This window comes from Microbacterium hibisci, assembly GCF_015278255.1.
GTDB classification, from domain to species: Bacteria; Actinomycetota; Actinomycetes; order Actinomycetales; family Microbacteriaceae; genus Microbacterium; species Microbacterium hibisci.
This window is the reverse complement of the sequence record NZ_JADIJC010000013.1, coordinates 1-40,982: the sequence shown is the minus strand read 5'-3', so window position 1 is coordinate 40,982 and position 40,982 is coordinate 1. Positions and strand designations below refer to the sequence as shown.

Here is a 40,982-nt window from a genome sequence, read left to right as displayed (position 1 = left end):
GTGTGCTCCGCCGCGAGAGGTGCGCGCATGACCGCGGCGGACAGGCCCCGGCGCGGCGCGGACGCGCCTCAGGCGGCGGCAGAGAGGACCGAGCGCGCCGCCAAGCCACAGCGCGCCGTCGTCGTCGGCGGCGGCATCGGCGGCCTCGCCGCGGCCGCACTGCTCGCCGCCGAGGGCTGGGAGACCACGCTGCTCGAGGCGCGTACCGAGCTGGGCGGGCGCGCGGGATCGTGGGAGCAAGACGGCTTCCGCTTCGACACCGGCCCCAGCTGGTACCTCATGCCCGAGGTCTTCGACCACTTCTTCCGGCTGCTCGGGACGACCGCCGACGCCGAGCTCGACCTCGTACCGCTCGATCCCGCGTATCGCGTGTACTCCGACCCGTCGACCGGCCTGCAGCCGCTCGACGTCCGGTCGGGGCGCGAGGCGGCCACCGCGCTGTTCGAGAGCGTCGAACCCGGCGCGGGAGCTCGCCTGGACGCATACCTCGACTCGGCCGCGGACGCCTACGAACTCGCCGTGACGCGCTTCCTCTACGACACCTACGAGACCACGGCGGGACTGCGCGACCCGGCCCTGCTGAGGCGGTTGCCGCAACTCGCGCCGTTGCTCACCCGCAGCCTCGCCCGCCACGTCGACAGCCGCTTCCAGGATCCCCGCCTGCGGCAGATCCTCGAGTATCCCGCAGTGTTCCTCGGCGGCTCGCCCTACGGCGTGCCCAGCCTGTACCACCTCATGAGCCACCTCGACCTCGGCGACCGGGTGCTGTACCCGCGCGGCGGCTTCACGGAGGTCGTGGGGGCCGTCGCACGCCTGGCCGAGGCATCCGGTGTCGAGATCCGGACGGGAGCGCGCGTCACCGCCATCACGACCGCCGCGGGGCGGGCGACGGGCGTGGAGCTCGCCGACGGAGGCCGAGTGGACGCCGACCTCGTGGTCTCGGGCGCCGACCTGCACCACACCGAGACGCAGCTCCTCCCCCGCGCCCAGCAGACGTATCCCGAGGGCTGGTGGCGCTCGCGCACCCCGAGCCCCGGCGCCCTGCTGGTCATGCTGGGCGTGGAAGGATCGCTGCCGCAGCTCGCGCATCACACGCTGCTGTTCACCGAGGACTGGCGCGCCAACTTCGACGACATCTTCGGCTCCCGGCCGAGGATCCCCGAGCCGGCATCCCTGTACGTCTGCCGTCCCAGCGCCACGGACCCCGGCGTGGCACCGCCCGAACACGAGAACCTCTTCGTGCTCGTCCCCGTGCCCGCCGACCCCGCGCTCGGGCACGGCGGCATCGGCGGCGCGGGCGACCCTGCCATCGAAGCCGCGGCCGACCGCGTCATCGCTCAGATCGCCGACTGGTGCGGCATCCCCGACCTCGCGAGCCGCATCGTGGTGCGGCGCACCGTCGCGCCGGGCGACTTCGAGGACGACCTGGGAGCGTGGCGGGGCAATGCGCTCGGGCTCGCGCACACGCTCGGGCAGAGCGCGGTCTTCCGGCCCCGCAACGCGTCGCGGAAGGTCGACGGCCTCTCGTACGTGGGCGGGTCCACCCTTCCGGGCATCGGCCTGCCGATGTGCCTCATCTCCGCCGAGCTCGTGGTCAAGCGCCTGCGCGGCGACCGCTCCCCCGGTCCCCTCGCAGAACCTGCGAGGGTATGAGGGTGCCCGGCATCTACCTCGCTGCGATCCTCCTGTCCGCTGTCGGCATCGCGCTGCTCGATCGCCGCTGGCGGCTGGCGGCCTGGCAGGCGCCGGGCCGCACCGCGCTCGCGGTCGGCGTCGGCACGGTGTTCTTCCTGCTCTGGGACGCCGTCGGCATCGCGACCGGCGTGTTCGTCAAGGGCGACAGCCCGCTGCTGCTCGGCATCGACCTCGCGCCGCACCTCCCGCTCGAGGAGCCGGTGTTCCTGGCGTTCCTGTGCTATCTCGCGCTGGTCGCCTGGGCGGGGGCGGCCCGCATGCTCGAACGGCGGAGGACGGATGCCGCAGCTCCGCGTCCGGAGGCCGGCCGATGACGTATCCGCTGATCCTGCTGCCGTTCGTGGCCCTGACCATCGTCGTGGTGCTCCTCACGTCCACGCGCGAGGGCTTCGGACGCCGGATGACCGCGTCGGCCGTCGCCGCGGGCATCCTCGTGATCCTCACCGCCGTGTTCGACAATCTCATGATCGCGGCGGGCCTGTTCACCTACCCCGAGCACCTCATCTCGGGCCTGCGCATCGGACTCGCTCCCCTCGAGGACTTCGCGTACCCGGTGTGCGCCGCGTTCCTCGTGCCGGCCGTCTACACCCTGGCCGAGCGCGCGGGGTCGCGGTCGACGGAGGCCCGGCAGTGACCGCCGCGCCGCCGCTCGGCGCCGGCACCGTCCTGCGGCAGCTGTTCATCTCGTCGCGCCCGGTGAGCTGGATCAACACCGCCTACCCGTTCGCGGCGGCGTACCTCATGACGACGCGCGAGATCGACGCGACGCTCATCGTGGGGACGCTGTTCTTCCTGGTGCCCTACAACCTCGCGATGTACGGCATCAACGACGTCTTCGACTACGAGTCCGACCTCCGCAACCCGCGCAAGGGCGGGGCCCACGGAGCCGTGCTCGACCGGAGGCTGCATCGCATCACGCTGTGGGCGTCGGGACTGCTCTGCCTCCCGTTCGTGGTCTACCTCGTCGTCGTGGGCTCGCCGCTGTCGTGGCTGGTGCTCGCGCTCAGCCTCTTCTTCGTCGTCTTCTACAGCGCGCCGCCGCTGCGCCTCAAGGAGCGGCCGTTCCTCGACTCGCTGACGAGCAGCATCCACTTCTTCTCCCCCGCCGTGTACGGGCTCGTTCTCGCCCAGGCCACCTGGACCCCGCCGCTCGTCGCGATCATCGTCGCATTCGCGCTGTGGGGCGTGGCATCGCACGCCTTCGGCGCCGTGCAGGACGTGGTGGCCGACCGCGAGGCCGGCATCGCCTCGATCGCCACGGCACGCGGGGCGCGCTGGACCGTGCGCTTCGCGTTGGCCTGCTACGCCGCGGCCGGCCTGGCCATGCTGGTGACGACCTGGCCGGGCCCGCTGGCAGCGGCGCTGGTCGTCCCGTACCTCGTCGCGGTGTGGCCGTACCGCTCGATCGCGGACGCCGACGCGGCCGCCGCCACGAGGGGCTGGCGCCGCTTCCTGTGGATCAACCAGGTGTCGGGCTTCGTCGTGACGCTGCTGCTGATCTGGTACGCGATCCTCACGGCGTGACCCGCAGCGCGGGTGCCTGGGGCCCGACAGACACCACCGGTCGGTGCCGCGGCGGGCGGCGTGGCCGGCACCACAGAACGGCGAAGGGCCGCCCATCGCTCGGATGGGCGGCCCTTCGCGATCCTGGGCTTACTGCGCGCCCAGCTGGATCAGCGTCTCGACAGCGGCGGTGAGCCGCTCGTCGGCCTCGCCGTAGGCGGCCCAGTCGCCCGCCTCGAGCGCCGTCTGCCGATCGATCATGGCCTGCTGAGCCTCCTGCAGGGCGGCCTGGTAGTCGTCCGCCGGCTCGGTGGGCTCCGTCGGCTCGGTGGGCTCCGTCGGCTCCGTCGGCTCGGGCGTCGGCTGCGGCGTGGCGCCGGGCGTGGGCTCGACGTCGGTGTCACCGGCGTCGGCGCCCGAGTCGCCACCGAAGATCACGTCGAGAGCCTCGCTGAGGGTGTCTTCGAACGCGACCTCGTCACCGAACGACACCAGCACCTTCTGCAGCTTGGGCAGCTTGGTGGCACCCGACGACTGCACGAACACCGGCTGCACGTAGAGCAGGCCGCCGCCGACGGGGAGCGTCAGCAGGTTGCCGTTGAGGACCTCCGACTGACCCTGCTGGAGGATGTTCACGAAGGACGACACGCTCGGCTCGGAGTCGAAGGTGTTCTGCACCTGACCGGGTCCGGGCACCGGAGTCTCGGCGTCGATCACCAGCATCCGGAGCTTGCCGTAGTCGTCGCTCTTGACGCCGGCCTCGGCCCCCGCGTTCGAATCCACGGCGAGATAGCCCATCAGCACGTTGCGCGCATTGCCTCCCGTCGACGAGGGGATGAACGACGTGAACATCGAGTACGTCGGATCCTCCTGGCCAGGCATCTGCATCGTCAGGTAGTACGGCGGCTGCAGCTGCGTGTCCTCCTGCGGGTCGTTCGGCGTCTGCCAGCGGTTGTCGCTCTGGTAGAACGACCGCGCGTCGTCGACGTGGTAGACGCCGAGGATCGTGCGCTGCACCTTGAACAGGTCCGTCGGGTACCGCACGTGGCTGATGAGCTCGGCCGACATCTCGCTGATCGGCTCGATCGTCGTCGGGTAGACGTTCTGCCACGACTGCAGGACCGGGTCCTCCTCGTCCCACGCGTAGAGCGTGACCGAGCCGTCGTACGCGTCGACGGTGGCCTTCACCGAGTTGCGGATGTAGTTGATGTCGTCGAGGGCGAAGCGCGGCGCCGGGTTCGACGAGTCCGAGATCGCCGACGTGAGGCTCACCGTCGACGAGTACGGGTAGTTCGCGCTGAGCGTGTAGCCGTCGATGATCCACACGATGCGGCCGTCCACGACGCTCGGGTACGCGTCGTTGTCGAGCGTCAGGTACGGCGCGACCTTCTGCACGCGCTGACGCGGGTCGCGGTCGTAGAGGATCTGCGAGTCCTCGTTGACGTAGTCCGAGAAGAGGATCTGCTCCGCCTGGAACTTCAGCGCGTAGATCAGCCGGTTGAAGACGTTCCCGAGGCTCGGCCCGCCTTCGCCGTCGAACGTCGTCTTCGTCTCGTTGCCGCCGTCCTCGCCGGACGGGTAGTCCAGCTCGACGGGGTCGGCGCCCTCGGGCGCCCCGACGATCGAGTAGGTCGGCGAGTACTCGCCGAAGTACACGCGCGGCTGGAAGTCGTCCTGGTCGGTCAGGAAGCCGGACGTCGGGATGCCGCGCTCGAGGAAGACGGGATCGCCCTCGGTGGTGCGGTCGTTGCCCTTCGCGGCGACGATTCCGTAGCCGTGGGTGTAGACGACGGCGGAGTTCTGCCAGTCCGCGGCGTTTCCGAGCTGCTCGAGGTTGAGCTCGCGGACCGAGACGACCGTGTCCTGCGAGACGCCGTCGACCTCGTAGCGGTCCACATCGAGCGGGTCGGCGAACTGGTAGTAGGAGCGGTACTGCTCGAGCTGCCGCACGTTGGGCGAGATGATCGCCGGGTCCATGATGCGCACCTGCGCCGTCGTCGCGGCGTCCTCGCGCAGCTGGCCGGCCTCGACGTCCGTGACCGCCGTGAAGTCCTCCTGCTCGAGGCCGTCCACCCCGTAGGCCTCGTGGGTCATGTCGACGTTGCGCTGGTAGTACTCCTCTTCCAGGGTGAAGCGGTTGGGCTGCACCTGGAACGTGTTGACCACCCACGGGTAGCCGACCCCGACGACGATCGCCGAGACGACGAGCAGCGCGGTGGCGATGAGCGGGTACCGCCAGCGGCCGATGACCGCGGTGACGAAGAACAGGATCGCGACGATGACCGCGGCGAAGGCGAGGATCGTCTGTCCGGGGATGATCGCGTTGACGCCGGTGTACCCGGGGCCGGTGATGCGGTCGCCCGGCTCGACGAGCGTCTTGTAGCGGTCCAGCCACAGGCTGGCGCCCTGCACGAGGAGGTACAGGCCCGCGATGACGGCGAGCTGGATGCGGGCGGACTTCGAGATGCGCAGCTCGCGCTGCCCGATGCGCACCGAGCCGTACAGGTACGACACGAGCGCGGTGACGAGCAGGCAGATGAGCAGCACCGCCGAGGCGAAGCCGATGAGCGCGCTCCAGAACGGCATCGCGAACATGTAGAAGCCGGTGTCGAGACCGAACTCCGGGTCGGTGGTGTCGGTGGCCACGCCGTTGAACCAGAGCCACGTGGTCTCCCACTGGGCGGAGGCCGCGAAGCCTGCGAAGAAGCCGAAGAAGATCGGGATGCCCCACATCGCCAGGCGGCGGAGCGGCTCGACGACCTCCTGGTAGCGGTCGAGCTGCGAGCTGAGGCGCGCGTAGACCGGCCGCAGCCGGTAGGCGAGCTGGATCGACAGCCACACCGGCACCGCCATGCCCAGGAAGCCGACCGCGAACATCACGACCCGCGCGACCCACTGGGTCAGCAGCACCTCCGAGAAGCCGAGCTGGTCGTACCAGAGCCAGTCGGCGAAGAGGCTGGCGAAGACGAAGAACGCCACCACGAGCGCGGCGATGACCGCAAGGGTGATGGCGATGACGCGTCGGGTGCGGGAAGGTGTGGCCGGAGTCGGCGACGAGGTCGTGGTCACCGTCCCATCCTAGGCGGCGGATTCCCGGCTCTTCCCTTGTCCTCCCTGGGCGAACTCTCCGAAACGCACAACGTTTCGGGCACGGTCGCCCTCTCAGCCGACGGTCGCCCTCTCAGCCGACGGTGCAGGTCGGCAGCGCCTCGAGGTCGCCGTCCTCGCGCACCGCGTCGAGCACGGCGAGCGCGTCGTCGAGGTCCTCGACAGCGAACACGCGCAGATCGCCGGGGATGTGTCCCACGACCTCGTCGCAGTTGTCCTGCGGCGCGAGGAACCACGCGGCACCGGCATCCAGCGCCCCCCACATCTTCTGACGGATGCCGCCGATCGGCCCGACCTCGCCGTTCGCGGCGATCGTGCCGGTGCCGGCCACCTGCTCGCCGCCGTTCAGCTCGCCGGGCGTGAGCGTGTCGATGATGCCGAGCGCGAACATCATGCCCGCGCTCGGACCGCCCACGTTGTTGAGCTGGATGGTCACGTCGATAGGGAACTCGTAGTCCGTGATGAGGGTGACGCCCAGCACCCACGAGGTCTCACCGGCCTCGTCGGTCGCCTCCTTCGGCGTCACCTCGACCGTCTGCTGGTCGCCGTCGCGCTCGATGACGAGCTCGACCGGAGCGCCGTCGGCCTCGTTGATCACGGCGCGGAGAGCGGCGACATCGGTGACGGGCTCGCCCCCCGCCTCGAGGATGATGTCGCCCACCTCGAGGATCCCCTCGGCGGCGGCGCCTTCGACCACCGAGTGGACCGACAGCTGGCCGCCGACGTCGTAGCCCAGCTCGGAGAGCGCGGCTGCGGTCGCTTCCTGCTGCGAGTCGACCATCATCTGCGCGCTCTTCTCGTTGCGCTGGGCGGGCGTCTCGTTCTGGGGGAACACCGCATCGATCGGCAGCACCGCCAGGGTGGGATCGAACCACGCCATCGCAAGCTCGAACCACGAGGGCGTGTGCTCTCGGTTGCCCTGCACCTGTACGGTCAGCAGGTCCAGCGCACCGCCTGTCGGGTACGTGTCGGCACCTTCCACGGAGATGAGCGGCACCTCTTCGCCCTCGGCGTTCTCGGCACTGCCGAGCGTGTTGTACACGGGTCCGGGACGCTGGATGACGTACGACGTCGGCAGGAACGTGATCACCAGGAGCACCACCATCGCGACAGCGAGGGCCCAGACGCCGACCAGGGTCCGGCGCGACATCCGCGGCCGCGGTGCGGGCTCGATCGTCGTGTTCTCGTCGAACAGGGCCACTCGGGACCTCTCTTCCGTGCCTTGTGGATCGATGCCTGGTCGTTCGCGACCGGCGTAAGGCGTTCGGGGTCCCTGCCGGGGAGTGCGATGGATGCTGCGACTAGCGTAGAGCGCAAGCTCATCGACCGGCTGAAAGGCGGCTGAAGTGGCAGACGACGACAACCCCGGCAACGGGCCGAGCCCCGAGGACGACTTCCAGGAGCTCATCCGCCAGTTGTTCGGCGGCGCCGCGGGCGACTTCGACCCCGAGCAGCTCTCGCGGCTGTCGGGCATGAACATCGATCCCGCGATGATGCAGGCCGTCATGCGGCAGCTGCAGGGCGCGTTCGCGGGCGCCGACGCGAGCGGCATCTCGTGGGAGATGGCGCAGCGCCAGGCGCTGCACATCGCCAACCAGGAGGGGCTGGGGGTCACGGCCGGCCAGCGCACCGACCTCGATCAGGCGTTCGCGCTGGCGGCGCTGTGGCTGAGCGAGGCGACCACGATCTCGGAGCTCCCCGCTCCACCGAAGACGATCACCCGCGGCGGCTGGGTCGACGCGACGCTGCCGGTCTGGCAGGAGCTCGCCACGCCCGTGGCCACCAGCATCTCGGACGCCCTCACGGCGGCGCTCAGCGAGCAGGCGCCCGAAGACATGCAGGGGCTCGTGCAGGGCGCCGGGCGCCTGATGCGCACGGTGGGCGGGTCGCTGTTCGCGTCGCAGCTCGGGCAGGTCGTCGGCAGTCTCTCGAAGGAGGTCGTCAGCGGCGGCGACGTCGGCATTCCGCTCATGCCCGACGGCGAGGCCGCCATCCTCCCCCAGAACTTCGCCGACTTCGGGCGCGACCTCGAGGTGCCCGAGGACCAGCTGGCCCTCTATGTCGCCGCGCGAGAGCTCGCGCACGCGCGGCTCTTCCGCCACGCCCGGTGGCTGCGGCTGCACGTCATCTCGCAGGTGACGGACTTCGCGCGCGGCGTGCACGTCGACACCGACGCCCTCGAGGATCTCGCGACGCGGTTCGACCCGTCGCAGCCCGAGGAGCTGCGCCGCGCGATCGAGAGCGGCGCGCTCCTCCCGGCACGGTCCGAGGCGCAGGACGCGGCGCTCGCGCGCCTCGAGAACCTGCTGGCGACGGTCGAGGGCTGGGTCGAGGTCGTCACCGAGGACGCCACTTCTCGGCTGCCCTCGGCACAGCGCATCGCCGAGGCGGTGCGGCGCCGTCGCGCGGTCGGCGGTCCCGCCGAGCGTGCCCTCGGCTCCCTCGTGGGTCTCGAGATCCGCCCGCGCCGCATGCGTGATGCCGCGGCGATGTGGCGTGCGGTGACGGATGCCGTGGGCCCCGCCGCCCGCGACGCGCTGTGGGACTATCCCGACCTCATGCCGGGCGCCGCCGACATCGACGACCCGGCCGCTCTCGTCGCCCGGCTCGAGGCCCGCGCACGCGGCGACGAGCCCGTGCGTGACGAGATGGACGACGCGCTTGCCCGCCTGCTCGCGGGTGAAGACGCCGGCGGCACGGGCTCGCCGGACACCGGCTCGGCCGGCGCTGCCTCGGCGGGCTCCGGCTCGGCGGACGCCGCCTCGGCGGGCGCCGGCTCGGGGGGCTCGGGCGAGGGCTCCGGCGGCGAGCGCGCGGAGGACGGCGAGCCCGGCGACGACGGCGAGACGGGCTCTCCGGAGGATCACCGCCCGGTGTGACGCGTCGGCGGGCCGATCGCCCGCTGCCTCCTCCACAGCTTCCGACGCGGCGGGATCCCGCCCGGCGGCTGTGGAAAGCCGCGCGGTGCGCCCCGCGGTGCGCCAGGATCGGGCCATGCTGCGACTCGACCCCTCGTACCCGCCGGTGTGGCGGACCGACACGGTGCTCCAGTTCGGCTCCGAGCCGGTGGCCGTGCTCGAAGACCCCGAGGCGTGGCAGCTGCGCGTGCTCCGCGAGCTCGAGCGGGGCGTGCCCGATACCGCCTTCATCCCGTTCGCGCAGGCGCTGGGCGCTCCCGATGCCGCAGCGCCGGCACGCTTGCTCTCCCGCATCCGGCGGGCGTTGACGACGGATGCCGCGGCTCGCAGCCTCGTCGCCCTGCGCTGCGCGGCCGACGTGCCCGATGAGCACCGCGACGCTGTGGGGGCCGGGCTCGCCGCATCCGGATGCGACCTCGACGTCGTGCACCGCTTCGATCCGCTCACAGCGCATGAACCGGGCAGCACGGTGGTGCTCGTGGCGCACCGGGTGGTCGCCCCGAGCGCTGCCTCCGCCCTCATGAGCGCCGACCTCGCACATGTCCCGGTGTGCCTGACGGGGTCCGGCGCCGAGATCGGGCCCTTCGTCGAACCGGGCAGCACCGCATGCCTCGCCTGCGTCGCGGCGGAGCGTCGCGACCGCGACCCCTCGTGGCCGGCGGTGGCGGCTCAGCTGCTCGGTCGTCCGCTCGAGGGCGACGCGTCGGTGATGTGGGAGGCGGGCCTGGTGGCAGGGCGGCTCATCGCGGAGCGCGGGCGCCGCCCCTCGCAGCCCCGGACGAGGTCGGTGACCCTCCGCGCCGGCTCGCTGCACCGTGACGTGCGATCGCACCGCCCGCACGCAGAGTGCCGCTGCCGATCTCTCGCAGGAATCGCGACGGCTGCCGCTCCCGTACCCCTCGAGACCACGTCAGCGCCAGCGTTCGCCCGGCTCGCGTGATGCCGACGTACGCGAGGCGTCGCTCCTCGTCCACCTGCTCGAACGTCGTCGCGTACGAGATCGGGAGCAGGCCTTCGGCCACGCCGATGAGGTGCACGTGCTCCCATTCCAGGCCCTTGGCGGCGTGCAGCGTCGCGAGGGTCACCGTGCGCAGGGCCGGCTCGTCGTGGGCCTTGGCCCGCGCGGTGAGCTCGTCGGTGAAGGCCCGCAGCGTCGTGCCCTCCGGTGCCTCCTGCGCGAGGCGGAGGATCGCGGCGCGCGCTTCCCAGGCATCGCGCAGCGCGCCGCCCGCCTCGGGCGGCTCGTCGGTGAGGCCCCGTGAGCGCAGGATGTCGCGCACGGTGTCGACGAACCCGCTCTCGATCGGCGCCACGGACGCCGCACGCAGCTCCATGACCGCCTGGCGCACCTCCGGCATGTCGAAGAACCGGCGGCCGCCGAGCACGGTCGTGGCGATGCCGGCATCAGCGAGCGCCGCCACGAGCTCGGCCGACTGCGCGTGCGCGCGGTACAGCACTGCGATGTGCCGGGGGTCGGCGCCCCCCGCGATCTGCGCGGAGATCCGCGCGGCGACGGCGCGGGCCTCCGCGCGGTCGTCCTCGAAGGCGGTCACGGTCGGCACGGGCAGGTCCGCCCCGAGGCGGTCCTCCCGCGCGGCCGCGGCCGTGAGGTGCAGTGCCCCGGGCCGTCCGCGCATGAGCTCGTTCGCGACCGCGAGGATCGCGGCATCCGATCGATAATTGGTCTCGAGTCGCACCACGCGGGCGCCCTCGTAGCGCGTCTGGAAGTCGAGCAGGTAGCGCGCGTCGGCGCCCGCGAACGAGTAGATCGTCTGGCTGGCGTCGCCGACCACGCACAGGTCGCGGCGGTCGCCGAGCCACAGCTCGAGCAGGCGGTTCTGCAGCGGCGAGACATCCTGGAACTCGTCCACGGTGAAATGCCGGTACTGCTCGCGCACCGCCTTGGCGACCTGCGGCTCGGCTTCGAGCATGCCGGCGCAGGCGAGCAGGACGTCCTCGAAGTCCAGCTGGCGCCGTTCGTCCTTGAGCTTCTCGTACGCGTGCTGCAGCGCCACGACGCGGTCGACGCCGAGCCTTCCGATGCCCTGCGGCCGCACGGCGGCGTACTCCTCGACGCCGAGCATCGACACTTTGCGCCACTCGATCTCGGCGGCGACGTCGCGCAGGGTCGCCACATCGGGCGCGAGGCCGATCCCGTCGGCGGCGTGGGCCAGCAGACGCACCTTGTTGTCGATGATGCCGGGGGCGCTGTCGCCGGCGAGCGTCGGCCAGAAGAAGTTGAGCTGGGCGAGCGCGGCCGCGTGGAAGGTGCGCGCCGACACTCCGCCGACGCCCATCGCCCGCAGCCGACCCCGCATCTCGCCGGCGGCCTTGGTCGTGAAGGTGACCGCCATGACGCGCCCCGGCGAGTACGCGCCGGTGTCGACGCCGTGGGCGATGCGGTGGGTGATGACGCGGGTCTTGCCCGTGCCGGCACCGGCGAGCACCACGACCGGCCCGCGCAGTGCAGTCGCCGCCTCGAGCTGCCGGTCGTCGAGCCCCGCGAGGGCGCCGGCGCTCACGTGCGCTCCGCGTGCCAGTCGGAGATCAGCCGGTGCGCGATGGAGGCGCGCCCGGGGAGCACGACCTCTCCGTCCCCGCCGAGCGCGCGACCGATCTCGTCGCGGGTGAACCATCTCACCGCGGCGATCTCCTCGCCGTCTGCGCGCGCCGCCGCGTCGTCGCGCGCCTCTGCCAGGAAGCCGACCATGAGCGAGCGCGGGTACGGCCATGCCTGCGAACCCCGGTAGGTCACGCGGCCCACCTCGATCCCCGACTCCTCCGCGACTTCGCGGCGAACCGCCGCCTCGAGCGACTCGCCCGCCTCGACGAAGCCCGCGAAGCACGAGAAGCGCTCGGGGCCCCAGAGCGCGTTGGAGCCGAGCAGCAGCTGGTCAGGGTCGTCGGCACTGGTGATGGCCACGATCACGGCCGGGTCGGTGCGGGGGAAGTGCTGCCGCCCGCAGTTCGGGCATCGACGCGACCACCCGGCGTCGCCGAGGATCGTCAGCGAGCCGCACGCCGGGCAGTAGGGAGCGTCGAGCAGCCATCGACCGAGGCTCAGCGCCTCGACGAACGCCCCCGCATCCGCCGCCGACAGCAGCGCACCGGCGGTGCGCAGCCCCGCCCATCCCGCCGGCGCGGTGAAGAGCTCCTCCTCCTGCGCGGCGAAGACCGCGGCGAGGAGCGCGGCACCGTCGGCATCCCTTCCGAGAAACGCCCATTCGCCCCCGTCGGGGGTCTCAGACGGTGCGCGCCAGTCCAGCCGATCCGGCGCGGCCATCGGTGCGGCGTCGCCGGCGATGACGAGGACGCGGGTCGCGGCATCCGTCTTCAGCGTCTCGACGAGGTCCGGCGTCAGCCGTTCCTCCGCCGCCCGGTCGCCGCCGGGCCGTGCCAGCGGCGGGAGGCTCGTGCTGTCGGGCGCCGTCATCGAACATGCTCCGCTTCGTCGTTCAGGGCCGGGCGTGGCGCGGGGACGGACGAGCGCGACCGACCTACCCTGGGCACATGGCACGCTCACCCCTCACTCTAGCCGCGTCGGTCACGTCGGCTCTGCCGCGGGTCGGGGTCGTCGGCGTCGGCGCTCTCACCGAAGGCTCGACCGGCCGCTATGACGCCGCCGTCGCCGAGCTGGACGACGGCCGCCGCGTCGTCGTGCGCGTACCCGCCGATCCGTCGGCCGGCCCGGAGCTCGCGGCAGAGGTGCGCGCGCTGCGCGCGCTGACCCCCGGCGTCCGTGGGCTCCTCCCCTTCCGCGCGCCCGACCTGCTCGGCGAGGCCGGGCTCGGCGACACGCGTGTCGTGGTCGTCGACTTCCTGCCCGGCTACCGCGTCGACGCGGCGCACCTCCCGCCGGGGCGGGGCGCCGCGACCTCGCTCGGCGCGGCCCTCGCAGCGGTGCACGCGCTGCCGCACTCGATCGTGAAGGCCGAGGGCCTTCCCGCGCGCACGCCTCAGCAGGTGCGCGCCGACGTCATCCGTCTCATCGACCGTGCCGTCGCGACCCGCCGGCTTCCGATGAGCCTCGCGCACCGCTGGCACCGTGCCGCCGACGCCGACGAGCTCTGGCGCTTCGAGTCCGCGGTCGTCCTCGGAGGTGCCGGCGCGGCGTCGTTCCTCTTCGAGGACCTCGACGGCGTGCCGACCGTGACCGGCCTCCTGGAATGGCACGGGCTGTCGGTCGGCGACCCGGCGACCGACCTGCAATGGCTGGCGTCGGCACCTGATGCCGCCGACGACGTCTACGCCGCATACGTGGCCGGCAGCGGCCGCGCGCCCGACGCTCGCGCCCGCGAGCGTGCGCGGCTGTACGCCGAGCTCGAGTTCGCGAAGTGGCTCGTCCACGGCCACGACGCCGACCGCGACGACATCGTCGCCGACGCCGTCGAACTGCTGGAGTCGCTCGCAGCGGGCGTCGCCGGAGACGAGATCGTGACGGATGCCGCGCTCGACGTCGACGACGCCATCGCGCTGCTCGACCGTGTGCCGGGGGCCGCCGCGCCGGCGATCGACACCTCGATGCACACCGACGCGTACGACCCTGACGAGCTCGCGCAGTGGGTGCGGGACGACGAGGGCGGCCGCGACGAGGATCTCGCGCCCTCCGGCGCCGACAGCTCCGGCGCCGACAGTTCCGGTGCCGGCACCCACGGCACCGCGATGTCCGACACGCAGGAGATCACATCCGACGACCTCGCGGCACTCCGCTCGGCGCCCGAGCGCGGCGTGCAGCCGTCGCCACCGCCGACCGGCGATGCACGCCCGGCCGATGACGTCTCTACTGCGCCGATCACTCTTCCGCGCGCCGGCGAGGCCGAGGGCAGCTCCGGCAGGCGGGTCGACAACGGCGGGACCGATGCCGCGGCCGAGGCGGAACGGGCGTCCGAGGCCGCGCTGCGCCGCTGGCTCGCCGACTGACCCCCGCCCGCCGCTGCCGGCGACTCGCGGACCAACCCGCTCGCGCACGGCGCCCTGCGGATCCGGGACTCCGCGCCGGAGCATGGGCTCACCGCCGCGCCTGAGCCGACGTCTCGCGCGGCTCAGCCGCGCAGGATGACGTCCTCGGCGACGTAGTACAGCGCGACGTCGATCTCGTCGAGCGGGATGCCGTGCTTCGCGTGATAGGCCTGCCGGTAGAGCTCGAGCTGCAGCATCCGCTCGTCCTTCTCGGTCGGCGTGCGCGGCGCGACGCCGGTCTTCCAGTCGACGATCTCGATGCGTCCGCCGCGGTCTTCGCGGCGGTACACAGCGTCGAGCTTGCAGATCACGATGTGCGCGAGCCCGTCGGGGCCGATGGTGGTGAAGTCGATCTCGGTCTCGACCTCGATCGGCTGCAGCGACGCCCACTCCGAGGCCAGGAACCGCGACCGCAGGTCGGCGAGCGCGGCGGCGTCTTCGACGGACGACTCGCTGCCGAGCGCCTCCTCGTCGGTCTCCCACAGCGCGTCGTCGAGCGAGCCGCCCAGCCCGGTCCGTCCGGAGCGCTGCTCGACCCACGCATGGAACAGTGTCCCCAGTCGCGTCTGCCGGAACGGCCGCTCCGGCATCGGCCGTGCGATGTCGGCGAGCGTCCCCTCGAGGTCCGCGACGTACTCCTTGTAGCGGGAGGCCGCGATGCGCGTCGGCGCGGCGTGGGCGGGTCGTGCGCGACGGGCATCCCGCTCGGCCAGCAGCAGCGCGGTCTGGGCGTCGAGTTCGGCGCGCGGCGCGGCGAGCGCCTCGTCGACCGCCGACGCCGCGGCGAGCACGGCCTGCCGCCGGCTGCCGAGGGGGTCGATCGGCCATTGCAGCACGCGCCGCTCCCCCTGATAGGGGTCGTCCACCGGAGTGTCGTCGGCGAGGGCGACGCCCAGCGCCTCGGCGATCTCGCCGTAGAAGACGCTGCGCATCCGCGGCCGCTTGGTGCCCGACCACGTGGCTCCCGTGAGCAGCAGGTGGTCGCGGGCACGGGTCACGGCGACGTAGGCGAGCCGCCGGTCCTCCTCGAGCTGGCGTGCCCGGTTCGCCTCCACGAACGCGTCGATCGCCGCTTTGAGGTCCTGCTGCGTCTGCGCCGACTGCCAGGCCAGCGCCGGCAGCCAGGCGGAGTCGCCGCGGAATGAGTAGGGCAGCACGCCGAAGCCGAGCCACGCCTTCGTGTCGCGCGGCGCGCTCGGCAGCTCGTCCTTGACGAGGCGCACGACGGCCACCGCATCCCACTCGAGACCCTTCGAGCCGTGGATGGTGAGGAGCTGCACCACGTCGTCCTCGGGCGGTTCGGTGCGGGGGGCGAACTCATCGAGCTGCTCCGCATGGTCGAGCCAGGCGAGCAGGCTCGACAGCGAGCCGGTCTCGTCGGCCGCCAGGAACGCGTGCACCTCGTCGACGAACGCACGCAACTGGGCCGAGGCGATGCGGGCGGGACCGCGGGACTCGTTCGCAGCGAGCTCGATGTCGAGCCGCAGCTCCAGCTCGATGAGCCGCACCAGCTCGGGGATCGGCATCGCGCTCGCCTGCCGCAGCCCCGCGAAGACGGATGCCGCGTCTCGCAGTCGCTCGCGGGCCTCGGGCGTGAATCCGGCCAGCCACCCGTGGTCGGGCTTCTGGCGCAGCACGAAATCGAGGGCATCGACGAGCGAGCCGTCGTCGTCGCCGGCGCTGCCGCGGATGCGCTCGACGACCTCGGGCGCGAGGGGCTGCAATGCCGTGTCGTGGCGGGCGAGGCGGCGCGCGAGCGCTGCGAGCTCGCGCAGATCGGGCAGGCCGATCGACCAGCGCGGCCCCGACAGCAGGCGGATGAGCGCCGACCCCGCGGTGGGGTCGCTGATCACGCGCAGCGTGCACACCACGTCGACGACCTCCGGCGTGGACAGCAGCCCGCCGAGGCCGAGGATGCGGTGCGGGATGCCGCGCCGCCCGAGCGCGTCGCCGAAGCGCACCATGTGCTTCTTGCTGCGGAACAGGATCGCGCCGGTGGTCGACCGGCCCTGGCCCGCGCGCTCCACCCGCACGCGCGTGAACCACTCCGCGACCCGGTCGGCCTCGGTGTCGAGGTCGGCGTCGAAGCCGAGCTCCACGACGCCTTCGGGGGCGCCTGGGCGCGGGCGCAGCTCCTGCACCGCGACCGTGGCCGAGGCTGCGAGCGGCGCCAGCACGGCATTGGCCGCCGTCAGCACCGACGCGCTGTTGCGCCAGCTGGTGAGCAGGGCGTACTGCGCGCACGGAGCCCCGGGCGAGAAGGCGGCCGGGAACCCACCCAGGTTGCCGGCGCTCGCGCCACGCCAGCCGTAGATCGCCTGGTGCGGGTCGCCGACCGCCATCACGCCGGTGCCGGCGAACAGCGTCGCGAGAAGGTCGGTCTGGACGACCGACGTGTCCTGGTACTCGTCCAGCAGCACCACCCGGTAGCGGTCGCGCAGTTCATCGGCCACCGCGCGATGCCCCGCGACCACCTGGAGCGCCCCCGCGACCTGGTCGGAGAAGTCGATGACGCCGAGCCGGAGCTTCTCGGCGGCGTACTCGCGGGCGAGATCGGACAGGAGCGCCAGCGCGTCCACGCGCTCGACGGCGTCCGCCACGTCGGCGTAGACGGTCGTGCGACGGTTGGTGGACGGCAGGTCGCGCGCGGTGCGGAACCGATCGGGGAACGCGGCGAGCGCGTCGAAGTCGACGAGGTTGTCGACACCGTCCCGCGCGATCCGCAGTGCGGCATCGACGATCGAGCGCACCGCTTCGCCCCGCACCTCGAGACGCGGATCGTCCGAGGCGAAGACGACGCGGCGCATCAGCAGCCACGCAGCGGACTCGGACAGCACGGCGGCCTCGGCGTCCCGGCCGATGCGCAGTGCGTGCTCGCGCACGATCTGGTCGGCGAAGCTGTTGTAGGTCGCGACGGTCGGCCGGTGCAGCAGGGCATCGTCCGCGCCGTCCTGGGCGACGGCGTCGACCGACCGGGCGAGCTCGTCGAGCAGGCGATGACGCTCCGCAGTGGCGCGTGCGCCGTCCACTCCGGAGCGCTCGAGCTCGCCGAACACGTCGAGGCGTCCGGCCGCGGCCAGTTCGGGGAGAGCGGAGAGCAATCCGCGTCGCTCGAACTCCGCCAGCCGCGCGAGCCGCTTCTGGATGCGCTCCGCGAGCTCGCCGGCCGCCTTGCGGGTGAACGTGAGGCCCAGCACCTCGTCGCGCCGCACGATGCCGTTGGCGACGAGCCACACCACGCGAGCCGCCATCGTCTCGGTCTTGCCGCTGCCGGCGCCGGCGACCACGAGGGCCGGCGCCAGCGGCGCCTCGATCACCGCGGTCTGCTCCTCGGTGGGCGGGAACTGCCCGAGCGCGGCGGCGACCACGCGCGCCGGGAGGAGGGGCATGGGCGAGACGACCCCGGCATGCCCCGGCCGCCCGGCTTCTGCGCCCGCACCCTGCACGACCGTCATGAAGCGCTCACAGCGCCGATGGTGTGGATGCGGCAGAGCCCGTAGGCGTGCTCGTCGCGGCAGTGCTCCTCGTACGGCGCGGTGAAGGTCTCGCCGCGCATCACGCCCACGGCCGCGCGGATGCGGCCGAGGAACGCGTCGCGCCGCTCGTCGTCGAAGGGCGGCTGCCACGGTGTGACGTAGTCGGACTTCGTCGCCGTGGGGCGCAGCACGAGCAGCTTCGCGCCGCCGGGCGCGTACCCGTTCGCCGCGCCGATCGCCCCCGACTCGAACGCCAGCTGGTACGCGCCGAGCTGCGGGTTGTCGAGCACCTTGGCATCCGTCTGCGGCTCGCGCTTGCCGGTCTTGAGGTCCATGATCACGACCTCCCCCTCCGGCGTGAGCTCCACGCGATCGATGTACCCCGACAGGATCACACGGTGTTGGTCCGCATCGCCCGTTCCGTCCGGGGCCGCCTCGGAACCGGCGCCGTCGGACCCGCCCGCATCGAGCGGGATCACGACCTCGAAATGCGGCTCCGCGCCGATCAGCGTGCCTCCGGCGTCGTCGAAGCGCCGCAGGTACAGGTGCAGCCGGCGCACCAGGTCGCGGGCGCGCGTCTGCTCTGCGCGGTCGCGCCAGGCCGCCTCGAACGTCAGCTCGCCCCACCGCGACTCCACCTCGGCCCACAGCGCCGCCTCGTCGTGCCCCGAGGCGTGCTCGAGCGCGGCGTGGATGATCGTCCCGAGGCCCGCGGTCGTGCCCCCGGGGTCGCCCCCCAGATCGGCGATGACCCAGTTGAGCTCGCACTCCTCCAGGGTGTGCAGCCGCGACGGCGACACCCGGACGTCCTCGCGCGTGAGATCGCGCAGCGGTCCAGTGGAGGTCGGTCCGGCCACGCCGTACCAGTCGCGCGGCGCGGCGCCCGGAACCCCGGCATCCGTCAGCAGAGCGAGCTGCTGAGCGGCGCGCACCGCGGCCGCCGGGACGGTGCCGGGAGCCGGCACGATGCGCGAACCCGCGGCCGCGAGGGTCTGCGGCGCCAGGGCGGTGAGCGTACGGCGGTGACGCGCGACGAGTCCCCGCAGCGACACCGGGTGGTCGAGGTCGAACGGCTCGGGGTCGGGCAGCAGCTCGAAGAAGACGCTCGGACCCGTGTCGTCGTCATCGACCGCCGTCACGACGACCCGCGCGGTCGCGCGCGACAGGGCGCGCGCCAGCAGCCTCAGCTCGTCGTGCATCGCCGCGCGACGGCGGTCGAAGGCGCCGGTGGTCTCGCCGTCGGCGCGGGTCGCGGCATCCGCCAGGCGCCACGTCTCGAGCAGGCTGCCGCGCAGGCGCGTGTTGGGCCAGACGGCGTCCTGCATGCCGGCGACGACGACCGTGTCGAACTCGAGCCCGAGCGCGCCCGCGGGCGTCATGATCCTGACGCTGTCGGCGCGCGTCGGAGCCTCGAGCCGGTCCTCGGCGACACCGCTGTCGAGGATCGAGCGGACGAACACGCGCGGATCGGCGTCGAGCGAGCGCTCGACGAACCGCTTGGCCGCCTGGAACAGAGCGACGAGGGCGTCGAGGTCGCGGTGCGCCTGCTCGGCGAGCGGGCCGTTGCCCTTCGCGAGCTCTCCCCACGCGCGCGGAAGACCGCTGCGGTCCCAGGCCGTCCACAGCAGCTCATGCGCGGTCGCACCCCGCGAGAGACCGTCGCGCAGCACCTCGAGCGTGCGGGCCAGGGAGGCTGCGCGGCGCGCCTCGCGGGTGTCGAGCAGGTCGAACTCGAGCGGCTGGCGCATCGCCGACAGCACCAGGTCGCGCCCCGATCGCTCCGCGATCGCCAGCGCCTCGTCCGCGGCGCCGTCTGCGACCTCGCCGTCGCCGGCGAGGTCGAACACGCGGCGCAGCTCGGCGTGGCGCAGCGCCGAGCGCAGTCGGCGGAGCTCGATCACGTCGAGGCGCCCGTATGTGCCCACCAGCGCCGCCGACACGTCCTCGAAGGTCCAGTCCTCGCGCGAGGCCAGCTCGATCAGCCGCAGCAGGTCGGCGACCGGGCGCACGGCGCCCAGGGCGCGACCGGGCCCGCTCGAGCGCGCGGGAACCTCGCGGGCCGACAGCTCGGCCTCGAGCGCGGCCACCTGCCGGGTGTCGTGCGCGATCACGGCGCACGCGTGCCACGGCACGCCGTCGTGCACGTGCCGCTCGCGCAGCAGCCGCGCGATCGCGTCGTACTCCTCCGCCGGGGAGCGCAGGGTGAGGACGCGCACGGACTCGTCGGGCTCGGCACCCGCGCCGGCGCGCCGATGCGCGACGACGCCGACCGCGCCGATGCGCTGCGTGACGCGGCCCACCAGCTCGCGCTGCCACGGCGTGCCGCGATGCCCGCCCGCGAGCACGTGCACAGTGCCGAGCGATGCGGCGAGTCGCGCGAAGTTCTCCGGCGTGGCGCCGCGGAACGAGCCCGAGCCGACGTCGGGATCGCCGAACGCCAGCACGGCGGCGCCTCGGGCACGGGCGGCCTCGAGCAGCTCGACACCGCCCAGCGTCAGCTCCTGCGCGTCGTCGACGAGCACGACGCGCGTGCGGTCGACCGCGGGGGTCCCGGCCGGGGCGGTGCGCAGCAGCCCCACCGCTTCGCGGACCAGCCCCGCGGCATCCCGGTGGGCTCCGCGCATGCCGTCGCGCACCTGCAGGTACTCGGCGAAGAACGACGACAACGCGATCCATGCCGGCAGCTCGTGCCGCTCCCCCAGCTGCCGCAGGCGCGCGGGCTCGATGCCGAGCGTCGTGCATTCGGCGAGGAACGTCCGCACCTCGGTCCGGAAGCCCGCGGTGCCGCGGATCGCGGGCCCGAGAGCCTCCGGCCACCGCCCGGCGCCCGCGGCCTCATCCTCTTCGTCGCCCTCGAGCAGGTCGCGGATGATCTGGTCCTCGTCGCCGCCCGTGAGCAGCTGCGGCGGGTCGGCATCGGCGGCGACGGCGTGCGCCCGCACGATCTGGAAGGCATAGGACGCGACCGAGCGAGCCAGCGGCCCCGCCGTCGCCGCCCGCACGGCGAGCCCCAGCCGGTCACGCAGCGATGTCGCCGTCTGTCGCGACGGCGTGAGCACGAGCACCGTGTCGGGATCGACGCCCGCGGCGACGAGCTCCGCGACCCGCGCGATCAGGGTGGCCGTCTTGCCTGTGCCCGGTGCCCCCACGACGACGCCCGACGCGTCGGAGGGCAGCGCCAGCACCGCCCGCTGCGACGCATCCGGCGTGACGCCCGCGCCTTCTCCGCTCCCCGATCGCACCCTTCGACGCTAGCGCGACGGACCGACATCGGGCGTTCGCCCAGAGCGTTCGGACCGCGGGCGGATGCCCCTTCCCGGTGTCGTAGAGTGGCCATGCGTCCGGGGATCCTCAGCCTTCCGGCGAGAAACCGTCGCCCCGCGCAGGAGGTCAGTCACGTGGAGATCCGCATCGGCATCGCGAACACCGGCCGCGAGCTCAACTTCGAGACGAACGAGCCGGCGGCCGACGTCAAGAAGTCCGTCGCCGCGGCGCTGGACGCCGGCGCCACGCACGTGACCTTCGCCGACGCCAAGGGCAACTCGTACATCGTCCCCACCGCGGGCCTGGCCTACATCGAGCTCGGCTCCGAGGAGTCGCGCCGCGTCGGCTTCGTCGCCTGAGCGGACGCCCGACATGCAGATCCTCATCGCCTTCATCGTCGGGGCGGTCATCGGTCTCGGCATCCACTTCCAGCTGCACCAGCGGCTCACGCGCGGCGTCGTCCTCGCGCCGATGATCGGCGCGGTGTCGGCGGGCGCCGCCTGGTCGATCCTGACCTGGCTGGGCATCGGAATCGACACGCCGTGGCCGTGGCTCGCGGCCCTCATCGTGCCCATCGTGGTCACGTACCCCGTGATCATCGCGCTGTCGCGGGCCCGGGTCGCACACGACCGCCGCGAGAAGGCGCGCCTCGGCATCGGCTGAGAGCCGCCGGATCTCCCGGGCCGGAGTCAGGGCGACCAGACCCCGGGGTGCGCTCGGCCGTCAGGCGGCCAGGCCCATCGCGTCCATGCGCCGCGAGTGCGCCGCCATCAGCTCGGTGAAGACGGGTTCGACCTTCTCCTCGTCGGCCCGCCCCAGCGTGGTCGGCCGCAGCGCGGCGCGCGCGATGAGAAGCGTGTCGCCCACGAGACGCCTTCCCCACAGCGCGAGCAGCGACTTCCACTCCGGGTCGCTCGAGATCGCCTGCGAGATCAGCTCGACGATCGCCTGGCGGTCGTCGTCGGCCTGCAGGATGCGCGCCACCCGATCGCCGGTCTCGCCATAGCTCGCCGACAGGGCGAGGTAGAAGTCGTCGAGCATGCCGGCGGTGATGTGGACCGACAGCATCGTCTCCTGAGGACGGACGCCGTGGGTCGCCGACCGGAAGGCGTCCAGGGGCTCGCGGAACGGACGCATGATCTCGGTCGGGTCGTCGCCACGCTCGCGGATGAGCGCGACGAGGGCCTCGTGCTTGGTCAGTGCGGCGCCGGCGGCCCGCGACACCGCCTCCTTCTCGCCGAGCTCGGGGATCGTCTGGATCAGCTCCGTCAGCGTCTCGAAGAAGCCGAGCTGCAGATACGCGGCCTGCCCGAGGAAGGTGTCGATGTCGGGAGCGAGCTCCTCGAAGTCGACGCGATTGCCGCCGCTGAGCTCGTCGCGCGAGCGGAGCTGGAGCTTGCGCCCCGTGTCACGCCTCTCCCAGAACCACTTGACCATGCACGAAAGCCTACGAGGCGCGCCCGCTCCGCGCGTGCGCGGGAGTCTCCGGTATCGTGGGTGTCGGCCCCGGCGTCGGATCGGGGCGCCCGCGCCTGTGGGAAAGAAGGGCGTGGATCGCACTTCTGCCCGCGCGGCGGCTCTCAAGGGGCCGGACCCGCGCCCGGGCACGAACCCAGGCAGCATCCCACTGCCGGACAGGCACACATCGTGACGACCTTCGCCGAACTCGGCGTCGATCAGGACATCGTCGAAACGCTCTCCGCGAAGGGCATCGTCGACGCGTTCCCCATTCAGGAGCAGACCATCCCGCTGGGGCTGCCCGGCCAGGACATCATCGGCCAGGCGAAGACCGGTACCGGCAAGACGTTCGGCTTCGGCATCCCCGTGGTCCAGCGCCTCGGCCTCGATCCCGCGCCGGGCGTGAAGGCGCTCATCGTCGTCCCGACGCGCGAGCTGTGCGTGCAGGTCTACGAAGACATGGACATGCTCACCTCGAACCGGTCGACGAGCGTCGTCGCGATCTACGGCGGCAAGGCCTACGAGGGTCAGATCGACCAGCTCAAGGCCGGCGCGCAGATCGTCGTCGGCACCCCGGGCCGCCTCATCGACCTGAACAACCAGCGCCTGCTCGACCTGTCGAACGCGACCGAGGTCGTGCTCGACGAGGCCGACAAGATGCTCGACCTCGGCTTCCTCCCCGACATCGAGAAGATCTTCTCGAAGGTTCCCGCCGTGCGTCACACGCAGCTCTTCTCGGCCACCATGCCGGGGCCGATCGTCGCGCTGGCGCGCCGGTTCATGTCGAACCCGATCCACATCCGCGCCACGGACCCCGACGAGGGTCTCACCCAGGCGAACATCAAGCACCTCGTCTACCGCGCGCACTCGCTCGACAAGGACGAGGTCATCGCCCGCATCCTGCAGGCGGACGGCCGCGGCAAGACGGTGATCTTCACGCGCACCAAGCGCGCCGCGCAGCGCCTCGTCGACGAGCTGAGCGACCGCGGCTTCAACGCCGGCGCCGTGCACGGCGACATGAGCCAGGAGGCGCGCGAGCGCTCGATGGCCGGCTTCAAGGCCGGCAAGAAGGACGTGCTCATCGCGACCGACGTCGCCGCGCGCGGCATCGACGTCGACGACGTCACCCACGTCATCAACCACACCATCCCCGACGACGAGAAGACCTACCTCCACCGCGCGGGCCGCACCGGCCGCGCAGGCAAGACCGGTATCGCCGTCACGTTCGTCGACTGGGAGGACCTGCACAAGTGGGCCCTCATCAACCGCGCGCTCGAGTTCGGTCAGCCCGAGCCCGTCGAGACGTACTCGTCGAGCCCGCACCTGTACTCCGACCTCGACATCCCCGAGGGCACGAAGGGCCGCATCCGCACCGCGCCGAAGACGCAGGCCGTCCGCGTGCAGCCGGAGCGGGCGACGGATGCCGCAGCCGAGGTCGAGACCAACGGCCAGTCCCCTTCGCGCCGGCGCCGGCGCCGGCGCTCGGGCGGCGACGCCGACCGCGTGGGCTCGACCTTCGAGACCGGCGACGGCGGCTCGGCTGCCGGATCGCACGGCCAGAGTGCGGGAGAGGGCGCCGACGGCGACCGCTCCAGCGAGGGCGGCGGCACCCATGACGGCGGGGGCAAGGAGCACCACGACGGCAAGCCGGCACCGCGTCGCCGTCGGCGGCGCCGCGGAGGCAGCGGCGGCGGCGCACCCGCCGGCGGCGCCACCGTCGGCGCCTGAATCGTCATCTCGCGTCGCGGCGCCGTCATGCAGCTTCGCGGCACCGCTAAGGTGAGCGCATGCGGCGCACGTGGCGCCGCGACCTCGCAGTCTAGAAAGGCATACCGTGCGCTTCATCGAGGCAGTCAACACCGCCTACGAGTACCAGGGCTTCTGGGGCTCGTTCTGGGACATCATCTGGTGGTTCCTCTGGATCTTCTTCTTCATGGCGTACCTGTTCGCGCTGTTCGCCGTCATCGGCGACCTGTTCCGCGACCACAAGCTGAACGGCTGGTGGAAGGCGGTCTGGATCATCTTCCTGATCTTCGTGCCGTTCCTGACGCTGCTCGTCTACCTCATCGCGCGCGGCAACGGCATGGCCAAGCGCAGCGCGAAGGAGGCCTCGGAGCTGCAGCATGCGCAGGACGCGTACATCAAGTCGGTCGCCGGCGCCTCGGCCAGCCCGGCAGACGAGATCGCCAAGGCGAAGACGCTGCTCGACGCCGGCACGATCACGCAGGCCGAGTACGACGCGCTGAAGGCCAAGGCCCTGGGCTGATCGGCCTGCGCCACGGCTGACGCCGGACCGCGGCATCCGTCCGCTCGAGGCGCCCTCGTCCACCCTCAGGGGTAGACGGGGGCGCTTCCCGTTGCACGCTCGATGATGCGCGCGACCATGTCGTCGGCGGTCGTGTTCTCACCCGGCTGGTTGGGTTTGCCGAGACCGTGGTAGTCGCTGGAGCCGGTGACGATGAGGTCGCGCTCGCGGCACAGGTCGCGCAGCGTCGCCAGCCCCGGGTTCCGGTTCTCGCGGTGGCCGAGCTCGAACCCGGCCAGGCCGGCGTCGAGCAGCCGCTCCAGCAGGCGCATCGGCAGCAGACCGCCGCGCGAGGCCGGATGCGCGATCACCGGCACTCCCCCCGCCCCCGCGACGAGCGACACCGCGGTGACGGGGTCGGGTGCGTAGAGCGCGACGTAGTAGTCGCCGCCCGGGCTCAGGATCCCGGCGAAGGCCTCGGCCCGGTCGCGCACCAGGCCGCGCGCGATGAGCGCGTCGGCGATGTGCGGGCGCCCCACGGTCGCACCGTCGGTCGTCTGCTCGAGGATGTCGTCCCACACGAGGTCGTAGTCGCGGGCGATGCGGTCCGCCATGAGGCGTGCCCGGTCGAGCCGCGACGAGCGGATCCGCGAGGTCTCGGCCCGCAGCGCCGGCTCGTCGGGATCGGGCAGGTAGGCGAGGACGTGCACGCTGCGCCACTCGTGCCGGGCCGACAGCTCCATACCGGGGAGGAACGTCATCCCGAGCGACGTCGCGGCCTCGGCCGCCTCCGCCCATCCCGAGGTGGTGTCGTGGTCGGTGAGCGCCGCCGTCCGGATGCCGTGACGGTGCGCCGACGCCATCACCTCGGCCGGCGGCTGCGTCCCGTCCGAGTTCGCCGAGTGCAGGTGCAGGTCGCTCGGCCCCTCGAAGCGCCTCCTCGACGCGACCCCGGCTTCCGCGCGTCGCGACGGCGACGAGTCGGAGGGACGCGGGGACGGTCCGGGCATCCTCCGAGCGTAGCGCGGGCCGCGCCGGCGACGCGGGCGATGCGGGCGCGGTGCGCCACGCCGCTGCGCTGACGGATCTCCCAGCCTGCTCGCATAGAGTCGCGGTCGTGCTTCGCCTGCTCGGGATCCTCGCGGCGGTGCTCTGCGCGATCACCGCGACGGTGGTGACCTTCCCGGGATTCTTCCGCGTGGAGCGCCTGTACCCGATCGCCCAGATCGTGTCGTTCCGCGGCATCCTCGCGCTCGCCTTCGCGCTCGCGGCGCTGCTGGCGCTGCTGCTCGCGATCGCGCGGCCCATCCGCGGCTTCGCCTTCTCGATCGCCGTGATCGCCGGTGTCGCGACGGTCGCCAACGTGGCCGTGCTCGCGTCGCGCGGAGGACTCGGCACCGACCCGCTGCCGACGAAGACCGACGCCAGCATCCGCGTGATGACGTGGAACACCGCAGGCCCCGCGACTCCGCCCGACACGATCGCGAAGATCGCGGTGGCGATGGATGCCGACATCGTGGCGCTGCCCGAGACCACCATCGAGACCGGCGAGCGCGTCGCCCTGGCGATGCGGGATCTCGGGCACCGGATGTGGGCTCACCACGCCGAGGACCCGTCGACGGAATGGGATGCCGGCTCCACGACCCTGCTGATCTCGCCCGAGCTGGGCGACTACGCCGTCATCGAGTCGTCGCTCGACGGCACCAGCAACACCTCCACCGTGCCCAGCGCCGTGGCGATGCCGGTCTCGGGCGAGGGGCCGATCGTGGTCGCCGCCCACGCGGTGGCACCGCGCCCGAGCTACATGCAGAGCTGGCGCGACGACCTCCGCTGGCTGGCCGATCAGTGCGGCGACGGCAATGTGATCATGGCCGGCGACTTCAACGCGACGGTCGACCACATGTCGGGGCTGGGCGTCGACGGTGCGACGCTGGGCCACTGCACCGACGCCGCGGTGGAGACCGGCAACGGAGCACTCGGCACCTGGTCGTCCGCCCTGCCGGCGGTGTTCGGCGCACCGATCGATCACGTCATGGCCACCTCGCAATGGCGGGCCTCCGGATCGCTGGTGCTGAGATCGAACGATGAGTCCGGGTCGGGCTCGGACCACCGGCCTCTGATCGTCCAGTACGAGCCTGCCGGCTGACTCTCCGACTGCAGCACCCCGCGGCTGAGCCGCCCGGCAGGCCGGGCCTGCCCGCTCTCTCCCTCGCGTGCGAGACTGTCAGCATGAGCAGCGCAGCCGCCGAGCAGTCACCGGGCGCCACGAGCACCGCCGAGACCGCCGAGACCTCCACCGAGTCCTCGACCCCGCCTTCGACCAGCACCAATCGTCGCCAGCCGTACGGCCAGGGCTTCCTCGACACGATCTCGTCCGGCTGGGCCGAGCGGCCCGAATCCACACCGCCGGCGCGCGCACAGGCGTCGTTCGCGGCGGCGCGCCGCGACGCGGTCTCGGCCGCCTTCCCGGGCAAGCGTCTGGTCCTCCCCGCGGGAGAGCTCAAGCAGCGCAGCAACGACACCGACTACCCGTTCCGCGCGCACTCCGCCTTCTCGCACCTGACCGGGTGGGCGTCCGACTCCGAGCCGGGGGCGGTGCTCGTCTTCGACCCGCGCAGCGCGGGCGGCCACGACGTCACCCTGTACTTCCGCGAGCGCGCCGACCGCACCACGAGCGAGTTCTACTCGGATGCCTCGATCGGCGAGTTCTGGATCGGACCGAGGCCCGCGCTGGCCGGGGTGGCCGCCGACCTCGGCCTCGCCACCGCGCACATCGACGACTTCGAGTCGGGCGACGGCGATGTCGTGCTCGACCAGGACGACGACCTCACCCGTTTCGTGTCGGAGCTCCGCCTCGTCAAGGACGCCTACGAGATCGGCCAGATGGAGCTCGCGGTGCAGGTCACCGCCGACGGCTTCGACGACATCGTCGCGAACCTCCCCGCGGTCATCGAGCACCCGCGCGGCGAGCGCGTGGTCGAGGGTGTCTTCCACCAGCGGGCGCGCAGCGACGGCAACGCGGTCGGCTACGACACGATCGCGGCATCCGGTCCACACGCCTGCTATCTGCACTGGACGCGCAACGACGGCGCCGTGGTGCCGGGCGACCTCATCCTGATCGACGCGGGGGTCGAGGTCGACAGTCTCTACACCGCCGACATCACCCGCACGCTGCCGGTGAGCGGCCGCTTCACCGACGTGCAGCGCAGGGTGTACGAGACGGTCCGCGAGGCGGCCGACGCCGCCTTCGCCGCGGCGAAGCCCGGCGTGAAGTTCCGCTCGATCCACGAGGCCGCGATGCAGGTCATCGCGAACCGCGTCGCCGAGTGGGGACTGCTGCCGGTGACCGCCGAGGAGGCGCTGGACGCCGACCGGGGCGGCCACCATCGCCGGTACATGGTGCACGGCACGAGCCACCACCTCGGCATCGACGTCCACGACTGCGCCCAGGCCCGCCGCGACATGTACTACGACGGCCTGCTCGAACCCGGCATGGTCTTCACGATCGAGCCCGGCCTCTACTTCCAGATCGACGACCTCACGGTCCCCGAGGAGTACCGCGGCATCGGCGTGCGGATCGAGGACGACATCCTCATGACCGCCGACGGCCCCGTGAACCTGTCGGCGGCGATCCCGCGCACGGCCGACGAGGTCGAGGCCTGGATCGCGCGCGGCCGCCGCTGACCGCTCCATCGAGCCCTCACATCGGTCATCGAGCCTCCCATCGGTCATTGAGTCCTCACATCGGTTATTGAGCGTGTCGAAATACACCCCTCCCGCGCCCTTCACGACGCGCCCGACGCTGACGGGCACGTTCGGCATGTCCGCCTCGACGCACTGGCTCGCGACGGCGACCTCGCAGGCGGTGCTCGAGCGCGGCGGCAACGCCTTCGACGCCGCAGTGGCCGCGGCCTTCGTGCTGCATGTCGTCGAGCCGCACCTCAACGGCCCCGGCGGGGACCTCGTGGGGATCTTCCAGACGGCGGATGCCGCGGCCCCGACGGTGCTGATGGGTCAGGGTCCCGCGCCCGCGGGCGCGACGATCGACCACTACCGCGCCGAAGGGCTCGACCTGGTGCCCGGCGCGGGCGGACTCGCCGCCGCGGTGCCGGGAGCCGTGGACGCCTGGCTGCTCCTCCTCCGCGATCACGGCACCTGGGAGCTGACCGACGTCCTGGCGTACGCGATCGGCTACGCGCGGGACGGGCATCCGCTCGTCGCCGGCGCGGCTGCCACCATCGCGCGCGTGGCGGAGCTGTTCCGGGACGACTGGCCGACCTCGGCAGCGCTCTGGATGCCGGAAGGCGACCCGCCAGCAGCGGGCACCGTGGTGCGCAACCCGGCCTACGCGGCGGTGCTCGACTCGCTGGTGCACGCCTCGTGCACCGTGCGTGACGACGGCCCCGTCGGACGCGCGGCGCGCATCGACGCCGCGCGGCGGGAGTGGAAGACCGGCATCGTCGCGCACGAGGCGACGTCCTTCCTGTCGCAGCCGCACCGCCACTCAGGGGGTGGCGTGCACGCCGCCGTGATCACCGCCGATGATTTCGCCGGCTTCGAGGCGGGGTACGAGCCGGCGGTGGCCCGCGAGTTCCGCGGCCGCACGATCGCGAAGGCGGGGGCGTGGACGCAGGGTCCGGCCCTGCTGCAGACACTCGGGCTGCTCGAGCCGCTTGCGGACGACCTGCTCGACCCGTCGCAGGAGGCCGGTGCCCACACCATCCTCGAGGCGCAGAAGCTCGCGTACGCCGACCGCGACGCGTGGTTCGGCGACGACGAGGTCGATCTCGACGCGCTTCTGTCGGCGGACTACCTCGACGAGCGCCGCGCACTCATCACGGCCGAGGCGTCGGCCGAGTTCCGGCCCGGTGCGGTCCCCGGGCGCACCGCGTTCCGCCCGCCCCTGCGCACGTCGTACGACGCTCCCGCGGTGGGCACCGGCGAACCCACCGTGGCGAAGAGCGGCGAGACGCGCGGCGACACGTGCCACTTCGATGTCATCGACCGCTGGGGGAACATCGTCTCCGCCACGCCCTCGGGCGGCTGGCTGCAGTCCTCCCCCACGATACCGGCGCTGGGGTTCTGCCTGGGCACGCGGCTGCAGATGACGTGGCTCGAGCCGGGGTATCCGTCGTCCCTCGCGCCCGGCCGCCGGCCGCGCACCACGCTCACGCCGACGCTGGTGCTGCGCGGCGGCGCGCCCGAGTTCGCGATCGGCTCCCCCGGCGGCGACCAGCAGGACCAGTGGCAGCTGCTGGCGCTACTGCGCATCATCGTCGGCGGCTACTCGCCGCAGCAGGCGATCGACGCGCCCGCGCTGCACACGACGTCATTGCCGGAATCGTTCTGGCCCCGCACCTGGACGCCCGCCGGCGCTGTGGTCGAGGACCGGCTGGGCGAGGCGGTCATCGAGGGCCTCGAGCGCCGCGGGCACGCGGTCACCCGGGCGGGTGACTGGACGCTCGGACGGGTATCCGCGGTCGGGCGCGATGCCGACGCGGGCCTGCTGTGGAGCGCCGCCAACCCGCGCGGCATGCAGGGCTACGCCGCCGGCCGCTGAACAGCGGCGGGCTTGCCGTCAGGCCGCGCTCGGCGGGGCATCGCTCAGGCCGCCGCGCGGACCGGAGGACCGATGTAGCGCGCCGACGGCCGGATGATCTTGGGGTCGCGCGCCTGCTCGAGGATGTGCGCCGTCCAGCCGATGGTGCGGGCGACGGCGAAGGTCGGCGTGAACATCGACCGCGGCAGCCCGCACCGCTCCATGACCAGCGCCGCCCAGTACTCGACGTTCGCGTGCAGCTCCCGGCCGGGCTTCGCCTCGGCGAGCAGTCGCTCGGCCGTCTCCTGGAACTCGACGGCGAGTTCTACCCGCGACCCGCCGGTGCGCAGCGCGACCTGCTTCATGAGCTCCGCGCGCGGGTCGGCGGTGCGGTAGACCGCGTGCCCGAAGCCCATGAGGCGCCTGCCCGCGGCGAGCTCGCCGCGGATCCACTGCTCGACCCGGTCGGTGCTGCCGACGGCGTCCAGCCCGTCGAGCGCGCGCGACGGCGCTCCGCCGTGCAGCGGGCCCGTGAGCGCCCCGAGCGCGCCCGTGAGGCACGCCGCGGCATCCGCCCCCGTCGACGCGATGACCCGCGCGGTGAACGTCGATGCGTTGAAACCGTGGTCCATGACGGCGATGAGGTAGGCCGTGAGCGCGCGCTCGGTCTCGGCGTCGGGCACGACGCCGGTGACCTGGTGCAGGTAGTTCGCCACGACCCCGCGGTCGTCCAGCGCCGGGATTGCCGGCTCGGCGCGACCCCGACGCCACAGCGCGCCGACGACGAACGGCGTTGCGGCGGCCAGGTCGATCACGTCGGCCAGGCGCTCGTCCTCGTCGAGATCGTAGAGGGGACGGATGCCGCGCCGCGCGCTGAGCAGCGGCCACGAGGCGGCGAGCCCGGCGAGGACGTCAGGCGTCGCCTCGCTCACCGCGTCGACGACGACGTCGAGGTCGGCCCGCCGCGCGACGGTGGCGTCGGCGATGCGGGCGGCGAACGCCGGCCGGGAGGCCTCCGTCGCCGGTGCGCCCGTGACGAGGAGCTGCCACGCATCCTCGAAGGTCGCCGACGCGGCGAGCTCGATCGCCGAGCGATCACGGTACTGGTAGAAGCCCTCGGCACCGCGGACGTCGCTCACCGCGGTGTCGGCCACGATGACGCCCGCGAGTCCGCGGGGCGCCTCGAGGGGTGTTCGCGTGGTGCTCATCTCGTCTCCTTGTCGGTGTGGAGCGGCGTGTGCCCGACCTCGGCCCGCGTTCCCGCTATAGTCAGTCTGGGAACTTGATCATCACTTCGTCAATCTTGATCGGATCAATATGAGCGACCTGCCCCGACTCAGCGCCGCGGAGGCGGCAGCGCGGCTAGGCGTCAAGCCGGAGTCGCTGTACGCGTACGTGTCGCGCGGTCTGCTCTCGCGCGAACGCGACGCCGCGGGCTCATGGTTCGACCCGCTGGAGGTCGAAGCGTTCGCCCGCCGACGCCGACGTACCCCCTCCACCGCCCCGCGCGCGACGACGACCGCGCCGGGGACGCCGCTGATGGTGCTCGAGACATCGCTCGCGCACATCGACGACGACGAGCTGTTCTACCGCGAACGGGCTGCCGCAGAGCTCGCGCGCACCGAGTCGTTCGAAGCCGTGCTCGCGTGGCTGTGGGGCGCGGACGCCCTGCGCGTGCCGATGCCCGACGACGTCTCGCTGGCGCGGCGGGCGATGGCGGCTCTGCCGGACGGCGCCACCACCCTCGATCGCCTGCTGGTGGGCGTGACCGCGTTCGCCGCCGCCGACCCGCTGCGCCACGATCCGGCCCCCGAGCACCTCGCCAGGATCGGATCCCGGCTCGTGACCGGCCTTCCCGCCGCGCTCGCCGGCGAGGACGCCGGCGGCGCGGTCGCCTCGACGCTCTGGCGGGCGCTCACGCCTTCGGAACACCACGACGGGCCGCATGTGCTCGACGCCGCGCTGGTCCTGGTGATCGACCACGACCTGGCCGTCTCGACGCTGGCCGCCCGGGTCGCCGCGTCGGCACGCGCGTCGGGCTACGCCGTGGTGACCGCGGCGCTCGGTGCGTTCGACGCCCCGCTCCACGGCACCGCGAGCCGGCCCGCCGCCCGCATGCTGCGCGCCGTGCGCGATGGCGAGCCGGCCGGCGCGGCGATCGCGCGGGCCGTCCGCGACGGCGGCCGCGGCATCCCCGGGTTCGGCCAGCCGCTGTATGCCGGTGCAGACATGCGTGCGACGGTGCTCCTCGATCTGCTCCGCGAGACGCCGGGCACGGGCGACGTGCTGGCCGCTGTCGACACCGTCTGCGCCGAGGTGGCCCGCCGCGCGGGCGCGGCGCCGAACCTCGATCTGGCCCTCGGCGCGCTGACCCTCTGGGCCCGGATGCCCGATGACGCCGGCGCCGTCGTCTTCGCGATGGGCCGCATCGGCGGGTGGATCTCGCACGCCCTTGAGGAGTATGACGAGCGGCCGATGCGCCTGCGCCCTCGCGGTCGTTACGTGGGTCCCGCGCCGGAGTGACGGCGGCGCAGCCAGTCCGCGACGAGCGGGGCGAGCTCGCCCGCGATCTCCGCCGGCGGCCGCTTGCGTCCTTTCACCTCGAAGGAGTGGCCGCCGCCCTCGATCCAGGCGATCTCCGCGCGGCGACAGGAGGCGACGGCCTCCTCCAGCTGTTCATGGGGATCGATGAAGGGATCGTTCGTGCCCTCGACGAACAGCTGCGGCTGCGGCACGTCCGGCAGGTGCGCGGTGCGCGCCTTGTCGGGGCTGCCGGGCGGATGCAGCGGATAGCCGAGGTAGACGAGGCCGGCCGGATCGATCGCACCCTCGGCCGCCGCCATCGACGCCATCCGGCCGCCGTACGACTTTCCGATCGCGGCGACCGGCACGCCCGCTGCCCGCTCGACGAGCTCGGCGTGGACGGCCGTCCACGTGAGCACGGCGTGAGCGGCGGGCCCCGGCATCCGTCGTCCTGCCTCGACGTAGGGGAAGTTGAACCGGAGGGTCGCCACACCCTCTCGCGCGAGCGCGTCGGCGAAGCCGGTGAGGAACGGATGCCGATACCCGGCCCCCGCTCCGTGCGCGAGGCCTGCGAACGCCCAGGGACTCGCGGGCGAGACCAGCTCGGCCGACACCTCGACGGCTCCCGCCGGAAGCGCGACCGGGATGAGCAGCTCCGCGGTGGCCGGGTCGGCGGCGTCGGGCGTCATGCCCGCGGGCTGTCCTCGGAGTCGGGACCGCCGGCCGCGGTCCCGGCGTCGCCAGGAGCCGACGAGCCGGCGTCGGCGGCGGCATCCGTCTGCTCCGCCACGCCGGTCTCGGGCTGCGGCGCCACCCGCTCGCCGTAGCGCGGCGGCTCATCCGAGGGCGGGGCGACAGGAGCCTCGGGCGGAGCGGCTGCCTCGGTCACGGGCGGCGCCGCGACGGCGGTCTGCGGCCCGAGCGCCTGGCGCGCACGATGGACGCTGTTGTCGGTGACCGTGATCTCGTAGTGGTCGGCGACGACCTGCATGACCGAGGCGTAGTCGCGGCGGCGCCGCACGAACGAGTACGCGACGATGCTCATCAGCATGCCGATCGCGATGCCGACGAACAGGACGCCGACGAACGCCTGGATCGGCACCGACGGCGAGCCGATGACCAGGATCGCGGAGAAGAGCAGACCCAGCAGCAGACCGTTCACCGCGCCCGAGCGCGCCGCCGCCGCATAGCCGAGCCGGCCGGTGATCCGCTCGATCGACCGCAGCCCCTGCCCCACGATCGCGATGTCGCGCGCGGGGATGTCGGCGGCGATGAGCGACGACACGGCCTTCTGCGCCGCCTCGTACGTCGGGAAGCTCGCGACGGTCTGACCGACCGCCTCGGAGCCCTGCGGGCCGCGCCCTCCCATCATGGTCATCTCCCCATCCTCCCACGGCACGCGGACTACGCTGGGACGTGTGAGCACGCAGAGGGTTTTCGTCGCGCGCCTGTCCGGGTGCTCGGTCTTCGACCCCGCCGGCGACCGTCTCGGCAAGGTCCGCGACGTCGTCGTCATCTACCGCAAAGACGATCCCCCTCGCGTCATCGGCCTGGTCGTCGAGATCCCGGGCCGTCGCCACGTCTTCGTGTCGATCGGCCGGGTGACGTCGATCGCCACGGGCCAGGTCATCACGACCGGCCTCATCAACGTGCGCCGTTTCCAGCAGCGCGGCGGCGAGGTGCGGGTCATGGCAGAGATGCTCGGGCGCAAGGTCTTCTTCGCCGACGGCTCCGGCACCGCGGTGATCGAAGACGTCGCCATCGAGCGCAACCGCCTCGGCGAGTGGGACGTCGGGCAGCTGTTCCTGCGGAAGCCGAAGACCAGCGCATCGCCGTTCGCCAAGGGGCCGACGACGTTCGCCAACTGGGATGCCGTCCGCGAGAGCCAGGCGCCGGGCGAGGCGCAATCGGCGGAGCAGCTTGTCGCCACGTACTCCGAGCTGCGTCCCGCCGACCTCGCGAACACGCTGCTCGACCTGCCCGAGGAGCGCCTTCTCGAGGTGGTCGAGGAGCTTCCCGACGACCGCCTGGCCGACGCTCTCGAGGAGATGCCCGAAGAGGAGCAGGTCCACATCCTCGAGGCCCTCGACGACGAGCGCGCCGCCGACATCCTCGACGCGATGGAGCCCGACGACGCCGCCGACGTGCTCGGCCAGCTGCCCGAGGAGCAGCGCGAAGAGCTCCTCGAGCTCATGGAGCCGGAGGAGGCCGAAGACGTCCGCGCGCTGCTGAAGTACGGCCCCGACACCGCCGGCGGTCTGATGACGAGCGAGCCGATCGTGCTGTCGGCCGACGCGACCATCGCCGAGGCGCTCGCCCTCATCCGCCGGCACGAGCTGCACCCGGCGCTGGCGGCTGCGGTGTTCGTGACCCTCCCGCCGTACGAGACGCCGACCGGGCGGCTCCTCGGCACCGTGCATTTCCAGCGGATGCTGCGCTACCCGCCGCACGAACGACTCGGCGCGATCATCGACGACACGCTCGACCCGATCCCTGCCACGGCCTCCGCGGCCGAGGTGGCGCGCCTGCTCGCCTCGTACAACCTCGTCTCCCTCCCCGTCGTGGACCCCGCCCACCGGCTGGTCGGCGCGGTCAGCGTCGACGACGTGCTCGACTATCTCCTGCCCGAGGACTGGCGATCCCATGACGGCGGCGACGCCGTTCGCTCGGCGTCCGAACCCGTCCCGACCACGACCGCGAGCACGCTGACACTCGGCAAGCCGGCCAGCCCGAGGAGGCGGCGCTGATGGCACGCAACAGCCGCCGGCCCTCCCTCGACGCGCCGCTCGGCCGCGGCGGAATGCTTCAGCGCACTCCTCAGCAGTCCAGCGACCGATTCGGGAAGTTCTCCGAGTCGTTCGCCCGCGCGATGGGAACCTCCGGCTTCCTGATCGGCATGACGATCTTCGTGGTCGTCTGGCTCGCCTGGAACACTTTCGCCCCCCGGGAGTTGCAGTTCGACCCCCGCGAGTACAACTACACGCTGCTGACGCTGATCCTGTCGCTGCAGGCTTCGTACGCCGCACCCCTGATCCTCCTCGCGCAGAACCGGCAGGACGACCGCGACCGCGTGCAGATCGAGCAGGACCGGCAGCGCGCCGAGCGCAACCTCGCCGACACCGAGTACCTCGCCCGCGAGGTGGTCGCGCTGCGGATGGCCGTGAACGACTTCGCCGACCAGGTGGTCACGCGCGACGTGCTGCGCACCGAACTCCGCGCACTCCTCGACAAGCTCGACAGCGCGTCCGAGGTCGAGGACGGCGCCGCGCGATGAGCGGAGCCTCCGCGGACGCCGTCCGCACCGCCGTCGGCGCTGTCCCCGACCCGGAGCTGCGCCGGCCGATCGGCGAGCTCGACATGGTCCGCGACATCACCGTCGACGGCGGCCTCGCCCGGGTCGCGATCGCCCTGACGATCGTCGGCTGCCCCGCCGCAGACCGCATCGCCGCCGACGTGCGCGCAGCTGCGGCATCCGTTCCCGGGATCACGGAGGTCGCGCTCGAGGTGGGGGTCATGACGCCCGCCGAGCGGCAAGCGCTCACCGAGCGGCTGCGCGGCGGTCGGTCGCGCGAGATGCCGTTCGGACCCGGCACCCTGACCCGCGTCATCGCGGTCACGAGCGGCAAGGGCGGGGTCGGCAAGTCGACCGTCACGGCGAACCTCGCGGCCGCGCTGGCCGCACAGGGTCTCGCCGTCGGCCTCATCGACGCCGACGTGCACGGCTTCTCCATCCCGGGCCAGCTGGGTCTCGTCGCCGCGGACGGCACCGTCCCTCAGCCGACGCGCGTCGAGGATCTGATGCTGCCGCCCGTGGCACACGGCGTGAAGGTCATCTCGATCGGCATGTTCCTCCGTCGCGGAGAGGGCGATGCCGCCGTGGGCGCCGTGGCGTGGCGCGGCCCGATGCTGCATCGCACGGTGCAGCAGTTCCTCACCGATGTCTACTTCGGCGACCTCGACGTGCTGCTGCTGGACATGCCGCCCGGAACCGGCGACGTCGCCATCTCGGTCGGTCAGCTGCTCCCGAACGCGGAGGTGCTCGTCGTGACGACGCCGCAGACGGCCGCCGCCGAGGTGGCGGTGCGCAGCGGGCTCGTCGCGCGCCAGACCGGGCAGCGGGTCATCGGCGTGGTCGAGAACATGGCGGCGATGGCGCTTCCCGACGGCACCACGCTCGACCTGTTCGGGTCGGGGGGTGGCGCGGCGGTCGCGGCGGCGCTCTCGTCGCCGGAGGCGGAGGTTCCGCTGCTCGCGTCGGTGCCGCTCAGCCCGACGCTGCGGACGGACGCGGATGCCGGAACCCCGGCCGTCATCGTGCACCCCGACGACCCGGCAGCCCAGGCCATCGCCGGCCTGGCGGCCACGCTTTCCCGCAGTCCGCGGGGGCTCTCGGGCAAGTCGCTGCCGTTCCGCCCGCGCTGAGCGCGCGGCTCAGGTCGCTTCGCTGTCGAAGGGCGTGGGGCCGTCGGCCGGACCCCGGAACGGCGACTTCACCGGTGCCGTCTGCGGTGCCGGAGCCAGCGCCTGCGCCGTACGCGTCGCGTTCAGGTTCGCGACGGGCGCGTCGTCGAGCAGCGCCTCGCGGATGATGCGCCGCGGGTCGTACTGCCGCGGATCGAGCGTGCGCCAGTCGACGTCGTCGAAGTCCTCGCCCATCTCGTCACGGACGCGCGTCCTCGCGGTCGTCACCCACTCGCGGGCCTTCTTGGTGAAGCCGGCGAGCGCCTCCGCGTAGCGCGGCAGTCGCTCGGGTCCGAGGATGAGTGCCGCGACGAGTCCGATCAGCAGAAGCTTCTCGATCGTGAGGCCGAAGATCATGAGATCAGGTTACCGCCGCGCCTGAGCGGCCAGCGCCGCGCGGCCGCGTAGGCTGGCGGTCGGAGGGTCTGGATGGCAGAGCAGAACGCGAACCAGCGGTTCGTCGATGAAGCGACGAGCGAGCCCGAGCACATCGCGCGGGCACGTGCGCATGCCCTCGAGCTCGGCGCGTCGCCGATCAGTCCGGCGCTGGGCGCCCAGTGCGCCGTCCTCGCCGCCGCGTCGCAGGCGCTCAACATCGTCGAGATCGGCACAGGCGCCGGCGTATCGGGCCTGTGGCTGCTGCACGGCTCACCCCGGGCGACCCTCACGACCATCGACAAGGAGCCCGAGCACCTCGGAGCGGCCAGGCAGGCGTTCGCAGAGGCGCGCATCCCACCCGCTCGCGCGCGCTTCATCACCGGGAGGGCGGCCGAGGTGCTGCCCCGCATGAACGAGGCGTCATACGACATCGTCCTGGTGGACGCCGATCCCGAAGGCGTCATCGAGTACGTCGAGCACGGCCTGCGGCTCGTGCGGGCGGGGGGCACGGTGCTCGTGCCTCGCGTGCTCGCCGGCGGCGCCGTCTCCGACCCGGTCCGCCGCGATCCGATCACGACGGCCTACCGCTCGCTCATCCAGGAGACCCAGGCCTCGCCGGCGGTGATCGGCGCGCTGTCCATCACCGGCGAGGGACTCCTGCAGCTCACCACCGTGGCGACGAACTGAACCTCCCCCGCATACGCGAACGGCCGGTCCGATCGGACCGGCCGTTCGCGTAACGTGCGACTACGCGGCGTTGACGACGCCGCCCAGAACGTCGTAGAGCTCCTTGGCCTCAGCGTCGTTCACCGAGACGACGAGGCGACCGCCTCCCTCGAGCGGCACGCGCACGATGATGAGTCGACCCTCCTTCACGGCCTCCATCGGCCCGTCTCCGGTTCTCGGCTTCATGGCTGCCATTGCGGCTCCTTTTCATCGATGGTCTGCGGATCAAGTTTATCGTGAGGGCACGGGCCCCGGGCACGCCTGGGGAAAGCGGCATCCGTCATGCGGCGTCATGGCACCTGGAGGTTGCTGCCGAGCGCGTACATGTTGTGGATCCACCACCACTGCCCGGCGAGACAGGCGACGAGCACGCCCACCCTCCACACGCGCGAGCGGGGAACGGCGAAGGCGCCCCACAGCGGCGACAGCGGGACCAGCAGCCGGAAGATGCTCGACTGCGGGAAGAACACCAACAGGAGGTAGATCAGGTAGCTCGCGCTCCAGAGGCGGATCTCCATTCCGAGGCGCCGCACCTGCGGGAGGAAGAGGAGCGCGGCCGCGACGGCCGCGACGATCACCGCCAGCCCCGCGTATCCCATCCACACCGGGATGTGCCACACGGTCTCGCACCAGAAGCGGACCCCCTCGAGGAACGGTTCGAAAGGCGTGAACGTGGCCTCACCGGGAAGCCAGTTGCGGCGCCAGGCGAGCTCGGTCGCGAGATACGCGTCGGGCACGCCGGTGACCGCGGCCGCGTACAGCTGCCAGGCGAAGCCCGCTGCCGCAGCGAGCAGACCGAGCGCGATGATGTGGGCGATCTCGGTCCCGGGCAGCGGCTCCCGTCGCCGGCGCAGCCAGCGCCACACGCCGTATAGCGCCAGGAACAGCGAGAACGCCAGCACCCCCGGTCTCGTGAAGGCCATCAGCGGGATCAGCGCGTAGAGCCACGCGTATCGCCGTCGCATCACGCACCACAGTGCCGCGAACAGCCACAGGAGGTTCAGCGCCTCGGCGTACCCGACGTGGAAGAGGGCCGCGAGGGGACCGCTCGCGAAGAACGCGACAGCCCAGAGCGCGGCCGAGTCGTCGAGCCGGGTCCGGAGCAGGTGGAAGAGGATGAGGGATGCCCCGTACCCGGCGGCGAGGGAGACCAGGACCGCGCCGCTCGCCCAGGTGCCGAACGGCAGGGCGACCCACTTCGCCAGGTGGGGATAGATCGGCATGAAGGCCCAGGTGTTCTCCGCCACCTGGCCCGCATCATTGCGCGGCAGCTCGGAGGGGTACCCCATCAGTGCGACGTACTGGTACCAGGCGCCGTCCCACGCCACGATGGTGTCGGCGATGTCGGCGTCGGCGCCCATCCTCGAGGTGAACCCGGAAAGCTCCGCGGCGAGGAAGAGGAACGCCGTCGTCACCGCCCGCGCGGCGGCGTAGATCATCAGGACGCGCAGCGCGATGGCACCGCCCGACGCGGGCCGGACCTCCGGCACCGTCGTCAGTCGGCTCGCAGCCACGCGCGCAGGCCCTGCTCGACCGCCTCGATCTGCCGGAGCGGCACCCGCTCCTCGTCGTGGTGGGCGAGGTGAGGATCGCCGGGGCCGTAGTTCACGGCGGGAACGCCGAGCGCGCTGAAGCGCGCCACATCCGTCCAGCCGTACTTCGGGCGAGGCTCGGCGCCGACCGCGGCGAGGAACTCCTGCGCCAGCGGCGCGTCGAGGCCGGGCCGGGCGCCGGCCGCGGCGTCGACCACCTCGACCTCGAAGCCCGCGAGCACCTCACGGACGTGCTCGGCCGCCTCGTCGACGCTGCGGCTCGGGGCGAACCGATAGTTGACCTCGACCTCGCAGAGATCCGGAATGACGTTGCCTGCCACGCCGCCGTTGATGCGGACGGCGTTGAGGCCTTCGCGGTAGACGAGGCCCTCCACCTCCACCTGCTGCGGCTCGTAGGCAGCGAGACGCTCGAGGATCGGCGCCGCCTTGTGGATCGCGTTCTCACCGATCCACGCGCGCGCGCTGTGTGCCCGCACGCCGTGCGTGCGGACGATCGCCCGCAGATTGCCGTTGCACCCGCCCTCGACCTCGCCGTTGGAGGGCTCCCCGAGGATCGCGAAGTCGCCGGCGAACAGGTCGGGACGGGTGCGTGCCAGACGGGTCAGGCCGTTGAGGTCCGCGTCGACCTCCTCGTGGTCGTACCACATCCAGGTGATGTCGACGCGAGGGTCCGAGAGCTCCGCGGCGAGCTTCAGCTGGACGGCGACGCCCGCCTTCATGTCCACCGTTCCGCGCCCCCAGAGGAACGGCTCACCGTCGATCTCGATGTCGCGCGTCGGCACATTGCCGTTGATGGGCACGGTGTCGACATGGCCGGCGATGACCACGCGCTGCGCGCGACCCAGCTGGGTGCGCGCGACGATGGTGTCGCCGTCGCGATAGACGTCGAGGTGGCTCAGCGCCGAGACCGCTTCGAAGATCGCATCCGAGAGGGGCCGCTCCTCGCCGGAGACGCTCGGCATGTCGCAGATCGTGCGAGTGAGGTCGACGGAGGAGCGAGACAGATCGAGCGTCGGCATCCCTCGAGTCTAGCGAGCCCGATTCGGGGCGTTAACGCGGAATGGCCACCCAGGGTGTGGGTGGCCATTCCGTGAATGGGTGTCCGGCGGTGTCCTACTCTCCCACAGGGTCCCCCCTGCAGTACCATCGGCGCTGAGAGGCTTAGCTTCCGGGTTC

Annotated in this window: 33 protein-coding genes and 1 rRNA gene; 18 read left to right on the top strand and 16 right to left on the bottom strand. The window is 72.5% G+C overall.

Going from position 1 to position 40,982, the window contains the following annotated elements; genetic code table 11:
• The first annotated feature begins 27 nt into the window (after nucleotides 1–27).
• From crtI to IM770_RS17670, 4 genes are read left to right on the top strand one after another with little or no spacing between them, the layout of a single operon-like run.
• A complete protein-coding gene (gene crtI, locus IM770_RS17685) occupies nucleotides 28–1,653 on the top strand; it encodes a phytoene desaturase family protein (RefSeq protein ID WP_203582463.1) in 1,626 nt (541 codons plus the stop codon).
• Complete coding sequence (locus IM770_RS17680) at nucleotides 1,650–2,009, top strand: lycopene cyclase domain-containing protein (protein WP_239066412.1); 360 nt, start codon at nucleotides 1,650–1,652, stop codon at nucleotides 2,007–2,009. The genes crtI and IM770_RS17680 overlap by 4 nt, the downstream gene beginning before the upstream one ends.
• Complete coding sequence (locus IM770_RS17675; RefSeq protein WP_203582461.1) at nucleotides 2,006–2,329, top strand: lycopene cyclase domain-containing protein; 324 nt, start codon at nucleotides 2,006–2,008, stop codon at nucleotides 2,327–2,329. The genes IM770_RS17680 and IM770_RS17675 overlap by 4 nt, the downstream gene beginning before the upstream one ends.
• Nucleotides 2,326–3,219: a prenyltransferase gene (locus IM770_RS17670; protein ID WP_203582460.1), complete on the top strand. Its 894-nt coding sequence runs from the start codon at nucleotides 2,326–2,328 to the stop codon at nucleotides 3,217–3,219. Before IM770_RS17675 ends, IM770_RS17670 begins: the two co-directional genes overlap by 4 nt.
• A gap of 129 nt (nucleotides 3,220–3,348) precedes the next feature.
• Here the strand turns inward: IM770_RS17670 and IM770_RS17665 are convergent, their stop codons facing one another.
• Together IM770_RS17665 and IM770_RS17660 are read right to left on the bottom strand one after the other, a co-directional pair.
• On the bottom strand, nucleotides 3,349–6,267 hold the full coding sequence (locus IM770_RS17665) for a UPF0182 family membrane protein (protein ID WP_203582459.1): 2,919 nt from the start codon (nucleotides 6,265–6,267) through the stop codon (nucleotides 3,349–3,351).
• A gap of 112 nt (nucleotides 6,268–6,379) precedes the next feature.
• The gene (locus IM770_RS17660; RefSeq protein ID WP_203582458.1) at nucleotides 6,380–7,507 is read right to left on the bottom strand and encodes a YlbL family protein; all 1,128 of its coding nucleotides are present in this window, start codon (nucleotides 7,505–7,507) and stop codon (nucleotides 6,380–6,382) included.
• Between the two features lie 145 nt (nucleotides 7,508–7,652).
• Between IM770_RS17660 and IM770_RS17655 the strand changes: the two genes are divergently transcribed.
• Nucleotides 7,653–9,185 carry a zinc-dependent metalloprotease gene (locus IM770_RS17655; protein ID WP_307785500.1) on the top strand — a complete coding sequence of 511 codons (1,533 nt, stop codon included), beginning with the start codon at nucleotides 7,653–7,655 and terminating at the stop codon, nucleotides 9,183–9,185.
• 779 nt (nucleotides 9,186–9,964) lie between these two features.
• Here IM770_RS17655 and IM770_RS17650 read toward each other — a convergent pair.
• The gene (locus tag IM770_RS17650) at nucleotides 9,965–11,746 is read right to left on the bottom strand and encodes an ATP-dependent helicase (RefSeq protein ID WP_203582457.1); all 1,782 of its coding nucleotides are present in this window, start codon (nucleotides 11,744–11,746) and stop codon (nucleotides 9,965–9,967) included.
• On the bottom strand, nucleotides 11,743–12,657 hold the full coding sequence (gene nudC, locus IM770_RS17645; RefSeq protein ID WP_203582456.1) for an NAD(+) diphosphatase: 915 nt from the start codon (nucleotides 12,655–12,657) through the stop codon (nucleotides 11,743–11,745). Before nudC ends, IM770_RS17650 begins: the two co-directional genes overlap by 4 nt.
• A 77-nt stretch (nucleotides 12,658–12,734) precedes the next feature.
• On the opposite strand from nudC, the gene IM770_RS17640 reads away from it, so the two are divergent.
• Entirely contained in the window at nucleotides 12,735–14,144 is a 1,410-nt protein-coding gene (locus IM770_RS17640) for a phosphotransferase (protein ID WP_203582455.1), read from the top strand.
• Between the two features lie 122 nt (nucleotides 14,145–14,266).
• Here IM770_RS17640 and IM770_RS17635 read toward each other — a convergent pair whose 3' ends face one another.
• Both IM770_RS17635 and IM770_RS17630 read right to left on the bottom strand, forming a co-directional pair.
• A complete protein-coding gene (locus tag IM770_RS17635; RefSeq protein WP_203582454.1) occupies nucleotides 14,267–17,572 on the bottom strand; it encodes an ATP-dependent DNA helicase in 3,306 nt (1,101 codons plus the stop codon).
• Nucleotides 17,573–17,634: 62 nt separating this feature from the next.
• Entirely contained in the window at nucleotides 17,635–20,901 is a 3,267-nt protein-coding gene (locus tag IM770_RS17630) for an ATP-dependent helicase (protein ID WP_203582453.1), read from the bottom strand.
• Between the two features lie 156 nt (nucleotides 20,902–21,057).
• Between IM770_RS17630 and IM770_RS17625 the strand changes: the two genes are divergently transcribed.
• On the top strand, nucleotides 21,058–21,282 hold the full coding sequence (locus tag IM770_RS17625; protein WP_045296833.1) for a DUF3107 domain-containing protein: 225 nt from the start codon (nucleotides 21,058–21,060) through the stop codon (nucleotides 21,280–21,282).
• A gap of 13 nt (nucleotides 21,283–21,295) precedes the next feature.
• Nucleotides 21,296–21,586: a hypothetical protein gene (locus IM770_RS17620; RefSeq protein ID WP_203582452.1), complete on the top strand. Its 291-nt coding sequence runs from the start codon at nucleotides 21,296–21,298 to the stop codon at nucleotides 21,584–21,586.
• A 60-nt stretch (nucleotides 21,587–21,646) separates the two neighbouring features.
• Here the strand turns inward: IM770_RS17620 and IM770_RS17615 are convergent, their stop codons facing one another.
• On the bottom strand, nucleotides 21,647–22,360 hold the full coding sequence (locus tag IM770_RS17615; RefSeq protein ID WP_203582451.1) for a ferritin-like fold-containing protein: 714 nt from the start codon (nucleotides 22,358–22,360) through the stop codon (nucleotides 21,647–21,649).
• Between the two features lie 210 nt (nucleotides 22,361–22,570).
• Here IM770_RS17615 and IM770_RS17610 point away from each other — a divergent pair, with 210 nt between their 5' ends.
• Both IM770_RS17610 and IM770_RS17605 read left to right on the top strand, forming a co-directional pair.
• The gene (locus IM770_RS17610) at nucleotides 22,571–24,109 is read left to right on the top strand and encodes a DEAD/DEAH box helicase (RefSeq protein ID WP_203582450.1); all 1,539 of its coding nucleotides are present in this window, start codon (nucleotides 22,571–22,573) and stop codon (nucleotides 24,107–24,109) included.
• Between the two features lie 106 nt (nucleotides 24,110–24,215).
• Nucleotides 24,216–24,647 carry an SHOCT domain-containing protein gene (locus IM770_RS17605; RefSeq protein ID WP_203582449.1) on the top strand — a complete coding sequence of 144 codons (432 nt, stop codon included), beginning with the start codon at nucleotides 24,216–24,218 and terminating at the stop codon, nucleotides 24,645–24,647.
• Between the two features lie 65 nt (nucleotides 24,648–24,712).
• Here the strand turns inward: IM770_RS17605 and IM770_RS17600 are convergent, their stop codons facing one another.
• A complete protein-coding gene (locus IM770_RS17600; RefSeq protein ID WP_203582448.1) occupies nucleotides 24,713–25,636 on the bottom strand; it encodes a PHP domain-containing protein in 924 nt (307 codons plus the stop codon).
• A gap of 107 nt (nucleotides 25,637–25,743) precedes the next feature.
• Here IM770_RS17600 and IM770_RS17595 point away from each other — a divergent pair, with 107 nt between their 5' ends.
• The 3 genes from IM770_RS17595 (at nucleotide 25,744) to IM770_RS17585 (ending at nucleotide 30,186) form a co-directional block, all read left to right on the top strand.
• Complete coding sequence (locus tag IM770_RS17595) at nucleotides 25,744–26,772, top strand: endonuclease/exonuclease/phosphatase family protein (protein ID WP_203582447.1); 1,029 nt, start codon at nucleotides 25,744–25,746, stop codon at nucleotides 26,770–26,772.
• A gap of 83 nt (nucleotides 26,773–26,855) precedes the next feature.
• Entirely contained in the window at nucleotides 26,856–28,310 is a 1,455-nt protein-coding gene (locus IM770_RS17590) for an aminopeptidase P family protein (protein WP_203582446.1), read from the top strand.
• 136 nt (nucleotides 28,311–28,446) lie between these two features.
• Nucleotides 28,447–30,186 (top strand): gamma-glutamyltransferase family protein, encoded by a 1,740-nt coding sequence (locus IM770_RS17585; RefSeq protein ID WP_203582465.1) that lies wholly within the window; start codon nucleotides 28,447–28,449, stop codon nucleotides 30,184–30,186.
• A 44-nt stretch (nucleotides 30,187–30,230) separates the two neighbouring features.
• Here the strand turns inward: IM770_RS17585 and IM770_RS17580 are convergent, their stop codons facing one another.
• Nucleotides 30,231–31,373 (bottom strand): citrate/2-methylcitrate synthase, encoded by a 1,143-nt coding sequence (locus IM770_RS17580; protein ID WP_203582445.1) that lies wholly within the window; start codon nucleotides 31,371–31,373, stop codon nucleotides 30,231–30,233.
• 109 nt (nucleotides 31,374–31,482) lie between these two features.
• On the opposite strand from IM770_RS17580, the gene IM770_RS17575 reads away from it, so the two are divergent.
• On the top strand, nucleotides 31,483–32,688 hold the full coding sequence (locus IM770_RS17575; RefSeq protein ID WP_203582444.1) for a citrate synthase: 1,206 nt from the start codon (nucleotides 31,483–31,485) through the stop codon (nucleotides 32,686–32,688).
• Here the strand turns inward: IM770_RS17575 and IM770_RS17570 are convergent.
• Nucleotides 32,664–33,377, bottom strand: a complete 714-nt coding sequence (locus IM770_RS17570; RefSeq protein WP_203582443.1) for an alpha/beta hydrolase family protein — start codon at nucleotides 33,375–33,377, stop codon at nucleotides 32,664–32,666. The two genes, IM770_RS17575 and IM770_RS17570, sit on opposite strands and share 25 nt — an antisense overlap.
• A complete protein-coding gene (locus IM770_RS17565) occupies nucleotides 33,374–34,066 on the bottom strand; it encodes a YflT domain-containing protein (RefSeq protein WP_239066411.1) in 693 nt (230 codons plus the stop codon). The genes IM770_RS17570 and IM770_RS17565 overlap by 4 nt, the downstream gene beginning before the upstream one ends.
• 40 nt (nucleotides 34,067–34,106) lie before the next feature.
• Between IM770_RS17565 and IM770_RS17560 the strand changes: the two genes are divergently transcribed.
• From IM770_RS17560 to IM770_RS17550, 3 genes are read left to right on the top strand one after another with little or no spacing between them, the layout of a single operon-like run.
• On the top strand, nucleotides 34,107–35,435 hold the full coding sequence (locus tag IM770_RS17560; protein WP_203582442.1) for a magnesium transporter MgtE N-terminal domain-containing protein: 1,329 nt from the start codon (nucleotides 34,107–34,109) through the stop codon (nucleotides 35,433–35,435).
• A complete protein-coding gene (locus IM770_RS17555; RefSeq protein ID WP_203582441.1) occupies nucleotides 35,435–35,962 on the top strand; it encodes a DUF1003 domain-containing protein in 528 nt (175 codons plus the stop codon). Before IM770_RS17560 ends, IM770_RS17555 begins: the two co-directional genes overlap by 1 nt.
• The gene (locus tag IM770_RS17550) at nucleotides 35,959–37,110 is read left to right on the top strand and encodes a P-loop NTPase (RefSeq protein WP_203582440.1); all 1,152 of its coding nucleotides are present in this window, start codon (nucleotides 35,959–35,961) and stop codon (nucleotides 37,108–37,110) included. Before IM770_RS17555 ends, IM770_RS17550 begins: the two co-directional genes overlap by 4 nt.
• A gap of 9 nt (nucleotides 37,111–37,119) precedes the next feature.
• Here IM770_RS17550 and IM770_RS17545 read toward each other — a convergent pair whose 3' ends face one another.
• Nucleotides 37,120–37,506, bottom strand: a complete 387-nt coding sequence (locus tag IM770_RS17545; protein WP_203582439.1) for a twin-arginine translocase TatA/TatE family subunit — start codon at nucleotides 37,504–37,506, stop codon at nucleotides 37,120–37,122.
• A gap of 72 nt (nucleotides 37,507–37,578) precedes the next feature.
• Here IM770_RS17545 and IM770_RS17540 point away from each other — a divergent pair, with 72 nt between their 5' ends.
• Nucleotides 37,579–38,214 carry an O-methyltransferase gene (locus IM770_RS17540; RefSeq protein WP_203582438.1) on the top strand — a complete coding sequence of 212 codons (636 nt, stop codon included), beginning with the start codon at nucleotides 37,579–37,581 and terminating at the stop codon, nucleotides 38,212–38,214.
• Nucleotides 38,215–38,274: 60 nt separating this feature from the next.
• On the opposite strand, the gene IM770_RS17535 is transcribed toward IM770_RS17540, so the two are convergent.
• From IM770_RS17535 to rrf, 4 genes are all read right to left on the bottom strand, one after another.
• Nucleotides 38,275–38,448: a DUF3117 domain-containing protein gene (locus IM770_RS17535; RefSeq protein ID WP_019179788.1), complete on the bottom strand. Its 174-nt coding sequence runs from the start codon at nucleotides 38,446–38,448 to the stop codon at nucleotides 38,275–38,277.
• A gap of 95 nt (nucleotides 38,449–38,543) precedes the next feature.
• Nucleotides 38,544–39,767 (bottom strand): putative hexosyltransferase, encoded by a 1,224-nt coding sequence (locus IM770_RS17530; RefSeq protein ID WP_307785499.1) that lies wholly within the window; start codon nucleotides 39,765–39,767, stop codon nucleotides 38,544–38,546.
• The gene (gene dapE / locus IM770_RS17525; protein WP_203582437.1) at nucleotides 39,749–40,825 is read right to left on the bottom strand and encodes a succinyl-diaminopimelate desuccinylase; all 1,077 of its coding nucleotides are present in this window, start codon (nucleotides 40,823–40,825) and stop codon (nucleotides 39,749–39,751) included. Before dapE ends, IM770_RS17530 begins: the two co-directional genes overlap by 19 nt.
• A gap of 81 nt (nucleotides 40,826–40,906) precedes the next feature.
• Nucleotides 40,907–40,982: ribosomal RNA gene (gene rrf, locus IM770_RS17520) — 5S ribosomal RNA — on the bottom strand; the annotation flags it as partial.

What these genes read in the sequence shown, in the direction of transcription:
- IM770_RS17550 (WP_203582440.1), top strand. Translation starts at nt 35,959, where the DNA reads ATGAGCGGAGCCTCCGCGGACGCCGTCCGCACCGCCGTCGGCGCTGTC.
- IM770_RS17640 (WP_203582455.1), top strand. Translation starts at nt 12,735, where the DNA reads ATGGCACGCTCACCCCTCACTCTAGCCGCGTCGGTCACGTCGGCTCTG.
- IM770_RS17565 (WP_239066411.1), bottom strand. Translation starts at nt 34,066, where the DNA reads ATGACCATGATGGGAGGGCGCGGCCCGCAGGGCTCCGAGGCGGTCGGT.
- IM770_RS17675 (WP_203582461.1), top strand. Translation starts at nt 2,006, where the DNA reads ATGACGTATCCGCTGATCCTGCTGCCGTTCGTGGCCCTGACCATCGTC.
- crtI (WP_203582463.1), top strand. Translation starts at nt 28, where the DNA reads ATGACCGCGGCGGACAGGCCCCGGCGCGGCGCGGACGCGCCTCAGGCG.
- IM770_RS17535 (WP_019179788.1), bottom strand. Translation starts at nt 38,448, where the DNA reads ATGGCAGCCATGAAGCCGAGAACCGGAGACGGGCCGATGGAGGCCGTG.
- IM770_RS17635 (WP_203582454.1), bottom strand. Translation starts at nt 17,572, where the DNA reads ATGCCCCTCCTCCCGGCGCGCGTGGTCGCCGCCGCGCTCGGGCAGTTC.
- IM770_RS17575 (WP_203582444.1), top strand. Translation starts at nt 31,483, where the DNA reads ATGAGCGACCTGCCCCGACTCAGCGCCGCGGAGGCGGCAGCGCGGCTA.
- IM770_RS17555 (WP_203582441.1), top strand. Translation starts at nt 35,435, where the DNA reads ATGGCACGCAACAGCCGCCGGCCCTCCCTCGACGCGCCGCTCGGCCGC.
- IM770_RS17590 (WP_203582446.1), top strand. Translation starts at nt 26,856, where the DNA reads ATGAGCAGCGCAGCCGCCGAGCAGTCACCGGGCGCCACGAGCACCGCC.
- IM770_RS17545 (WP_203582439.1), bottom strand. Translation starts at nt 37,506, where the DNA reads ATGATCTTCGGCCTCACGATCGAGAAGCTTCTGCTGATCGGACTCGTC.
- IM770_RS17600 (WP_203582448.1), bottom strand. Translation starts at nt 25,636, where the DNA reads ATGCCCGGACCGTCCCCGCGTCCCTCCGACTCGTCGCCGTCGCGACGC.
- dapE (WP_203582437.1), bottom strand. Translation starts at nt 40,825, where the DNA reads ATGCCGACGCTCGATCTGTCTCGCTCCTCCGTCGACCTCACTCGCACG.
- nudC (WP_203582456.1), bottom strand. Translation starts at nt 12,657, where the DNA reads ATGACGGCGCCCGACAGCACGAGCCTCCCGCCGCTGGCACGGCCCGGC.
- IM770_RS17540 (WP_203582438.1), top strand. Translation starts at nt 37,579, where the DNA reads ATGGCAGAGCAGAACGCGAACCAGCGGTTCGTCGATGAAGCGACGAGC.
- IM770_RS17615 (WP_203582451.1), bottom strand. Translation starts at nt 22,360, where the DNA reads ATGGTCAAGTGGTTCTGGGAGAGGCGTGACACGGGGCGCAAGCTCCAG.
- IM770_RS17620 (WP_203582452.1), top strand. Translation starts at nt 21,296, where the DNA reads ATGCAGATCCTCATCGCCTTCATCGTCGGGGCGGTCATCGGTCTCGGC.
- IM770_RS17580 (WP_203582445.1), bottom strand. Translation starts at nt 31,373, where the DNA reads ATGAGCACCACGCGAACACCCCTCGAGGCGCCCCGCGGACTCGCGGGC.
- IM770_RS17680 (WP_239066412.1), top strand. Translation starts at nt 1,650, where the DNA reads ATGAGGGTGCCCGGCATCTACCTCGCTGCGATCCTCCTGTCCGCTGTC.
- IM770_RS17585 (WP_203582465.1), top strand. Translation starts at nt 28,447, where the DNA reads ATGTCCGCCTCGACGCACTGGCTCGCGACGGCGACCTCGCAGGCGGTG.
- IM770_RS17570 (WP_203582443.1), bottom strand. Translation starts at nt 33,377, where the DNA reads ATGACGCCCGACGCCGCCGACCCGGCCACCGCGGAGCTGCTCATCCCG.